Source organism: Sporosarcina sp. OR05, from assembly GCF_041414805.1.
Taxonomy (GTDB): domain Bacteria; phylum Bacillota; class Bacilli; order Bacillales_A; family Planococcaceae; genus Sporosarcina; species Sporosarcina saromensis.
Genome location: NZ_JANKJL010000001.1, coordinates 115,344 through 173,014 on the forward strand (window position 1 = coordinate 115,344; position 57,671 = coordinate 173,014).

57 protein-coding genes (1 of these 57 only partly in view) are annotated in these 57,671 nt (G+C 42.4%); 39 read left to right on the plus strand and 18 right to left on the minus strand.

Features of this window, described 5'->3' with window-relative positions:
- The 3 genes from NRI27_RS00480 to NRI27_RS00490 form a co-directional block, all read right to left on the minus strand.
- Window positions 1-739, minus strand: the 5' portion of a protein-coding gene (locus tag NRI27_RS00480; protein ID WP_371389112.1) for an energy-coupling factor transporter transmembrane component T family protein. Its footprint begins 32 nt before the window's first position; the window shows 739 of its 771 coding nt (coding positions 1-739); it begins with the start codon at window positions 737-739; the stop codon falls past the left edge of the window.
- Between the two features lie 21 nt (window positions 740-760).
- Window positions 761-1,363, minus strand: coding sequence for an ECF transporter S component family protein (locus tag NRI27_RS00485; RefSeq protein WP_371389113.1), 603 nt, complete (start codon window positions 1,361-1,363; stop codon window positions 761-763).
- A gap of 177 nt (window positions 1,364-1,540) precedes the next feature.
- Window positions 1,541-1,900: an SCP2 sterol-binding domain-containing protein gene (locus tag NRI27_RS00490; protein WP_371389114.1), complete on the minus strand. Its 360-nt coding sequence runs from the start codon at window positions 1,898-1,900 to the stop codon at window positions 1,541-1,543.
- A gap of 239 nt (window positions 1,901-2,139) precedes the next feature.
- On the opposite strand from NRI27_RS00490, the gene NRI27_RS00495 reads away from it, so the two are divergent.
- On the plus strand, window positions 2,140-4,041 hold the full coding sequence (locus NRI27_RS00495; protein WP_371389115.1) for a sensor domain-containing phosphodiesterase: 1,902 nt from the start codon (window positions 2,140-2,142) through the stop codon (window positions 4,039-4,041).
- A 75-nt stretch (window positions 4,042-4,116) separates the two neighbouring features.
- On the opposite strand, the gene NRI27_RS00500 is transcribed toward NRI27_RS00495, so the two are convergent.
- Genes NRI27_RS00500 through NRI27_RS00510 form a run of 3 tightly spaced genes read right to left on the minus strand, consistent with a single transcriptional unit; the run spans window position 4,117 to window position 6,443 of the window.
- Entirely contained in the window at window positions 4,117-5,766 is a 1,650-nt protein-coding gene (locus tag NRI27_RS00500) for a b(o/a)3-type cytochrome-c oxidase subunit 1 (RefSeq protein ID WP_371389650.1), read from the minus strand.
- Window positions 5,766-6,272 (minus strand): cytochrome c oxidase subunit II, encoded by a 507-nt coding sequence (locus NRI27_RS00505; RefSeq protein ID WP_317942438.1) that lies wholly within the window; start codon window positions 6,270-6,272, stop codon window positions 5,766-5,768. Before NRI27_RS00505 ends, NRI27_RS00500 begins: the two co-directional genes overlap by 1 nt.
- A 24-nt stretch (window positions 6,273-6,296) precedes the next feature.
- Window positions 6,297-6,443 carry a cytochrome c oxidase subunit 2A gene (locus NRI27_RS00510; RefSeq protein WP_317942439.1) on the minus strand — a complete coding sequence of 49 codons (147 nt, stop codon included), beginning with the start codon at window positions 6,441-6,443 and terminating at the stop codon, window positions 6,297-6,299.
- A 309-nt stretch (window positions 6,444-6,752) separates the two neighbouring features.
- On the opposite strand from NRI27_RS00510, the gene NRI27_RS00515 reads away from it, so the two are divergent.
- Entirely contained in the window at window positions 6,753-7,454 is a 702-nt protein-coding gene (locus NRI27_RS00515) for a glucosamine-6-phosphate deaminase (RefSeq protein ID WP_317942440.1), read from the plus strand.
- 329 nt (window positions 7,455-7,783) lie between these two features.
- Window positions 7,784-8,269 (plus strand): C40 family peptidase, encoded by a 486-nt coding sequence (locus NRI27_RS00520; protein ID WP_317942441.1) that lies wholly within the window; start codon window positions 7,784-7,786, stop codon window positions 8,267-8,269.
- A 580-nt stretch (window positions 8,270-8,849) separates the two neighbouring features.
- Here the strand turns inward: NRI27_RS00520 and NRI27_RS00525 are convergent.
- Window positions 8,850-9,743, minus strand: a complete 894-nt coding sequence (locus NRI27_RS00525; protein ID WP_371389116.1) for an accessory Sec system S-layer assembly protein — start codon at window positions 9,741-9,743, stop codon at window positions 8,850-8,852.
- Window positions 9,743-12,106: an accessory Sec system translocase SecA2 gene (gene secA2 / locus NRI27_RS00530; RefSeq protein ID WP_371389117.1), complete on the minus strand. Its 2,364-nt coding sequence runs from the start codon at window positions 12,104-12,106 to the stop codon at window positions 9,743-9,745. Before secA2 ends, NRI27_RS00525 begins: the two co-directional genes overlap by 1 nt.
- Window positions 12,107-12,334: 228 nt before the next feature.
- Here secA2 and NRI27_RS00535 point away from each other — a divergent pair, with 228 nt between their 5' ends.
- Complete coding sequence (locus tag NRI27_RS00535; RefSeq protein WP_317942444.1) at window positions 12,335-13,384, plus strand: glycosyltransferase family 4 protein; 1,050 nt, start codon at window positions 12,335-12,337, stop codon at window positions 13,382-13,384.
- 156 nt (window positions 13,385-13,540) lie between these two features.
- Here the strand turns inward: NRI27_RS00535 and NRI27_RS00540 are convergent, their stop codons facing one another.
- Together NRI27_RS00540 and NRI27_RS00545 are read right to left on the minus strand one after the other, a co-directional pair.
- Window positions 13,541-14,608 (minus strand): LCP family protein, encoded by a 1,068-nt coding sequence (locus NRI27_RS00540; RefSeq protein WP_317942445.1) that lies wholly within the window; start codon window positions 14,606-14,608, stop codon window positions 13,541-13,543.
- A gap of 160 nt (window positions 14,609-14,768) precedes the next feature.
- On the minus strand, window positions 14,769-15,401 hold the full coding sequence (locus tag NRI27_RS00545) for a YigZ family protein (RefSeq protein WP_371389118.1): 633 nt from the start codon (window positions 15,399-15,401) through the stop codon (window positions 14,769-14,771).
- 145 nt (window positions 15,402-15,546) lie between these two features.
- Here NRI27_RS00545 and NRI27_RS00550 point away from each other — a divergent pair, with 145 nt between their 5' ends.
- The 4 genes from NRI27_RS00550 to NRI27_RS00565 all read left to right on the plus strand — a co-directional run bounded on the left by NRI27_RS00550 (window position 15,547) and on the right by NRI27_RS00565 (window position 18,716).
- Window positions 15,547-16,704 carry a sensor histidine kinase gene (locus NRI27_RS00550; protein WP_371389119.1) on the plus strand — a complete coding sequence of 386 codons (1,158 nt, stop codon included), beginning with the start codon at window positions 15,547-15,549 and terminating at the stop codon, window positions 16,702-16,704.
- Between the two features lie 20 nt (window positions 16,705-16,724).
- Window positions 16,725-17,399: a response regulator gene (locus NRI27_RS00555; RefSeq protein ID WP_371389120.1), complete on the plus strand. Its 675-nt coding sequence runs from the start codon at window positions 16,725-16,727 to the stop codon at window positions 17,397-17,399.
- A gap of 149 nt (window positions 17,400-17,548) precedes the next feature.
- Window positions 17,549-18,139, plus strand: a complete 591-nt coding sequence (locus NRI27_RS00560) for a Cif family virulence factor (RefSeq protein WP_371389121.1) — start codon at window positions 17,549-17,551, stop codon at window positions 18,137-18,139.
- Between the two features lie 193 nt (window positions 18,140-18,332).
- Window positions 18,333-18,716: a YhjD family protein gene (locus NRI27_RS00565; RefSeq protein ID WP_371389122.1), complete on the plus strand. Its 384-nt coding sequence runs from the start codon at window positions 18,333-18,335 to the stop codon at window positions 18,714-18,716.
- On the opposite strand, the gene NRI27_RS00570 is transcribed toward NRI27_RS00565, so the two are convergent.
- The 3 genes from NRI27_RS00570 to NRI27_RS00580 all read right to left on the minus strand — a co-directional run bounded on the left by NRI27_RS00570 (window position 18,673) and on the right by NRI27_RS00580 (window position 21,371).
- A complete protein-coding gene (locus tag NRI27_RS00570) occupies window positions 18,673-19,311 on the minus strand; it encodes a competence protein ComK (protein WP_371389123.1) in 639 nt (212 codons plus the stop codon). The two genes, NRI27_RS00565 and NRI27_RS00570, sit on opposite strands and share 44 nt — an antisense overlap.
- Window positions 19,312-19,598: 287 nt before the next feature.
- On the minus strand, window positions 19,599-20,774 hold the full coding sequence (locus NRI27_RS00575; RefSeq protein ID WP_371389124.1) for a M20 metallopeptidase family protein: 1,176 nt from the start codon (window positions 20,772-20,774) through the stop codon (window positions 19,599-19,601).
- Window positions 20,775-20,861: 87 nt separating this feature from the next.
- Entirely contained in the window at window positions 20,862-21,371 is a 510-nt protein-coding gene (locus NRI27_RS00580; RefSeq protein WP_371389125.1) for an antibiotic biosynthesis monooxygenase family protein, read from the minus strand.
- A gap of 214 nt (window positions 21,372-21,585) precedes the next feature.
- Here NRI27_RS00580 and hemE point away from each other — a divergent pair, with 214 nt between their 5' ends.
- The 6 genes from hemE (at window position 21,586) to NRI27_RS00610 (ending at window position 26,733) form a co-directional block, all read left to right on the plus strand.
- Window positions 21,586-22,623: a uroporphyrinogen decarboxylase gene (gene hemE, locus NRI27_RS00585; RefSeq protein WP_371389126.1), complete on the plus strand. Its 1,038-nt coding sequence runs from the start codon at window positions 21,586-21,588 to the stop codon at window positions 22,621-22,623.
- Window positions 22,624-22,649: 26 nt separating this feature from the next.
- Window positions 22,650-23,582, plus strand: coding sequence for a ferrochelatase (gene hemH / locus NRI27_RS00590; protein WP_371389127.1), 933 nt, complete (start codon window positions 22,650-22,652; stop codon window positions 23,580-23,582).
- Window positions 23,583-23,602: 20 nt separating this feature from the next.
- Complete coding sequence (gene hemY, locus NRI27_RS00595) at window positions 23,603-25,024, plus strand: protoporphyrinogen oxidase (protein WP_371389651.1); 1,422 nt, start codon at window positions 23,603-23,605, stop codon at window positions 25,022-25,024.
- Between the two features lie 12 nt (window positions 25,025-25,036).
- Window positions 25,037-25,264, plus strand: a complete 228-nt coding sequence (locus NRI27_RS00600) for a hypothetical protein (protein ID WP_371389128.1) — start codon at window positions 25,037-25,039, stop codon at window positions 25,262-25,264.
- Window positions 25,265-25,298: 34 nt separating this feature from the next.
- Window positions 25,299-25,625 (plus strand): hypothetical protein, encoded by a 327-nt coding sequence (locus NRI27_RS00605; RefSeq protein ID WP_371389129.1) that lies wholly within the window; start codon window positions 25,299-25,301, stop codon window positions 25,623-25,625.
- A 247-nt stretch (window positions 25,626-25,872) separates the two neighbouring features.
- Window positions 25,873-26,733 (plus strand): glycerophosphodiester phosphodiesterase, encoded by an 861-nt coding sequence (locus NRI27_RS00610; RefSeq protein ID WP_371389652.1) that lies wholly within the window; start codon window positions 25,873-25,875, stop codon window positions 26,731-26,733.
- Window positions 26,734-26,815: 82 nt separating this feature from the next.
- Here the strand turns inward: NRI27_RS00610 and yhfH (NRI27_RS00615) are convergent, their stop codons facing one another.
- The gene (gene yhfH / locus NRI27_RS00615; protein WP_371389130.1) at window positions 26,816-26,941 is read right to left on the minus strand and encodes a protein YhfH; all 126 of its coding nucleotides are present in this window, start codon (window positions 26,939-26,941) and stop codon (window positions 26,816-26,818) included.
- A gap of 189 nt (window positions 26,942-27,130) precedes the next feature.
- Entirely contained in the window at window positions 27,131-27,256 is a 126-nt protein-coding gene (gene yhfH / locus NRI27_RS00620; protein WP_317942614.1) for a protein YhfH, read from the minus strand.
- Window positions 27,257-27,390: 134 nt separating this feature from the next.
- Here yhfH (NRI27_RS00620) and lplA point away from each other — a divergent pair, with 134 nt between their 5' ends.
- The 6 genes from lplA to NRI27_RS00650 all read left to right on the plus strand — a co-directional run bounded on the left by lplA (window position 27,391) and on the right by NRI27_RS00650 (window position 35,010).
- Window positions 27,391-28,383 (plus strand): lipoate--protein ligase, encoded by a 993-nt coding sequence (gene lplA / locus NRI27_RS00625; RefSeq protein WP_371389131.1) that lies wholly within the window; start codon window positions 27,391-27,393, stop codon window positions 28,381-28,383.
- 356 nt (window positions 28,384-28,739) lie between these two features.
- Window positions 28,740-29,444, plus strand: a complete 705-nt coding sequence (locus tag NRI27_RS00630) for a response regulator transcription factor (protein ID WP_371389132.1) — start codon at window positions 28,740-28,742, stop codon at window positions 29,442-29,444.
- Complete coding sequence (locus NRI27_RS00635) at window positions 29,441-30,493, plus strand: sensor histidine kinase (RefSeq protein ID WP_371389133.1); 1,053 nt, start codon at window positions 29,441-29,443, stop codon at window positions 30,491-30,493. Before NRI27_RS00630 ends, NRI27_RS00635 begins: the two co-directional genes overlap by 4 nt.
- Window positions 30,444-31,217, plus strand: coding sequence for an ABC transporter ATP-binding protein (locus NRI27_RS00640; RefSeq protein WP_371389134.1), 774 nt, complete (start codon window positions 30,444-30,446; stop codon window positions 31,215-31,217). Before NRI27_RS00635 ends, NRI27_RS00640 begins: the two co-directional genes overlap by 50 nt.
- Before the next feature lie 26 nt (window positions 31,218-31,243).
- Window positions 31,244-33,169: an FtsX-like permease family protein gene (locus NRI27_RS00645; protein WP_371389135.1), complete on the plus strand. Its 1,926-nt coding sequence runs from the start codon at window positions 31,244-31,246 to the stop codon at window positions 33,167-33,169.
- A gap of 287 nt (window positions 33,170-33,456) precedes the next feature.
- Window positions 33,457-35,010: a fatty acid--CoA ligase family protein gene (locus NRI27_RS00650; RefSeq protein WP_371389136.1), complete on the plus strand. Its 1,554-nt coding sequence runs from the start codon at window positions 33,457-33,459 to the stop codon at window positions 35,008-35,010.
- Between the two features lie 873 nt (window positions 35,011-35,883).
- Here the strand turns inward: NRI27_RS00650 and NRI27_RS00655 are convergent.
- Complete coding sequence (locus NRI27_RS00655) at window positions 35,884-36,765, minus strand: LysR family transcriptional regulator (protein ID WP_371389137.1); 882 nt, start codon at window positions 36,763-36,765, stop codon at window positions 35,884-35,886.
- Window positions 36,766-36,867: 102 nt separating this feature from the next.
- On the opposite strand from NRI27_RS00655, the gene NRI27_RS00660 reads away from it, so the two are divergent.
- The 4 genes from NRI27_RS00660 to NRI27_RS00675 all read left to right on the plus strand — a co-directional run bounded on the left by NRI27_RS00660 (window position 36,868) and on the right by NRI27_RS00675 (window position 42,081).
- A complete protein-coding gene (locus NRI27_RS00660; protein ID WP_371389138.1) occupies window positions 36,868-37,965 on the plus strand; it encodes a citrate synthase/methylcitrate synthase in 1,098 nt (365 codons plus the stop codon).
- A 58-nt stretch (window positions 37,966-38,023) separates the two neighbouring features.
- A complete protein-coding gene (locus NRI27_RS00665; protein WP_371389139.1) occupies window positions 38,024-39,997 on the plus strand; it encodes a prolyl oligopeptidase family serine peptidase in 1,974 nt (657 codons plus the stop codon).
- A gap of 108 nt (window positions 39,998-40,105) precedes the next feature.
- Entirely contained in the window at window positions 40,106-40,591 is a 486-nt protein-coding gene (locus NRI27_RS00670; protein ID WP_371389653.1) for a GNAT family N-acetyltransferase, read from the plus strand.
- Window positions 40,592-41,796: 1,205 nt separating this feature from the next.
- Entirely contained in the window at window positions 41,797-42,081 is a 285-nt protein-coding gene (locus NRI27_RS00675) for a late competence development ComFB family protein (protein WP_371389140.1), read from the plus strand.
- A gap of 175 nt (window positions 42,082-42,256) precedes the next feature.
- On the opposite strand, the gene NRI27_RS00680 is transcribed toward NRI27_RS00675, so the two are convergent.
- A complete protein-coding gene (locus NRI27_RS00680) occupies window positions 42,257-43,069 on the minus strand; it encodes a flagellin N-terminal helical domain-containing protein (protein WP_371389141.1) in 813 nt (270 codons plus the stop codon).
- A 115-nt stretch (window positions 43,070-43,184) separates the two neighbouring features.
- On the opposite strand from NRI27_RS00680, the gene NRI27_RS00685 reads away from it, so the two are divergent.
- Entirely contained in the window at window positions 43,185-43,595 is a 411-nt protein-coding gene (locus NRI27_RS00685; protein WP_371389142.1) for a flagellar protein FliS, read from the plus strand.
- Window positions 43,596-43,744: 149 nt separating this feature from the next.
- Here the strand turns inward: NRI27_RS00685 and NRI27_RS00690 are convergent, their stop codons facing one another.
- Entirely contained in the window at window positions 43,745-44,521 is a 777-nt protein-coding gene (locus tag NRI27_RS00690; RefSeq protein ID WP_371389143.1) for an enoyl-CoA hydratase-related protein, read from the minus strand.
- Window positions 44,522-44,668: 147 nt separating this feature from the next.
- Here NRI27_RS00690 and NRI27_RS00695 point away from each other — a divergent pair, with 147 nt between their 5' ends.
- The 14 genes from NRI27_RS00695 (at window position 44,669) to NRI27_RS00760 (ending at window position 56,659) form a co-directional block, all read left to right on the plus strand.
- Entirely contained in the window at window positions 44,669-45,919 is a 1,251-nt protein-coding gene (locus NRI27_RS00695; RefSeq protein ID WP_371389144.1) for an EAL and HDOD domain-containing protein, read from the plus strand.
- Between the two features lie 69 nt (window positions 45,920-45,988).
- Window positions 45,989-46,834 carry a DegV family protein gene (locus NRI27_RS00700; protein ID WP_371389145.1) on the plus strand — a complete coding sequence of 282 codons (846 nt, stop codon included), beginning with the start codon at window positions 45,989-45,991 and terminating at the stop codon, window positions 46,832-46,834.
- Between the two features lie 50 nt (window positions 46,835-46,884).
- Window positions 46,885-48,264: an ATP-dependent helicase ComFA gene (locus NRI27_RS00705; RefSeq protein ID WP_371389146.1), complete on the plus strand. Its 1,380-nt coding sequence runs from the start codon at window positions 46,885-46,887 to the stop codon at window positions 48,262-48,264.
- Window positions 48,264-48,866 (plus strand): ComF family protein, encoded by a 603-nt coding sequence (locus NRI27_RS00710; protein ID WP_371389147.1) that lies wholly within the window; start codon window positions 48,264-48,266, stop codon window positions 48,864-48,866. The genes NRI27_RS00705 and NRI27_RS00710 overlap by 1 nt, the downstream gene beginning before the upstream one ends.
- Before the next feature lie 25 nt (window positions 48,867-48,891).
- Window positions 48,892-49,305, plus strand: a complete 414-nt coding sequence (locus tag NRI27_RS00715; protein ID WP_371389148.1) for a TIGR03826 family flagellar region protein — start codon at window positions 48,892-48,894, stop codon at window positions 49,303-49,305.
- A gap of 434 nt (window positions 49,306-49,739) precedes the next feature.
- Complete coding sequence (flgM, locus tag NRI27_RS00720) at window positions 49,740-50,003, plus strand: flagellar biosynthesis anti-sigma factor FlgM (RefSeq protein WP_371389149.1); 264 nt, start codon at window positions 49,740-49,742, stop codon at window positions 50,001-50,003.
- A 23-nt stretch (window positions 50,004-50,026) separates the two neighbouring features.
- Window positions 50,027-50,524, plus strand: coding sequence for a flagellar protein FlgN (locus tag NRI27_RS00725; RefSeq protein WP_371389150.1), 498 nt, complete (start codon window positions 50,027-50,029; stop codon window positions 50,522-50,524).
- A gap of 11 nt (window positions 50,525-50,535) precedes the next feature.
- Window positions 50,536-52,113: a flagellar hook-associated protein FlgK gene (gene flgK, locus NRI27_RS00730; protein WP_371389151.1), complete on the plus strand. Its 1,578-nt coding sequence runs from the start codon at window positions 50,536-50,538 to the stop codon at window positions 52,111-52,113.
- Between the two features lie 15 nt (window positions 52,114-52,128).
- On the plus strand, window positions 52,129-53,046 hold the full coding sequence (gene flgL, locus NRI27_RS00735; protein ID WP_371389152.1) for a flagellar hook-associated protein FlgL: 918 nt from the start codon (window positions 52,129-52,131) through the stop codon (window positions 53,044-53,046).
- Window positions 53,047-53,101: 55 nt separating this feature from the next.
- Window positions 53,102-53,656, plus strand: coding sequence for a DUF6470 family protein (locus NRI27_RS00740; protein WP_371389153.1), 555 nt, complete (start codon window positions 53,102-53,104; stop codon window positions 53,654-53,656).
- Between the two features lie 59 nt (window positions 53,657-53,715).
- Window positions 53,716-54,153: a flagellar assembly protein FliW gene (gene fliW, locus NRI27_RS00745; protein WP_371389154.1), complete on the plus strand. Its 438-nt coding sequence runs from the start codon at window positions 53,716-53,718 to the stop codon at window positions 54,151-54,153.
- Between the two features lies 1 nt (window position 54,154).
- Window positions 54,155-54,376 carry a carbon storage regulator CsrA gene (gene csrA / locus NRI27_RS00750; RefSeq protein ID WP_371389155.1) on the plus strand — a complete coding sequence of 74 codons (222 nt, stop codon included), beginning with the start codon at window positions 54,155-54,157 and terminating at the stop codon, window positions 54,374-54,376.
- A gap of 439 nt (window positions 54,377-54,815) precedes the next feature.
- On the plus strand, window positions 54,816-56,201 hold the full coding sequence (locus tag NRI27_RS00755) for a flagellin N-terminal helical domain-containing protein (protein ID WP_371389156.1): 1,386 nt from the start codon (window positions 54,816-54,818) through the stop codon (window positions 56,199-56,201).
- Between the two features lie 356 nt (window positions 56,202-56,557).
- Window positions 56,558-56,659 (plus strand): flagellin, encoded by a 102-nt coding sequence (locus NRI27_RS00760; RefSeq protein WP_371389654.1) that lies wholly within the window; start codon window positions 56,558-56,560, stop codon window positions 56,657-56,659.
- Window positions 56,660-57,671 lie beyond the last annotated feature (1,012 nt).

The window sequence follows — 57,671 nt, forward strand, 5'->3', positions numbered from 1 at the left end:
TAAATGCTGTACATAGAAGAGTCCTTACCAACACACTGTGTGCGTAAACAATTGGCTCTTGAATGGACGTCCGTTTCCCTCTTACATTAAAACCACGTACTTCTAATGCAAGAGAGCGCTCACGTGTTTCGCTCAATCCATTTAGCACTACGGGTCCGAGCAGGGGAATGAAAGACTTTATGCGAACCCATAAACTACCTTCTGTTTCCAATCCTCTTGAACGTTGTGCTTCGGTAATTTTCTGTGCACGTCCTAGCATTTGTGGAATGATTTGCAACACGGAGAGCAGTACATATCCGAACCGTGGGGATAGCCCTTTTTGAACAAGAGCATCGACCAATTCACTTGGTTTTGTCGTTAAGATAAGCACCCCAAAGCTTAACAGCATATTCATTAGCCGGAGCGTTAGTAAAAGAGCAACTGAAAAACCTTCCTTGTAAATAGGGAAAGTACCAATCTCAACTAAAATAGTGGCACGGTCAGGATGAAAGAAGCCGTGAATAATGAGAATAGACCCGATTAAAAACAAGCTCAATCCGATAACGGGTAAGATAAACTTGAACACGTTGCCGATCCACAATACAAAACACGCAAGCAACACGGCACCGACGGCGAATAAATGACTTTGCATCATATAGGTTGAGACAACAGATAAGACAACGAACAATAGTTTTGTAAGTGGATCGATTCGGTGTATTGGTGACGGCCTCTCAACATACAACGTCATGTTCTTGTTCAATGCTATCAAACCTTTCCTAATTTATAGCCGCTCGATTTCACTACCCGCAGTATACAGTTGTTTAACGTTTTTCGGGAGTCCTTTAAACAGTAAATAACTGAGCAAAACAGTGACAACTTTGTCTGGTACATCGACAACTACACTATCTGCGAATGAAGCGAACCAAACAGGCAACTCGTTTGAGATGAGTATTGCAAACAGCGCATCTCCCCAAACGTTGTCTGTCAGACCATCCCAAAAAAGAATATTCAACGGTGTCGAAACAGTCGCAGCTACGAGTCCGACAACGAGTCCAAGGACGATTGACTTCTTCACACTAGATATCCACCCTTTATACGCCATAATTCCGGCGACAAGACCGATGACCGCTTGTGTAATTGCATAGACGAAAGAAACGGGATTTGTTGTAAAGCCGTAGATGATGTTATTAATAATGCCAACTAGCGCACCAATAATTGGCCCGGCTAGCATACTTGAAAGCACTGTGCCAATGGAATCCACCCAAAGCGGTAACTTTAACAAACTTGCAAACAGTTTTCCAAGATAATTAATACCAATCGCAACAGGAATCAAAACGAGTGCTACAGTTGAAAACTGGAACGACCACATACTTCTTTTATTCATTTGATCTTCTCCTCAACACATTATTATTATGTCTTTTAACTAGTGTAAAGACACATGTATATACTAATATATTTACAGAGAATAAGGAAGAGCCTATTTACTAAATCCTGAGCAAGTAGCTTTTCCTCGATACGTAAAAAAACCGACTCAAGTATTCCATTGAGTCAGCAATCTACGTTATAATTGATATTCTTTTAATAAATTTTCAAGTTGTAAAGCAAGGCCAATATTGCCTTTTACTTTTAACTTACCCATCATGAACGCTGCTGCTGAATTGAAATCGCCAATAAGCAGTTTTTTGAAGTCTTTGACACTCATCTTTAGTGAACAATCAACTTCTTCACCGGATTTACCGTCTGTTTCATCATAGACTTCTGCGCTTTCGTCCATAAATTTCATGACATAACTGCCACCATCTTCACCGGTCAATTCAATACGATACGTCGTCTTCAATCCTTTATAGGGTTCTCGATTTTCAAGCAATCGCTTCCTGATCTCATGCCAAATTGCATCCATGCTCATCGCTTCAACATTCATCCATCAACATCCTCCTAGTAAGTGACTGATTATTCATTCAGTATAGCATATCTCCATGCAAGGAGAGTAAATAAAGTTCCATAATATCGAAGAACCTACGTAAATTGTAAATGTGTCTGAAAGAAGCGTGACATAAAAGAAGAATTTTGAAAAATAGCGGATAATGCTTTAAGAAATGTATAAAATTGTCGATAACAGGAGTAGGTATTTATTGTATAGAAAGGTGGTGTACTAGTTATATGCAACATTCCCTAGAGGAAATTGAGAAGATATTGGAACAGATGATGGAAAAGCAAGAATATATTTTTACACATGCACAACAATTGAACGTATCAAGAGAGTCTATTGCAGATATGCTGCTTGAAATTTGTATCCGTATCGCACAAATTATTGATTGTGAAAAAGTAAGTATTTGGTTGTTTAATGAAGATCATTCAATGTTAAACGCGCAAACGATTTATGAACATCCAAACACACAAGTTTCGCTAACAAATCTTTACCGACACTCGGCACCTTCTTATTTCAAAGCAATTGAGCAAGAGCGAATTATTGCTGTGTCTAACGTCATGACTGATCCGAGAACATGTGAGTTGAAAGAAGACAGCCAATACCGAAATGGACCCATTCAATCTATAGTAGACGCCTCTATTTTACTCAGTAAAGGGATTGGAGGCGTGCTTTGTTGTGAATCAATCCATCAGAGAGAGTGGACGGTTTTTGAAAAAGTACTTGTAACATCCATTGCGGACATGCTGTCTTTCCTCTTTGACCGTTTAGAACGAATTGAAGTGGAAGAGCATGTTCATCACTTAGCCTATAAAGATTTGGTCACAGGACTGGACAATCAATATGCTTTCAATGAGAAAGTGACAGAAAAGCTCCGAACATTGGCAACACATGAGCGTGGATTGTTCATGTATTTTGTGCTCGATCAATTCACAGAAGTCCAAGGTGTGCTCGGCCATGATGGAGCTGACCAAATGCTGAAAATAACAGCTGAGCGTTTAAAAGAGCTCTTTCCTGAACCTGCCCAGACAGCACGAATCGCTTTTGATCATTTCATCCTCTTTTCGCCATTCGAAGGAGAATTGAGTGACAAAAGAAAAATGTTGGATCATATTACCAACAAGTTAAAGCATCCCATGTACATTTGTGGACAGGAAGTGTATATGACTTTTAGTTATGGTGCCGCAATTTATCCTGATCATGCGAAAGATGTAAAACATGGAATTCAAGCAGCTTATATGGCATTGCAAGCGGGGAGAAAGACGTCCAATCGAAAAAGTGGCAGTGTTTACAACCCTAACATGCATACATATTTAAAAGAAACAATGTTATCTGAAATGAATTTACGCAGAGGTTTGGATTTAAATGAATTTCAGCTCCACTATCAGCCGCAAGTCAATTGTCGAACGGGGGAAGTCATAGGTTTTGAAGCACTGCTCAGATGGCAACACCCTGAAAGAGGACTTATTTTTCCATCTGATTTTATCGAACTGGCTGAGTCGACCGGTTTAATAACGCCAATAGGTGAATGGGTCATTCGAGAAGCGGTTAAACAAATTAGCGAATGGAACAAAATGGGTATTGAGAATGTTACCGTGTCCATCAACTTGTCTCCTAGACACTTTCTACACCACAATTTACCATTCTTCTTGGAACAATGTATTCAAGAAGCACGTATTAAACCGCAAAGGCTCGTTTTGGAAATTACAGAAAATGTTGCCATGGAAGAACAAAGTGCTGTGACTAGCCGCATTAAACTTTTAAAGGAAATGGGCTATTCCGTGTCAATCGATGATTTTGGAAAAGGCTATTCAGCATTTATTTATTTGAAGCATTTTCCGATTAATGAAATAAAAATTGACCGTGAATTCATAAGTGAGTTAGGATCGAACATGCAAAGCATCGGGATTGTGCAGACGATCATTCATCTCGCTGAAATGTTAGGGTTACGGACAATTGGTGAAGGTGTGGAAACAAAAGAGCAGTGGGACATTCTAAAGCAACTAGGTTGTTCGCAGCTTCAAGGGTATTATTTCAGTAAACCGATTGAGGTAAATCAAATCAATGATCTGTTTCACAAGTACGGTAGGGGAGGTAAGCTCCTTCTTCCTTCTGCGAGTAAAGTATTATTATAAGTTGAGTCGTTTGATCTGACTTGAAAAAAGAAAAACCGCACGAAAGTTTCATGCGGTTTTTCTTTTCGATTCTTTTTATCGACCGATTGGCCAATCAAACGGAATGGACCCTGGCGGAGAGTGTTTTAGAATATCAAACACTGGAATTGTGTATGCGAAAAGGATAAGGGCAATCGTAATGCCAATCCATAAGTACCAGTTCTCCAAAATCTTTGGTGTCGGTTCTGCATCTTCTTCCTCTTCTGCAATGGGAAATTCCTGAACGCCTTTCGGTGCGAAATAAGCGAGTTGGATGAAAATGTAAATCATCAATAAGATACCGATAAAGAGAATTGTGCCGCCGACTGCTTGCGCAATTTGATAACTGATCCACGTATCCACTTGCTCGCCACCTGCGTAATTCGAGAAGTTGGAACGGCGTGGACCACCTAATAATCCTTGAATATGCATGGCGGTTGACATGATCGTCATACCAACTGTCCAAATGATCGTTTGGATGATGCCTAGGCGATTCAGTCTTGGCGTCAAACGTCTACCCGTCAAATGAGGCACTAGCCAATAGGCAATTCCGAAATACGTAAGGAGAACAGTAGTTGCCACAGTTAAATGGAAGTGGCCAGTTACCCAAATCGTATTATGGACAAGTGTGTTTACTTGGTGGGAAGCATTAACGATACCTCCAGCTCCCCCAGGAATGAACGCGACCATGCCGATAAACGGTGCTAGAAAACGAACGTCTTTCCAAGGTAAATACTTAAACCAGCCAAACAATCCTTTATGTCCTTTTCTTCGTCCAGTCGTTTCAAAAGTAGCGAAAATCGAGAAAGCAGTCATAAGTGTTGGAACGACAACCATGAACGTCAACACAACTTGTATGAACTTCCACGTAGGATCGATGCCCGGTTCGGTCAATTGGTGATGGAAACCAACCGGAATGGAAAACATGAGCAATAAGATGAAAGATAATCTTGCAAGGGAATCACTGAATAATTTTCCGCCGATAATTTTCGGGATAATTGCATACCATGCCATATAAGCCGGAAGTAACCAGAAATAAACGAGTGGATGCCCGAAATACCAAAACAATGTCCGGCTTAGCAAGACGTTAATTGTGGCAGCATACCCTAATGACCAAGGGATAAATTGAATGAGTACGGATGCGGCTACTCCAAGAGAAGCAATGAACCACATGGCCATGTTAATCGTTACCATGAATGCAAGCAAAGGTGATTTCTGACCTGGATTCGCTTTCTTCCAAACATACAACTGACGGAAATTGACGAACACAGCAATCCAACTTCCGACGATTACGAGTGCTAGCCCTATATAGAAGGCAACGTGGGCACGTAACGGTGCGTAAAATGTATAAAGCACATTCGCTTGACCAACGAGAATTGTAATGGCAGCCATAACCGTACCAACGAGCATTGTCCAAAAGGCAATCCATGCCCATTGACGTTGTTTATCCGAGAGACCGACTGTTTTTCCTAATAACGCAAACTGAAAACCTACAATGAAAAAAGTTGTTAAGACAAGCCCGAGAATGACTCCATGCACAGTGAGTATCGTGTAATAATTTATGCCAAATGGTAATTGAAATTCACCAGATCGAGCGAGCGTTTGCAATAAACCCATCAACCCACCAATTAATAGCGAGACAAAAGTCACATACATAAAAGACATATATAAACGGGATTCTTTCTTAGAAAAATTCCAGTCTTTCATCATTCCTCATACACCTCCACAGTTGCAAACATTTGATGGTGACCGATGCCGCAGTATTCGTTACAAACGACAGTAAACTCTCCGGTATTTTTCATAACTGTCTCCAATCGACTTACATGTCCTGGTTCTACCATCATGTTGACATTCGTCCCTGCAACTTGGAAGCCGTGGATGACGTCCTTTGTTGTGATTTGAAATAAAACCGTAGATCCTTTTGGCACGCGGATTTTTTTAACGGGTTTCCCGTCATCATCTACTCCGAAATCATAATTGAAAGCTGAAGCAACAATGTTGACGGTGTATTTGCCGTCAGCAACTTCACGCAGTCCAAGATTTTCAGGCTTGAATGCTTCATGCGCTTCTACATTTTGTGGATCGATTGTTTCGATATGACTTTGTGGATGCGCACCTTTCCAAAAGGCTGCAAATCCGATAATGGCTAAAAAAAGTACGAGTGACCCTAAGCCGAATGCAAGCCATATCTTTTCAAATTTATGCAAATGCATCGTTTTTCCCCCTAACCTGTATCATTATCGTGATAAAAAGAGTGCATAAATGCCGAACCAAGAAACTAGTATGAAGATCCCTAAAAGCATGACAGCGATGAATGTACCTTTTAAATCCATCCCATGCTCGTTGGAACTTGGTACAAGTTGTTTGGAATTGTCTTTCGTCATTCCTTCCACCTCCTACATTCGAAAGTCGTTTGCTCATACTTTTATCTTAAGCATGTGGTAGAAATAGAGAATTAGGGAATTCCCTATGATTCAATAGATCGGGAATTCGTTCACACTTTGTACAAATGGTCTTCATAATATCGCCATAGATATGTAGTAGTGATTGAATAGGTTTGTTGGAGTGGAAAGAGGGAATAACAGAGTCGACTACCCTTTTTGTGTAAATTATTCGTTTAGTTGACCATACTGTTTATGGAAATTACAATGTAAGAGGTACAATAAATCTAAAATGAAAGTCGGTTGAGAATGATGGAAAAATGTAAACTAATTAAAGTTGAAAGCCCTGAGAAAGGTGCTGAACAATTTTATCAGTTGATAAAAGAAGAGCTTGAAAACGATCGACTTCATGTGCTTGGATTGGCTACAGGAAGTACGATGATTCCGGTCTATGCAAAACTAACAGCGTCTGAGCTGGATTTTTCAAATGTAACAACATTCAATTTGGATGAATACGTCGGTCTACCAGCAACGAGTCCAAACAGTTATGCATATTTCATGGATGACCATTTATTTAATAAGAAGAAGTTCAAAGAAACGAATATACCAAATGGAATGGCTGCAGATCTAGACGCGGAATGTAATCGTTATGAGCAAGCGCTGCAACAAGCAGGTCTTGACATTCAATTGCTCGGAGTCGGAGAAAATGGCCATATCGCATTTAACGAACCTGGCACACCTGCTGACTCGGTTACGCACGTAGCAGAATTGACGGATTCCACACTAGGTGTCAACAGTCAATACTTCGACAACGATGAAAAAATCCCAACGACTGCTTTGACAATGGGGATTGCTTCTATTATGAGTGCGAAAAAATTAGTCTTGCTCGCTTTCGGCGAGAAAAAACGACCAGCAATTACGAAGTTCTTGGAAGGGAAAATTGATTCCGATTGGACAATTACGTACTTGCACGAACATGATGATGTGACGATTATTACAGATTTAGACATGTAACAAGGAAGAGAAGGGGCGGGCAAACATAAGAGTGGCCTTTTCTCTAAATAATTTCATAGCATAAGAAAAACTGCGTGAGGGCGACTTGTCCTTCACGCAGTTTTATTTATGCGTGCATTCGCTTGTATTAGGTATTCATTGAAATGAGCAAGTAAAGTGTACAAATAGGAGCTGTTATGGGCGGAAAATGACAAATATGTTTCAACGTGAAATACAACGCGATTTTTGTAATGTTATTGTTACATAACTGTAATATAGGACGAGCATAGTACGTGTTAAAGTTAATGCAGATGATTTATTCAGATAAATATAAAATTTTGGGGGATTATATGAGAATATTAGCACAGGTGCAAAAGTCATTTGTTATTTTTGCAGTTTCTATCGTATTGCTCGTCTCGCCGTTCGCTAGCCAAGCTGAAGCGTCATCAATTACTATATCTGACACTGCAAAGAGTTTAAAAGGAATAAAATATAAATATGGCGGTACGACAAAAGCTGGTTTCGATTGTTCAGGGTACATCCAGTACGTATTTAAGCAACACGACATTTCATTACCTCGCACCTCTTCAGGGATGCATGCAACAGGTACGAAAGTGAACAAAGCTGACTTACTTCCAGGTGACCTTGTTTTCTTCAATACTTCCGGTAAAGGGGTATCTCACGTAGGCATCTACGTTGGTAACGGGAAATTTGCCCATGCCTCGTCTTCAAAAGGTGTACGTGTAGATGCATTAAACGATCCTTATTACTGGGGAGATAAGTACGTTGGTGCTAAACGCATTAACGGTGCCACTTCTGTTGCATCAACAAAATAAGTAATATAAGTCTCTTCCAAGAGCGGATTTTCTTTTATAGAAATTCCGTTCTTTTTGTATGCATTCAATTCAGTTGCATAAGTACTATGTGTCAAAACCTGTCGCGAATAAAAACGAACCTTACATCGCCTCTCGCATCTTTCCATGCTTTAAGGTCCTGTAAGCATTACAGTATAAAAAGCAAAACCTATATTGTAGCAAACACCTTCGCAATGCATAAACTTATCGACTAGCTCTTTGCTTAAAAGCTACATTTGTTTTGCAAACAAACCCTCTAAATTGTCAAAACCCATTTTGGCGCGACAAGCTATCAATTTTGAATAGAATGTATCCGCGGTACTTAAAAGTACATAAGTTGTATCACACAACCGCGGCAAACTTCCCCAAAACGCCGCATAACTGTTCAGAACGCGGCAAACTTCCCCAAAACGCCGCATAACTCTCCAAAACGCGGCAAACTTCTCTAAAACGCCGCATAACTCCTCCCAAACGTCGCATAACAAAAAAATCCGCAGGAAACCCACTTTCAGGTCCCTGCGGAAATTCCATTATGCTTTTAAACTTTAGTTAAGGTACCTCTTTATTGTGGCACACGAATGGACCAACGGGAGAAGTCAGGGTCCTCTTTTTGTACCATTTCTTTCGGATAAATAAACGTCCACGGTTTTGATGTATTGGCCTTCACATCGAATGAATCGAGTTTGAATGATCCACGTGCAATTAGATCACCTGTAGCGTCAATCAATTCCAATGGCAGATTTTCAATATTGATTTGCTTTGAATGACCGTTACGGATGAATACAGAAGTGGCGATACTGCCGTCTTCCTGTTTTTTCACTTGAAATCCGGCGATGTTCACTTCGCGTGGTTTTAATTTCGGCATACTTTCAACTGCTTTTTCAAGCGCTGCTTTCTGATCTGCTGAAAGCCCATCTTCCCAAGCCGGCTCTAATTCTAGTTTGTGTGGCACCATCGATTGAACGTTGAACGCTAGTTTCCAACCTTCGTCTGGTGGGGTTTCCGCAAAAAGATTTTCTTTCGTAAAGACGAATACCCAAGGACGTGCACTTGTGGCTGGGATATCTCCCAATTCCTCTAAGTTGAATTGTTGGGACGCAAGCATATTCCCTTCACGGTCTAGCAATAACAACTCGACTTCGCCAAGTGTAATGGACTGACTGAGAGAAGAGCGGAAAAAAGCTTTAACGAGCCAATTACCGTTCGATTCATCTACGTCTATGTCGATACCGGATAAGGAAATTTGATCAGGCTTCAAAGGTTCCAATTCATTCGCTAGAAATCTGAAGACGTATTCCTGTTCTTGAGAAATTGTCCATTGAGGGTGAAGGGACAACGTCGTCTCAATATCATCTGTACTCGCAGATGGGGCATTGCCTTCTAAAATTTCTTCGGAACCAATTGTACTATCGGAGCCTTTTTTTTCGGTTTTTGTAAATAATGAAAAGAGTTTCATTAATCTTGTCCCTCCTGTTGTTGTGAAATCAACTTCATGAAACCAATAATTTCAGAAGCAATGTTTCGGCGTAATTGTTGATAATGTTTGCCAAATAACTGCAGCCCTTCTCGTTGGTAAATACGCATCGGATCTTCTTGTCCATAAGAACGTAAGCCGATTCCTTCCTTTAGACGCGCCATCACTTCCAAGTGTTTCACCCACATGGAGTCGATATGGCTAAGCATCACTTGAGGAATGATTTCTTTAACTTCCTCATTGTCGACAAATCTGTCCAGATAGTCAAAAAGGGTTTGCAGCGCTTCATCGTAAACTTTAACAATTTCAGATGGCTTTTCCAAATTTCGTGGAAGTGTTATTGGCTCTAATAGAAGTCCATTCATCGTGCGTTCAATTCGATCAAAATCGTATTGGTCAGGCGTTTCGTGTTCAGGACAGCTATCATAGACGACAAACTCAACCGCTTCCGTCACCATTGTCTTTAATTGTTCAAAGAGATTTTCACGTTCTAGGACTTTATCTCGCAATGAATAGACGACACCACGCTGATCGTTAATAACATCGTCCAATTTCAAGTTGTATTCACGCATGGAGAAATGCGCGCCTTCTACGATTCGTTGAGTGCGTTCTGTTAGCTCATTTACTTCAGTATTTTGAACAAGACCATCTTCGTCCGCTTTTACTTTCTTATTGAACTTTTCAAGGTCATCTTTTGCAAAACGTTTGAACATATCATCTTCGAGTGAAATGAAGAATTGGCTTTCACCTTTATCACCTTGACGACCGGAACGTCCACGCAATTGATTATCAATGCGGCGGCTTTCATGTTTTTCGGTTCCTAAGACAAAGAGGCCACCATTTTCTTCTACCCCTTCACCAAGCATAATGTCAGTTCCACGTCCAGCCATGTTTGTAGCGACCGTAATATGACCATATTGCCCCGCTTGGGAAATGAGGTCGACTTCTTGTTCGACACTTTTTGCATTTAACAAGTGGTAACGAAGGTTTTCTTTATCCAAATACTCGGCGACTTTCTCAGATTGTAAAATGGAAGTGGTCCCGACAAGGACAGGTTGTCCTGTCTTATGACGTTTCGCAACTTCTTTTGCAACAGCAATGTACTTTTGATCGGTTGTGACAAAGACTTTATCAGGTGAATCGACACGTGCTCGTGGTCGGTTTGTCGGAATTTGAATGACTTCCATGTTGTACACTTCACGAAATTCTTTTTCCTGTGTTTTTGCAGTTCCGGTCATACCACTTAGATGTGGATACATTCTAAAATAGTTTTGAATGGTAATTTGAGCTTGGGCTTTATTTTCCTCTGTAATTGGAAGCCCTTCTTTTGCTTCGATTGCCTGGTGCAAGCCGTCGGATAGTGTACGGCCTTCCATAATCCTTCCCGTGAACATATCCACGAGCTCCACTTTGTCGTCTTTTACGATATAATCCACATCTCTTTCAAAAATGACAAAAGCGCGGACAGCTTGAATCATATAATGATAAAGTGTCTGGTGTTCGAGTTCATACAGATTGTCGATTCCAAACGCCTTTTCAACTTGTTCAATCCCTTCATCAGTAAGGGATGTGGCTTTTGTCTCGTCGTCAAAGTCGAAGTGGACACCTTTTTTAAATCGTTTGGCAAGTCTTGCTGCAATGAAATGCAAATCTGCATCCGCTTGCATTTTCCCGGCAACAATCAATGGCGTCTTCGCTTCGTCAATTAACACACTATCCACTTCATCAATGATTGCGAAGTGATACGGACGCTGTACTTTTTGAGAAGGGTATTGGACCATGTTATCCCGAAGATAATCAAAACCAAATTCCGTTCCAACTCCGTACGTAATGTCTGCCATGTACGCATCTTGTTTTTCAGGGCCTTGCATCATCGGTACATTCAGGCCGACTGTCAAACCAAGGAAACGATGAATTTGACCGATTTGTTCATAATCGCGTTTTGCAAGATAGTCATTTACAGTGATGACATGGACACCTTTCCCTTCAAGGGCACGCAAATAAGAGGGGAGGGATGCTACAAGTGTTTTTCCTTCCCCTGTCGGCATTTCTGCAATATTTCCTTCTGACAGTACCATCCCGCCAATGAGTTGGACGTCAAAATGACGCATCCCCAATACTCTCTTGGATGCTTCGCGAACGACGGCAAATGCTTCAGGGAGTATCGTTTGAATTGTATCTCCATCATGAATTTGCGTCTTGAAAACTTCTGTCATATGTGCAAGTTCTTCATCTGACAACGTTTCGTATTTTGCTTCTAAACTATTTATGTGTTCGACAACTTTCCGGTATTTTCGTAGTTGTCTTTCGCTCGTTTGGGTTGAACGTTTAAAAAATGATAACATGTATTGACGCTCCTTTAATTGATCCTTCACCTAAGGATATGGTTCTATTTTATCAAAGTACTTATAAAAAGACTACCGTGAGCGGTAAAAGAACAATAGTAGATTTAGGATAGTTTGCAGAAAAAGAGGGTATAGTAGTTTCAAGTTGCTAACTTGGGTGCTTTCCAACAGCAAACGTGCTATAATACTTGTGGCTAATTAAATTATTGATTTACGGGGAGGAAGGACATGTTATTCCTTGCAATGGCCGTAGCTTTCGTAGCTGCCATCATACTCACTCCGCTCGTCATTAAATTCGCATTTCGGATTGGGGCAGTCGATCATCCTAATTATCGTAAAGTGCATGCTTCTGTCATGCCGCGAATCGGTGGAGTTGCTATATTTGGCGCATTCTTTATCGGCTATTTATTATTACGTCCCGAAGATGATCTTGTAAACGCTACGGGAATTCTCGTTGGCGCGTTCATCATTATCATTACAGGTTTTTTGGATGATATGCTGGAAATCACCGCTAAAGCGAAGATGTTCGGACAGCTCATTGCTGCGATCATCGTCATTACATGGGGCGGCCTTCAAATTGACTATATTAACTTACCATTTTATGGCCAGTTCGACTTTGGTTATTTAAGTATACCAATCACAATTATTTGGATTATCGGCATCACGAATGCCATTAACCTGATTGATGGTTTAGATGGCTTGGCGGCCGGTGTTTCTACAATTGCACTGATTTCCATAACGGTGATGGCTGTCATTATGGGCAATGTGTTTGTTGTCGCAACAGCTGCAATATTGGCAGCAAGCTCTCTCGGTTTTCTGTTTTACAATTTTCATCCTGCGAAAATTTTCATGGGAGATACCGGAGCGCTATTTCTCGGCTATATGATCGCAGTTCTTGCACTTTTAGGGTTCAAAAATATCGCAGTCGTATCACTCGTCATCCCGATTATTATGTTAGGTGTACCGATTTCTGATACATTCTTTGCGATTGTAAGACGCGTACGAATGAAACAACCGATTACTGCACCTGACAAATCCCATTTGCATCATTGTTTATTGCGAGCAGGTTTTTCACACCGCCAAACTGTGTTAATCATTTACGGTTTAGCAATTTTATTCGGTGTGGCAGCAGTGCTCTTCTCGCAAGCGACTGTTTGGGGAGCAATTGTGTTAATTGCAGTCATGTTACTTGCAATTGAACTTTTTGTGGAGGTAATTGGTCTAGCAGGAACGAATTATCGACCATTATTGAATCTTGTACGAATGATAGGGAAATGAAAAAAGGTGCTGTGCACAAATTGTGCATGTCACCTTTTTTCATGTTGGAGGAGGGGGGGACTTTACTCGTCTCTCTATGTGTTTTCCAATAGAAAACAGGTAGAGGGAAATCGACATTAATCGTTTCTCTCTACCTGTTTCCATTTGTAAGGCTCTTCAATCTGAGAAGTCGTCACTACCATCAGCCGTTTCGTCCGCTGAATGTAATCCATTTGAATTCGAATCGGTTAATGATGAAGAATCAGGGATGAGTCCTAAATGGGACTGCAATAACTGACTGACATTTTCTAGGTCGCTATCTTTCAGTTTGTAATAATACACCCCGGTAGACCAATCATCATATCCTTGCAAGTTAATTGTATCAATTTGTGGCATGCCATCTTTTGCATACTCCCAAAACGAGGTCATCTCTTTGAAAGTCATGTCGGTTTTCATATTATCTCCAACTGCATCAATGACATCACCATATTTGGAGATCGATTTAACAGACACCATTTCTTTAATAATTGATTGGAGAATCATTTGTTGACGTTTGCCTCGTTCGATATCACTGTCCAATTTACGCGTTCTTGCCAGTGCAAGGGCATGACGTCCATCTAACACGTGCAAGCCTTTTTTCAATTGGATAGCGTTTTTATCATTTTCATCTTTTTCCAATCGATCATATGGAACTTCTACTTCGATGCCGCCAAGCGCATCCACGACTTCAATGAACGCATTAAAATTCATTTTGACATAATAATCAACCGGAATGTCGAGCATTTCTTCCACCGCTTCAATTGAAGCATGTGTGCCGCCATAAGCGTGAGCATGGGTAATCTTATCTTTATAACCGACCTTCGGGATGTACACATACGAATCACGCGGAATGCTTAATAACTTAACGGATTTCTCTTCGGGATTAAACGTAGCGACAAGAAGGGCGTCCGAACGGCTATTTCCTTCGCCTTGCATCCTTGCTTCGCTGTCATCTACACCGATGAGCAGGACTGAGACATTGTCTTTGGCAGGTTCCACTTTCGCCTCGCCACGAAGATCCGACTTTTGTGTACTCGGAACTGGCTCGTAAGCGCGGTCCACCGCTTTTTCAGCCTTCTGATGCAAAGAAAGTGCATAAGCTGAAACGAGTAACAAAGTCGCGAAGGAAACGGAGAGCCCAATTTTAATGGCCAGTCTTTTCTTTGATGTCTTCTTTTTCATGTTTCTATATTCTTTTCTTTTCATTCAGGTTTAAGCCCCCTGTATCAGCTCGGTAAGGTGTGAAGCTGATATAATCGATCCATCTACTAGCTTTATGTCAAAAAACTCTTGTTGTCACTATTTTTTGCAATCAATCGTCAACTTTCAACATTATACTATTAAATGGCGCATCCGTATACTATTATCAACAATCGAACTCTAAAAACGCTGTCGATATTTTGGAGATTTCAGCTTTAGCACTTGTTAATTCTGTAATCCACTCGGAAAACGTATCCGTTTCAGAAACTGGAACATATAGCAGTAAATGAACGTCTTCTTCATAGAGGATCTGTTCAAGCGGGTATGTGGACTGACGTACTTCATTTTCAAGTTTACCAAGCAACGTATAATCAATGGACACTTTCATCAGTTCATGGAGCTTCCGTTCAACGACGCCTGTTGCAGCAATTCCCTCAGTCGTCGCGCGTCCATACGCACGGATTAACCCGCCACCACCTAGTTTGATGCCACCGAAATAACGGGTGACAACGACAGCGGTATCTTTTAAACCTTGCTTCTTTAGTACTTCTAGCATAGGAAAGCCAGCGGTTCCGGAAGGCTCACCATCATCATTTGCTTTTTGGATCTGATCATGATCTCCAATCAAATACGCTGAACAGTTGTGTGTGGCCGTATGATGCATCTTTTTAATATCCTGGATGAAATCGAGCGCTTCTTCTTCGGTTTCAACACGTTTAACATATGTTAGAAATCTCGATTTCTGAATGACGAGTTCACTTTCGCCGTAAAGTTTGACAGTTTTATAATCTGCTCGCATTTGCAGCACCCCTATCACTTGTAATACAATCGTAATACGCAATTAGTTTTATAATGATATAATAACAAAGTGTATAAGGAATTAATGAATACTGCAACATTGCAACTGTTGTACGTGTTTTGATTTCCGGACGGGAGAGGTTGAATTGGCTGAGAAGACAATAGACATCCAAAAACTTGAGAGTATTTTCGACAACATGGTCAATGTGATGGATCAATCTAAAAACGACATATTTACAATCAGCGAGCAAAGCCGACAAGCTCTCCAGGAGATGCAAAACGAAGTAGCGATCATTAAAGAAGAGATTTCCCGGGTAATAGATGAAGGGGATTATTTGGAAGACATGACGCGCCATTCCAGAAGAAGGCTTGCAGATGTCTCCAAGAATTTTATGAACTATTCCGAGGAAGAAGTACGTAAAGCCTACGAAACTGCAAATGATCTACTTGTAAGATTATCGATCAATCGAATGGAAGAGAAGCAATTACGCGTACGAAGAGATGAATTAGATCGTCGAATTGTCGCTCTTTTGGATACGATTGAAAAAGCAGATCAGCTTGTCAATCAAGTGACAACCGTCATTTCTTATTTGACATCTGATTTGAAAAAAGTTGGAGAAGCACTCGAAACAGCTCGCCAAAAACAAGAATTCGCCATACAAATCATTCACGCCCAGGAGGAAGAAAGAAAACGCCTCTCTCGTGATATCCATGATGGGCCCGCTCAAATGTTAGCAAATGTTTTGTTGCGCTCAGGACTTATCGAAAAGACGTTTGCAGAAAGAGGCCCGAATGAAGCATTGTCTGAGCTGAGTCAATTAAAAGTGATGGTTCGAAATGCGCTGCTTGAAGTACGTCGTATTATTTACGACCTACGTCCAATGGCGCTCGACGATTTAGGTTTAATCCCTACTCTCAGAAAGTATGTTACGACCGTTATGGAATATGAAGAAGGTGTAACAATCCATTTCATGAATAACGGGACGGAAATACGTTTTGACTCAACAATTGAGGTAGCGATTTTCAGACTTGTCCAAGAATCCATCTCAAATGCACTAAAACATGGAAACTCCAGGGATGTTTGGGTGAAAGTAGAATGGCTCCGTGATACAATGAATATTGTCGTGAAAGACAACGGAAAAGGATTCGATATAAATCAAACTAAAGAGAAATCATTTGGCATTATAGGAATGCGTGAACGAATCGAGTTGCTGAAAGGTGAAATGAAGATCATGTCAGCTATCGGCAATGGTACAACGGTGCTATTCCGTATTCCGTTACAAGAAAATAGTATTGTTGAATAGGGTATTGGGAGGGAATGAAAATGACAAAAATTTTGATTGTAGATGACCATCAATTATTCCGTGAAGGTGTAAAGCGAATCCTAGATTTTGAAGACTCATTTGACGTAGTAGGTGAAGGGGACGACGGCTCTGAAGTAGCTGAGCTTTATCGTCGTTTCAATCCTGATGTCGTCTTGATGGACATTAACATGCCAGGCATGAATGGTGTGGAAGCAACGGAGAATTTGAAAAATGAATTCCCGGACGCAAAAGTCATCATCTTATCGATCCATGACGATGAATCATATGTATCCCATGCACTTAAATCAGGTGCACTTGGTTACATGTTAAAAGAAATGGATGCCGATGCAATTGTACAAGCCATTAAAGTGGTAGCTGCTGGTGGATCGTATCTACATCCGAAAGTTACACATAATTTAGTAGCAGAATTCCGTCGTTTAAGCGAGCGGGAGCACAAAGGTTCTTTCCAACAAAATGATATTCGTCGCCCACTCCATTTGTTGACGAAGCGCGAATGTGAAGTCCTCCAATTGTTGACGGATGGTCAAAGTAACCGTACGATTGGTGAAACACTCTTTATTTCTGAAAAAACGGTTAAAAACCATGTGTCGAGTATTCTTCAAAAGATGGGTGTCAATGACCGTACACAAGCCGTTGTTACGGCGATTAAAAATGGCTGGGTGGAAGTAAAGTAATTGCTCCCCCCATTACGGGTAATTAGATGTACCTTCATCTTGATCCCGCTTGGAAGCATCTCACTAGCGCAAGTGGAAGACGGATGATACAGTTTGAAGGGACCTTCTATTTTAAGAAGGTCCCTTTCGAAGTTTGAGGAGGCAAAAGGATGAAAAAGACAGTCGTTTATTTGATGCTTGTATTTGTGCTTGTACTAAGTGCTTGTTCGAAGAATGAAGAGGATAATGCCAATCAAGGCTCTGTAAATGATGGGGAAACGTCCAATGAATTCGGCTCTATTGATCACGGTGTTGATGAAAACAAAGTAGGGTTCAACCTATCAGGCGGCGAAATCGAAGAAGCTGCCAATGTCCCTAAGGAAGAGAAAACCGCGTTAGTGGAAGCGTTTGACACGTATATTCATGCATTTAACGCGCAAGACGTAGATGAATATATGCGTACACTCTCAAAAAATCCGCAAAGCTTTTCCATTGATGAAGAGCGCACTTACATTGAAGGGGTCTTTAGTGAATACGAGATCAGTCGTGATGCAAAAGACGTGACAATTGTAAAATATGACGCGGATAAAGGGGAAGCCCAAGTGTTCTCCAATTTGGATACGACATTAAAACAGAAGTCTTCGGGCCTTGAAACGAACCGTACCGGCAGACAAGTGACCGTTTTCACGAAAGAAGACGGCAACTGGAAAGTGACGTCTGTTTATTACATGGAAGACCAGCCTAGCGGCGAAGCAAAATGATAAGTACGTAACGATAAATGAGTGATTTCTTGTCAACTAGACGGGGAATCGCTTTTTTGTTGAATCCTTCGTTGTAAAAATCGTGCAGTTTATTCCTATGTATAAAATTCCCTTCTCGCTCCATATTGATTTTAAGACTGTATGTGGTATTATAAGAACAAATGTTCTTGTTATTGTGAGAGGAGGAATGGGTATGCCTTTAATTCCTGCAAAGGCATTGCCGCACTTTGAAAATATGATTTACTTGCCGTTGCTTGTAATTGTGTTGGAACGTGACCGTGTAGGTATTGAAAAAGGTCCCTTTAAACTGAAGGGACCTTATCTTACAATGATTGATACGGTATTGTCACAAGTCCAAGAGGAGTTACAAGAGACAAAAATCTTTTTAAAACGTAATAACATGAAAGTGCTCCAAAAAAGTAGGGATAACATGTTTACGGAATATATTTTTTTAAATGGTGGTTATGAAGATCATCGTCGTTACTTAAATGTTAGACTTCGAAATCGGACGGAAGAGCTACTTCATCTTTATTTCATGAAGGGGTTGAACCATCCGCGGACGAATGATCGTCACTGATTTTTTTTGTAGATGCATAGAGTTCATCTAAATGTTCTTCTAACACGACAGAATCGACATGCTCTCTTTGAGTCAATGTGTGTTCAGGTTCTTGAGAGGATAAGAGGTTGGACGTGCGATTCAATTCTTTCTGTTTGTTGATGAAGTTAATTTCAACCAATCGCGCTAACGAGAACTGACGATACATTGTAGCGACTGTCACACCGATTTTTATATCGATACCGTTCTTCAATTTTACGATTGTTTGCAAACCGTCGGGTAGGAAAGTATCAATTGCATGATAGGCAATCCACGTGTTGTAATCTGATTTTGCGGACATTGTTGGGATGAAGATAAAGGGCATGCCATAAGAATTCGCTATTAGCAAAGGTAGTTTGTGCCGTCTATCTAGTAATTTTGCTGAAGATTGCATAGCGTTATCGAAACTTCCACCGTAAAATTTACATGAACGCGTAACGATATGTAAAGGTTTCTTAGCAATCGTAAACCTATCGTTCTGTTCAATTACCGACGTATAAATCCTTTTCCCATAAGTTTTAGGATTCAATACTAATGTGTCAAAAGATATGACATAATTTGTTTTCGATTCGTTCATTTTCCATTTCCTCCTTTTCTCGTAAACAGTACCCTAAATAGTATTATAGAGTACGTAAAATTAAATGCAACCCTTTTTCATGAATAATTCGAAATATTAACCAAATCAGAGAATTATTTTAATTAAAAAATAGGTTAAATAACATATTAATTAGGGATTATTATGCAATTATTAAGTCTTCTAGAACTAGTACGAATATACCCTTGAAAGGGATTTCTGTTGATAAAAAAAGAAGGAATTTTCTTGGGTAACAAGAAAATTCCTTCTTTTAATAAAATATTTATTTTTCACTCAGTTTTCTGATAATCCAGCGCTGCAGCACCTAATGTTTTGGCTGCAATTAGCATCGCTCGTTCTTCAAAATCAAACTTTGGATGATGGTGAGGGAAAGGAGCTGCATCCACAGGTTGAGCACCCGTAAAGAAAAATGTGCCTGGCACTTTTTCTAAGTAGTACGCAAAATCTTCTCCACCCATTTGAGGTTTACTTTCTACGATTGCGCTAATGTCAGGAACAGTTTCAGCGACTTGCTGAAGGAATTCAGTTTCCTTTTGATGGTTCACAACAGCAGGGTAGCCTCGGAAATAGTTGAAAGTAATTGTGCAATCATTTGTGAGGGCAGTTCCTTCAACGACACGTCGCATTTCTTGTTCCATCAAGTCGCGGATTTCTGGGCTAAATGTTCGTACGGTCCCACCGAGTTTTGCGGAGTCTGCAATGACATTAAAAGCATTATCTGCCATGAATGAGCCAATGGACAGAACTGCGGATTCAATCGGATCGACACGACGAGAGACAAGTTGCTGTAAGTTCATGACAAGCTGTGCACCAATGACGACTGCATCTTTCGTCTGGTGAGGTGCAGCACCGTGTCCGCCAGCGCCTTGGATTGTAATTTCAAATCGATCAGCAGCGGCCATGATAGGGCCTGTACGGTATTCAATTGATGAATAAGGGGTTAGTGACCATAAGTGCGTTCCAAAAATGACGTCTACGCCATCGAGGCAACCGTCTTCAATCATTGAGATGGCCCCACCAGGTGCAAATTCCTCAGCGTGTTGGTGGATGAAAACGTATTCTCCTGCCAAATCTTCTCGAAGGTCGAAAATGACTTTCGCCAATTGCAACAAAGCAGCAGTATGACCGTCATGACCACAAGCATGCATGACGCCTGGAACAGTCGATTTGTAAGGGACGTCTTTTTCATCCTGAATCGGCAACGCATCAAAGTCTGCGCGTAATGCGACTGTCTTGCCTGGGCGTGCGCCTTTGACCCGCGCTACAACGCCATTGCCGCCAACGCCTGATTGGACCTCGATACCAAGATTTGCATAGAAATCATGGATATATTGTGCGGTCTTTACTTCTTTAAAAGATAGTTCGGGATGCATATGAAGATGTCTTCTGATGACGACCATATCTTCGTACGCAAGGTCCAGTTTCTCAAATAGTTGCTCATTCATTCAATTACCCCTCTCAAAACGTTATTTATATGCATTGATTATTATAACAATACATGAGAAGGGTCGCAATGTAGTCTGAACTATTGATCAATCTGTTTCTTCAGGTTTTGCAATGTATGTTGAGACATACGATGCGCTAGAAAAAATATGCGTTGTATTATCAGCGAATTCATCCGGAGATGGATGGGAAAACTTGAAAGAAGGAGAGTTTTTCCAACGATCATAGTCAGAAGCCTCTTCCCATTCAGTCATAACAACGTACGTATCCGATTCAAGTGGACGTAGAAGTCTGTAAGCAATAAACCCTTGTTGGGTTTCAAGTTGCTCTCCTTGGGATGAAAAGCGGTGTTCAAAAACAGGTCGTCCTTCATCTGTCACAGGGATATTATTGCATACAAAATAGCCTTTATCGGTAATAGAACCCGTAGAACTTATGACTTCATACCGTCTCGGTGTTTGAAACACAGATTTTGATTCGGTTTCATGAATAAGTAGCGACTGTCCACTACCGTGCATGAGTACCATCTGTTTATCCGAATGACGTTCTTGCAGTTTTTCCATAAAGTCTCTCGTTCCAGTTGTCATGTACATATACATTCTCAAAACCTCCAATGAAAGTGATACTACTCATATTTTCCCCCAAATAGGTAATTAAAACAAACAATGTCTAAATGATGGCAGATTGCATGGGAAATGAACACAATTTCGTGACAAATCAAGGCAAATACTATACATTACACGTGGAAACGGATATATTTGAAAACGAATAGGTAAAACGATAATTATTATAAAGAAAGTAGGAATCGATCGTATGTCCACATTTAACGATACACTGCTTCGTGCTGCAAGAGGAGAAAAGATTGAGCATACGCCTGTTTGGTATATGAGACAAGCAGGTCGCTCTCAACCTGAGTACCGTGCTATCAAAGAAAAATATTCACTAGAAGAAATTACACACCAACCTGAACTTTGTGCATATGTGACAAAATTGCCAGTCGATAATTACAATGTCGATGCTGCAATTTTGTATAAAGACATTGTGACACCGCTACCAGGAATTGGAGTAGACGTGAAAATAAAAGCTGGCGTAGGCCCGGTTATTTCTAATCCGATTCGATCCGTTAAAGATGTACATAACTTAGGGGAGTTCTCTCCTGAAGATGACATCCCTTTCGTACTGGATACAATTAAAATCTTGAAAGAGCAATTAACTGTTCCATTAATTGGGTTTGCTGGAGCGCCGTTTACGCTTGCAAGCTATATGATTGAAGGTGGCCCGTCTAAAAGTTACAATTTGACAAAGTCCTTCATGGTATCTGAACCAGAAGCTTGGTTTGCGTTGATGGACAAATTAGCTGATACAATTATCGCTTCCATTCAAGCACAAGTTAAAGCTGGAGCAATGGCAATTCAAGTGTTTGATTCATGGGTAGGCGCATTAAACGTTTCCGATTACAGGATTTTCATCAAGCCTGTCATGACGCGTATTTTCACTGAACTTCGTAAGTTGAATGTACCGTTAATTACATTTGGCGTCGGGGCAAGTCATTTGGCGAATGAATGGCATGACCTCCCTGTAGATGTTGTCGGCCTTGACTGGCGCTTATCGGTAAAAGAAGCAGGCGAACGCGGATTAACAAAAACATTGCAAGGAAACTTGGATCCTTCTTTATTGTTAGCGGATTGGAACATTATTGAAGAACGTGCGAAAACCATTATCGAACAAGGTGTTGAACACGGAAGCCATATCTTTAACCTCGGACATGGTGTATTCCCGGATGTCCAACCGGCAACATTAAAAAGGTTGACAGATTTTATCCATGAATACAGTGCCCAACTACGTAAATAAATTCTATGAAAAACGAGGTGTACGCAATGACGAAAAAGAAAATGGGACTTTTAGTGATGGCGTATGGAACGCCATACAAAGAAGAGGATATTGAAGCATACTACACGCATATTCGTAGAGGTCGTCCACCAGCACCTGAGCAATTAGAGGATTTGCGCAACCGTTACCAAGCAATCGGTGGAATTTCTCCACTAGCAAAGATTACAGAAAACCAAGCAAATGCACTCGGAGAACGATTGAATGCAGTTCAAGATGACATTGAGTTTACTGTATATATTGGCTTAAAACATATCACACCGTTTGTTGAGGAAGCGGTAGAAGCGATGCATAACGATGGAATTAAAGAAGCGGTATCCATCGTACTCGCTCCACACTATTCCTCATTCTCTGTGAAATCTTATAACACACGTGCTAAGGAAGAAGCAGACAAATACGGCATTGCGATCACATCGGTGGAAAGCTGGTACAAGCAACCGAAGTTCATCCAATATTGGTCTGAAAAAATTCGTGACACGTTTACTAGCATGAACGAAGCTGAACGTGAAAAAGCATGTCTCGTCGTTTCTGCACACTCACTACCTGAGAAAATCAAGCAATTTGGAGATCCTTATCCGGAGCAATTGGCGGAAACGGCTAAACTGATTGCAGAAGCAGCGGAAGTTGACACGTACGCGGTTGGTTGGCAAAGTGAAGGACAAACAGGTGAGCCTTGGTTAGGACCGGATGTACAGGATTTAACGCGTGATCTTCATGAGGAAAAAGGATATGAAGCATTCGTCTATACACCAGTTGGATTCATCTCAGATCATTTAGAAGTGCTTTACGACAACGATTTTGAATGTAAAGTCGTTTGCGATGAAATAGGTGCTGCCTATTATCGTCCGGAAATGCCGAATACGGATCCACTTTTCATAGATGCAATGGCTGATGCAGTGCGCGATCAATTGAAAAAAGCCTAATGGAAGAAGTGATGATTGACATGAATGTACAAAAGAAGAAAGTCGTCATCGTAGGTGGAGGAATTACAGGATTATCGGCAGCCTTTTATTTACAAAAAACAGCTCGGGAACAGGATTTGCCGATTGAGGTTGTACTGATTGAAGCATCGAATCGTTTAGGTGGAAAAATCCAGACCGTTCGACGTGATGGATTTGTCATTGAACGCGGACCCGATAGCTTTCTCATTCGGAAAAAAAGCATGGATACATTTGCAAAGGATTTAGGTATTGCGGATGAACTCGTTCGTAATGCGACCGGGCAGGCGTATATCCTTGTGGATGATGAACTTCAACCCATTCCGGGCGGTTCAATTATGGGGATACCGACAGAGGTTACGCCTTTTTTAAAGTCCAATCTCTTTTCGCTAACCGGGAAATTGCGGGCAGCAGGTGATTTTGTGTTGCCTCGTTCCGGAGTGGAAGGCGATCAGTCACTCGGCCATTTTTTCAGACGCCGTTTTGGTGCAGAAATCGTCGACAACCTCATTGAACCACTATTGTCTGGCGTTTACGCAGGGGATATCGATCAAATGAGTTTAGAATCGACGTATCCACAATTTTACGAAGTCGAGAAGAAACACCGAAGTTTAATCCTGGGAATGAAAAAGACGACGCCTAAGAAAGTGCCGCAAAAAGATAGTCACAGCGGATCAAAACAAGGCGCATTCCATTCTTTCCGTAATGGATTATCGACGATTGTCGAGGCGGCAGAAGAGCAATTGGAACCAGGAACAATCAGAAAAGGCATCCGGATTTCAACGATTGAAAAACGAGGCAACCAATCAGTGTTGCAGTTGAACAACGGTGAAACGATTGTTGCGGATGCAGTCATTATGACAACGGGTCATATGGCAGCGAGCCAGTTGTTTGAGCCACATGGAATTTTGCAAGGACTGAAGGAAATCCATACGACGTCTGTAGCGACAGTCGCGCTTGCCTTTCCAAAAGATGCCGTCATTCAAGACAAGGAAGGTACAGGCTTCCTCGTTTCAAGAAGTAGCGATTATTCGATAACAGCTTGTACGTGGGTCCACCGAAAATGGCCAACAACAACACCTGACGGCAAAATCCTGCTACGTGCATTTGTCGGCCGCATTGGCGACGAAGCGATCGTTGACTTACCTGACGATGAAATCGAACGGATTGTTCTCGAGGATCTGGGAAAAATCATTACAATCAATGGAAAGCCCGATTTCACGATTGTCACGCGTTATAAAGAAGACCGCCCTCAATACCGTGTCGGCCATCGCCAGCGTGTCGCTGCGGCAAAAGCCGAATTGCAACAAGCCTTTCCAATGGTTAAATTAGCAGGCGCCTCTTATGAAGGCGTCGGCTTGCCAGATTGTATTGACCAAGGAAAAGCAGCTGTAGAAGATGTACTGAATGGATTGTTTGAGCGTTGAGGATGAATAGTAGTGGAAAAACCCGCCTTGTGCGGGTTTTTTATTTTGAGATGGATGTGGCTGGCGGGCGGATATGCGGCGTTTTTGGGAAATATGCGGCGTTTTGGCGAGTTATGCGGCGTTTTGAGGAAATATGCGGCGATATGCGCGCGAATGCGGCGTTTTGAAGAGATATGCCGCGTTTTGAAGATTTATGCTGTGTTTGAATTACCGAGCCGTCGCGTCGATAAATCCGTTTAATGACGCGCAAGCGCAGAATAAAGGAACTGCCGCGTTGATAAATCTGTTTAATGACGCGCAAGCGCAGAATAAAGGAGCTGTCGCGTCGATAAATCAGTTTAATGACGCGCAAGCGCAGAATAACGGAGCTACCGCGTCGATAAATCAGTTTAATGACGGGCAGGTGTTGAATAAAGGATCTATCGCGTCGATAAATCCGTTTAATGACGCGCAAGCGCAGAATAAAAGGTCTGTCGCGTCGATAAATCCATTTAATGACGCGCTAGCGATAAGTTTCCAAGATCTCGCGTCATTAATTAAAATCGTTTCTATCATTTGTGCTGTATCGTTGAAAGACCCAATCTCTGAAAGAACTACGTAACTCTTTTCAGCTAGTTGCGCTGTAAACATCAATAAATACCGCGGACCGGCAAGGGGTACGAAATTAATTGACTCGCGCTGCATGCTTTTGACAAATTAAGGGTTCGTAAAAGGGAGCAAACAATCAAGGGATGTTCGCAGTAGGAGAGAGGGCTCAAGTAAGTGTATTGGGCGAGGTTTACGGCATAGAAGAATCGGAAATAGGTAGCGTATGAAAAGAGCGGTCTTGAACGGAAGTGATGACATTGATGAAAAAGATGGCGAGCGTACTAATCGGAACGATACTCATGAGTGGCTGTTCGATGAGTAGCACGTGGGACAATCAGATCCCTAAAGACGAATTTCTTGTCGTTGCACATCGAGGCGCATCCACGTATGAACCGGAAAATACGTTACCTGCTTTTAAGCTTGCGGAGAACTTGGATGCTGACTACATCGAACTAGATATCCAGTTGACGAAAGATGGAGAGCTCGTAGTCATGCATGACAAAGATGTAAAACGGACAACAGAATCAGAGGGAAAGATTCAACAGGCTACAGTAGCTGAACTGAAACAGTTGACTGCAGACGAGAAGAAAGGAGGGGAAAAGGCGGATCACACGTTACCTGAGGAAGCATATAAAGTCCCGACGTTGAAGGAAGTTATCGATGCCGTTGGTGAGCGTGTACATTTTATTATTGAATTAAAAAATACGAAAGAATACATCGGTATAGAAGCGAAGCTAGTGGAATTCTTGGAAGAGCATGCGTTAATTGGTCCAGATCAGAACGGCTTGCCGAAAGTGATTGTGCACTCGTTCAATAAGCGAGCATTAAAACAAATACATAAACTGCATCCCGATATACCTCTCCTACAACTCATCTCCTTTGATGAAGGTGAGGAAGCGAAAGTGGATGAAAAAGAGGTGCAAGACATCCAAAGGTATGCAAAAGGAATTGGGGTAACATACGAAGCGCTCACGCCCGCATTTGTCAATACGATGCATGGAGAGAACTTGGCTGTTTTCGCCTATACCGTTAATGATGAAACAGCGGCTTTACGTTTACAAGCGATGGGCGTGAATGGTATTCATACAGATCAACCTGATTTGTTGAAAGAGGATGAGTAATGACGAGTAAAAGACCTGAAAAACGCGTGAAACCAATGTTTAGAGAATTTGGCTTCACGCGTTATTTATTTTCCAAGACGACTTAAATGATGTTGCAAGAATCGCACTTGTTGCTATAGCACTCATGCTGTTCTTCGATGACTTCTCCACAAGTGACACAGTTTTTAGGCGGTAAATTCTTAAAGAACTCGATAACGCTTTCCAACATGGATGGTTCCCTCCTATCAATTGTACTAATACTAAATTGGAACAGGTTGTTTGTCATAGTACAGGTGCGTCAAAAAAAGAATGTGTGCGATCATTGACATGGCATTTACGTAACGTTTCGGATGTGTATTACTGTTTTATTACTATTTGATTAAACTTAAGTTGTAATAGTACAGCGGCGATAAAAAATTTACACCATCGTACAAGACTCGCATGTATTGCTGTAACATTCGTGCTGTTCTTCTATGTCATTTCCACAAGTGGCACAGGCTTTAGGGGGCAGGTTTTTAAAGAATTCTACAATACTCTCAACCATCTCATCCATCACCTCTTGTTCTATAACTGAATTTGGTAGTGTCATTGTATTATAACAGACAAACATATGTCAACACTTATTTGTTCTTTTCAGATAAAATAGAGGTGAATTCATTTATTTAGGGAGCGATTAGCGTGTATTTTATTGATAATAAAGGGATCACAGATCCAAGAATAAATCTTGCGATTGAAGAGTATGTACTGAAAAATATGGACGTGGACAAAGATTCGTTTTTACTGTTCTATATTAACGAACCGTCCATCATCATCGGGAAAAATCAAAACACAATTGAAGAAATTAATACAGAATATGTTGATGCGAACGGTATTCATGTTGTGAGAAGGCTATCTGGTGGCGGCGCAGTCTATCACGACTTAGGCAACTTGAATTACAGCTTCATCACGAAAGATGACGGCGAGTCGTTCCGCAATTTTAAGAAGTTTACACAGCCTGTAATCAAAGCGTTGAATGAAATGGGTGTAAAAGCAGAATTACTTGGACGGAATGACATTCTTGTAGAGGGCCGTAAAGTATCTGGAAATGCACAGTTTGCTACATTTGGACGCATGTTCACACATGGCACATTAATGTTTGATACAGAAATTGAACGTGTCGTTTCTGCCTTGAAAGTGCGCAAAGATAAAATTGAATCCAAAGGCATTAAATCCATCCGAAGCCGAGTTGCCAACATTTCCGAATTCATCAATGAACAGATGACGATTGAGCAGTTCCGTAAGAAGATTTTAACGTCAATCTTTAACGGAGAAGAAAATGTAAAAGAACTTGAATTGACGGAAGAGGATTGGACTAAGATACATGCGTTATCGGCTGAACGCTATGCAAATTGGGATTGGAACTATGGAAAATCACCGAAGTCTAATGTCCAACACTCCCACCGTTTTCCGGTCGGTGGCATAGATGTCCGCTTGCAAGTTGAAAAAGGGACCATCCAATCTGTTCAAATTTACGGCGACTTTTTCGGCGTAGGTGAAGTAACTGCAATTGAAGAGCGATTACAAAACGTTCAGTATAACCGAGGAGCCATTAACGCTGCGTTAGAAGGGCTCGATATTCCGACGTTATTAGGCGGAATTACAAGCGAGGAGTTCGTCAATTTAATCTATTAAGTTAGAGACCGGTGAAAACCGGTTTTTTCTTTTGCTGTAGTATACGGGGGAAGGGTGGTTTTTGTGTAGGTTTCCTGCATACATTGTAGCTCTTTTAAAACTGGTAAGTCCAAATCAGTTCTTTACTAAAAAACGGTATCGTTTCATTCAAGGATTGACCTTGCGTAAAAATAAGCGATAGACTGAGCTCGCAACGCTTGCGTGGACAATAGGTGTTGAGGTTATCAAATTAGGGATTTGCGCGGAGGGCTAGCTGTACGGAAAAGACGTTATCATAACGCGATTGCCCAAAACGGTTTGCTCTGCGGTTTTTCCAGTTTTACGGTATACTGGTTGTATGTGAGGAGGGAAGTTGGATGGTGAACCATCGCATTTTTATTGTTGAGGATGACCGGAAGATTGCGCAGTTGTTGGCGGATACGTTGAGGAAGTATCAGTATGACGTGGCGATTGTGGAGGATTTTGATGCGGTTGTGGAAGAGTGCAGGGCGTTTGATCCGCATATGATTTTGCTTGATATAAATTTGCCGTCGTATGACGGGTATTATTGGTGTCGTCAGTTGAGGCAACAGACAATGTGTCCAATTCTTTTCATTTCAGCGCGGTCCGGGGATATGGATCAGGTGTTTGCGCTGGAGAATGGAGGGGATGATTTCATTACGAAACCTTTCCATTATGAAATCGTCCTTGCGAAGATACGGAGTCATTTGCGCAGGGCGTTCGGGGAGTATGCGCCGAGCCAAGGGGAGCGAACGGTGAAGCTCGGTTCGTTGACGTTATACATTGAACGGATGGAGTTGCATTTACGCGATGAAGTCATCCCCCTTCAAAAGAAGGAATGTGTCATTTTGGAGTTGTTAATGGATGCTTCACCAAAAGTCGTTTCTCGAGAGACGTTGTTGGAGGAGTTATGGGACGACCAGTCATTCGTAGATGAGAACACATTGAATGTGAATATGACGCGTGTGCGGAAAAAGCTCGTCGACTATGGTGTCCATTCCGTCGTGGAGACGGTACGAGGATCAGGGTATCGATTCGTGCCAGCGCCGGAGGAATTATGAGACAAGTCCTGTTATTTTTAAAGGAATATTTGTCGTGGATCATATTTGAAATGTTGCTTGTGACATTTATTCTATTGTTGTATTGGTTGGATGGGTTTCGTGGAATAAATACAGCGATCTATTCAATTATTATGAGCGTCATGTTGCTGACGGGGTTTTTAGGTGCGAAGTTCATAACGCGGCGGGCGTATTACAATGCGATTGTGAAGAAGCCAAAGCGGATGGAGGATGCGCTTATTCGGAAAGTGCAAACACCTGAACAAATCGAGTCAGCCCGTTTCATGCGCGATTTATATGGTTTGTATCAAAATGAAGTGCAAACGCTGTATGCCTCACAGCATCGCCAACTGCATTTTATGAATCAATGGGTGCACCAGATGAAAACGCCGATTTCGGTCATTGGGCTGTTGCTGCAGGAAGATGGAGAGCTGGATAAGCGAAGTGTGCAGGAAGAGATCGAGAAGTTGCAACGTGGATTGGATGCAGTACTCGTCAATGCTCGACTGGAGACATTCGAAGAAGATATGCAAATTGAACAGGTCGGGTTAAAGGGTTTAATTCAACAAATTGTAACGGAACATAAACGATTGTTCATCACGAATGGGGTGTATCCCGTCATTTCGATTGATGAACGGATTGTTGTGGCGACAGATGCGAAATGGCTGAAAATTGTTATTGGGCAATTCATTACGAACGCTGTGAAATATACGTTTGAAAAAGGGAAGCACCTCTATTTGACGTTGAAAAAAACAGAAGAGGGTTTTGCGTTGACGATCCGAGATGAAGGGATTGGTATTCCTGCTTCAGATTTGAAACGGGTGACAAAAGCATTTTTTACAGGTGAAAACGGCCGTTTGACGGGCGAATCAACGGGAATGGGCTTGTACATTGCTCAAGAAGTGTGTGAAAAGCTCGGCCATCCATTGACGATTGAATCTGAAGTTGGACAAGGGACATCCGTGAAAATTCTTTTCATGAACGGAGAAGGCGGTGAAGTGAATGACGAAGAAACCGATCGTGGAAATGACGCAAGTGACGAAGATTTATGAAAGTAAAGTGATGCACCGGGCGTTGAACCGTCTTGACTTTGAGGCGGAGGAAGGCGAGTTCATTGCCATTATGGGACCGTCTGGAAGTGGAAAGACGACGTTGCTAAATATTATTTCAACGATTGACATTCCTACATATGGACGTGTGCTCATTGACGGCGTCGAGCCCGAAACGTTGAAAGCGAATGAACTTGCCCTCTTTCGGCGACATAATTTAGGCTTTGTGTTCCAAGATTTCAATCTCCTTCAAATGTTGACGGTGGAAGAGAATATCGTCATGCCGTTAACGTTAGATGGCTTGCCGGTCATGGAAATGAAAAAACGTATTCATCAATTGGCGGAACAACTTAGTTTGTCGGATATTTTAAACCGACGACCTGATGAATTATCCGGTGGACAAGCGCAGCGGACTGCGATTTGTCGCGCACTCATCCACAAACCGAAGCTCATTTTAGCGGATGAACCGACTGGCAACTTGGATTCGAATTCAGCGAAAGAAGTGCTAGAGTTACTCAGTCAAATAAATGAACATGAGCGGACGACAATCATTATGGTGACGCATGATCCGATAGCCGCGAGTTATTGTGACCGCGTGCTGTTTATTAAAGATGGTGAGTTTTTCAATGAGATTTATAAAGATGAGAGACGCCAAACGTTTTTCCAACGAATTTTGAACGTCTTAAGTTTGCTTGGCGGCAATGTCAACGATTTACGGTTGTTATAATCAATGGAACGGAAAGGAGGAGGCGCATGACTTTTCGTCAATTTGCGTTTCGGAATGTAGTGCGAAATCGGCGTGTGTACGCGGCGTTTTTCATGGCGAGTGTATTTTCAGTGATGGTCTTTTTTCTGAATTCCATGCTGCTTTTCCATCCTTCCATTGAGAGTAGTGCGTTAAAAGATATTGCTTTCCTCGGAATGGGGACGGCCGAAATTATATTATACATATTTACGGTTTTCTTTTTGTTTTATTCGATGCGCGCCTTCCTTCAGGCACGAACGAAGGAGTTTGGCATTCTACTACAGTTAGGCATGCAAAAACGCCAGTTGCATCGATTGATTTTTACGGAAACGATTTTGATCGGTGCCGCCTCAATTGGTGTCGGGACATTTTTAGGGTACATGTTTTCCAAATTCTTTTTTATGGTCGTTAAACGAATTGTCATGTTTTCGTACTTGCCTTTGTATTTTTCATGGAAACCGTTTGCGTTGACGGTCGGTGCATTTCTCAGTTTGTTTATGATCATTTCATTAGTAGCACCGGTTTTTATTCGAACGGGGCAATTGCTTGAGTTGATTCGTGGAGAAGTGAATGAAAAAGAGAAATTGGGCTTTTCAAAAGTGCGTGGCATTCTCGGCGTGCTGTTGCTTGGTATGTCCTATACATTGGCTGCGCTGACGTCGAACAGCATCGTCATTGGGCTTGTCTTTTTATTGCCACCTTTAGCAACTGTCGGGACGTATTACTTTTTTACTGATTCGTTGCCGCTCATTCTTCATCTCCTGAAGCTCCGAAAGGAATTTTACTGGCGGCATTTTCGCCTGCTCGCCATATCGGAAGGGATCGTTCGCATTAAAGAAAATGCACGAATGTTTTTCATTGTGACGATTGTGTCGACGGTCGCTTTCATGTCGGTCGGCATCTTGGCGTCGCTTACTTCATTCGCGTCACAATACCGGGAAGTGAATCCGCTTGGTCTCGTGTACAAGAGTTTTCCGGGAAACGAGTTGGAGCATCAGCATCTACGTCAAATTCATGAAGACTTAAAAAGCAATGGTTTAGACTATACACACGTTCGTTTTCCAGTGTTGGAACAGCAGTCGTCTGCTACTGCGTTTACTGTCAATATCGTCAGAATCGCAGATATCAATAAACTCGCGAAGTCTTCTGGCAATCAAGCACTCGAACTTTCAAAAGGAGAAGCGTTGTTTCTACCTCCAACTGCGTCTACGTTTGCACAATTGAACAAGCAGACGGTGGAGACGGTATTGCAAGAAAGTGGTGTAGCAGAACGGATTGACGGGGCGTATCCTTATCAGTTGTTCCCAGCCCACGCGCTCGGGACAAATGCAATCGTAGTTAGCAATGAAGATTTTGAAGCGATTGCCCGTTTTGTCGACCAGCCGGCATTTGTCTATCATGCGTATGATATACAGGATTGGCAGGAGACGAAAAATATTGGACTGTCAATCAACCACGCTCTAGGCGAATCAATGATTACGGGTTCTACCTATGCACCACGTTTCTATTTTGACAACCCGGGCTTGAATTACTCTGTCATGCGGACGACGTTTACATTGCTACTCCTAATCGGTTTGTTGTTGGCAGGTGTATTCCTTTTGGCAGCAGGAAGTTTCATTTATTTCCGTCTGTATACTTCATTGGATAGTGATCGCAAACAATTCGATGTACTTCGGCGTATGGGTATTACGGATAAAGAGTTTAAAAAAATTGTCAATCGGCAGCTCATTCCCCAATTCTTTATCCCTTGGTCTGTCGCGTTAATTCATAGTTCGTTTGCTTTTTTATCGCTACAAGTCATATGGGACGCACTTGCAGAAATCTCGATTGTGCGGGAACTTATAATGGTGTTGGTCGGTTTTACGCTCTTGCAGATTGTCTATTTCTACTTAATTCGTTGGCGCTATTTGGCACATATTCGAACACCGGGCTAAAGTCTGGTGTTTTCATTTTTGAAGGTAGAGAGGACGATATATTTTACGCGACAAGCTGGTATCTCCTCGCCAAACATTTCCTTTACTTTCATTGCCACCTCTCTTCACACCTTCATTCCAACGAGTAGGACATTTTTGCAAAATATCAAACCATCAATCGATTAGAAATCGAACTTCTTGCCTATCGCTAGATTATTCAAAAGTATTGTGAACTTTTAACTTTTCTTATATAATAATAGAGATGGTTTATGAATGGTCATTCATTTTTTTGGGAGGGAGAGGTTCAAATGAATTTGGTGTCTAAGGTTTATGAAACTTCAAAGTTGCAGCCAGAGAAATCGGCGTATCACTTCATGGGGAAAGATACATCGTATGCAGAGTTCGATCAGTCGGTATCGATGTTTGCAACGGCTTTACAAGGATTGGGGGTTGAAAGAGGGGACCATGTTGCGTTTTTATTGGGGAACACGCCACACTTTCTAATTTCCTTGTATGCGACGATGCGCATTGGGGCGACTGCAATTCCGATTAATCCGATTTATTCACCGGATGAGATTTCGTATATCTTACATAATAGTGATGCGAAAGTTGTCATTGCGGTCGATCCGCTTTTACCGTTAGTCGAAAAAGCTGCTAAAGGATTTCCGGCGATTGAGCAGTTCATCATTTGCGAAGTGAGCGAGGATGTCGGTCAACGATTTGTCGCTTTACCTGATACGGTAAAGCCGAAAGTAAAGCTGTTTTCATCGGTAATTGCGACAGGTCGTCCAAATGTTCAACCGGTTGCTGTTGAGGAAAATGAAACCGCAATCATTTTGTATACGTCTGGGACGACAGGACAGCCGAAAGGGGCGATGCTCACACATGGAAACTTGTTTTCAAACGCGCGCGATGTAGCAGACTATCTAGGTTTCTCAGAAGATGACCGTGTCGTCGCAACGTTGCCGGTTTTTCATGTATTTGCGTTAACAGTTGTCGTCAATGCACCCTTGCTAAAAGGAGCGACTATTTTGCTCGTGCCACGTTTTAGCCCGGGTGATGTGTTCGAGACAATTAAAACAAAACAGGCAACCGTTTTTGCGGGTGTACCGACGATGTACAATTTCCTTTATCAATACCCTGCAGCTGTGAAAGAAGATTTTGCGACCGTCCGATTAGCCATATCAGGCGGGGCATCATTGCCAGTTGCGTTATTACACAACTTTGAGAACAAATTTTATGTGCGTGTGTCTGAAGGATATGGGCTATCCGAAGCATCTCCTGTCACTTGCTTTAATCCGCTTGACCGCGATCGCGTGCCAGGTTCGATTGGCACGAATATCGTCAATGTCGAAAACAAAGTTGTCAATGAATTTGGGGAAGAAGTGCCGGTTGGAGAAGTTGGCGAGTTAATTGTCAAAGGACCGAATGTCATGAAAGGTTATTACAAAATGCCTGAAGAAACAGCCGCGACCATTCGAGACGGTTGGCTCTATACCGGCGATTTGGCACGTCAAGATGAGGACGGGTATTTCTACATTGTCGATCGGAAGAAAGATTTAATAATTGTCGGAGGATTTAACGTTTATCCGCGTGAAGTGGAGGAAGTGTTGTTTGCTCATCCCGCAATTTCCGAAGCCGCAGTCATCGGTGTGCCTGATCCAGACTTTGGCGAAGAAGTGCAAGCATTCGTCGTCTTAAAAGAAGATGCGCAAGTGACAGAAGAGCAGCTTAAACAGTTCTGTACACAAAAACTTGCCAAATACAAAGTACCTGCAGTCATTGAGTTTTTGGATGAATTGCCGAAAAATACGACCGGTAAAATCTTGCGTCGTTCTTTGAAAAACCAAGTGAAAATATAACTAGACAAGCCTTTCCTTAAATTGTGAGGAAGGGCTTTTATTTATTGATAATACGGAATATGCCAAATTCACTACTCAAGAGAGAAGGAAGAGTAGCCGATAAAATACGTACAATACATATTAAAGGAGCAACTACCATGCGTTGGACTGTAGGCAGAAAACTATTTACCATCTTTACGAATACGTCGATGACGGGCTCAAACCATATCGAAATTTAACTTGAAATAAAAACGAAGCGGTCCTGGAATAGGGATCGCATTGTTTTTGTAAAATGAAGAAATATCGAGAAGACGGAAAATCATATCATGTAATTTATTCGATCTAAAAAAGACGTGATTTCAGACCAGATAAGTTGTGGAGTATTTGCCAGTAGCTGATTAGCAGTAGACCGAAACTGTTAATCAATTTTTTAGAAACACATGATGTTGACATACAACTAAAATTAAAAGAAACCTTTCATATAAATGTTCCTAATAGCTTAAAAAGAAGGTGAATAAATCCTATCCGTATCAGTATCTATGATGAAATCAACCGTTATATCCTCTGTATAAGGAATTTGGTCAAAATGGTACAGTCCTTGCGGAAGGTCCCTTATCTCATAAGTAAATTCTTGGGCTTGGAGATACATTTTTCTTAACTGTGGTTTAGAACATTTCCTACCTGTTAATAATGCTTGGTGAAAAAAACATCTATTTCAATAATCATCATTATCACGGCTGGTTGCTAATCAGCCCATATAGCTTAAATTTTATGATAATTGTATAAAATCGTTAGCCATAACTTTAACCAGCAAGAATGTAAAGGCATTGCTCAACAATAGGGCAAGATAATCTCATTCTCACAAAGATCCCCCTTGCTCCCTAAACCAAACTCTCAACCAAAATAATAACTAGACACTTCTTGAATGAACGCCTCTTCTAAATCGCCAATATTTTTCACAATGAGGAAAGTTGACACTGTAGGCAATTCAAATAGGTCAAAATGGGGTCTCATTAGACGGCCTTCTAGTAACTCACGTCTCACTATTGAGTGAGGTAGAAACGAAATGCCAATACCTTCTTGAATGAATCGCTTAGCGATATGAGCTTGCGTCACTTTCATCGTCCGAACACCAGGAACATGTTTGCTAAGGGTGACAAGCAATGGATCCCAATAGACCGGGTGATGATGTGTAAGTAAATCATTCTGTTGTAGAGTAGCACGAACATCAACTGGTGGGCCGCTCTCTTCATCGTACCGGTCGTTAGGGGCTATAAAGACAACAGGATCATCGTAAATTCGGATGGACTCTAAACCTTTCAAAGTTGCATCGAGCGCGGAAATTCCTAAATGCACATCACCGCTTTCGACGAGTCGCTCAATGTGTGCAGAGTCCTCCACACGAATTGTCAACTCGACATCAGAATAGCGCTCTCTGAAGGTACGTAAGCAGTACGGCAAAATCGTTTCAGCCATTAAGGGAGAGATAGCGATCGTCCACTTCCTGCGATAGCCTTGCGTGAATGCACTCATTCGCTGCAAGGTACCTTCCATGGATTGGAGTAAGTGCAAAGCCTCTTCGTAAAACAATTTACCTGCATCCGTTAACGTCACGCGGTTATTAATCCGATCAAAAAGTCGACAATTCAAATGCTCTTCCAATAGTCGAATGTGTACAGTGACGCTGGGTTGTGACAATAAACGCCTCTCCGCAGCTTTTCTGAAATTCAGCGTTTCTGCTGCTGCAATGAATGTCTGTAACCATTGGTAATCCAATCCATCCACTCCTTAATTAATAATATTAATCAAAGTGATTAATAGAATTCAATTTATCTAATTATAGCAATTGCGTATAGTAGAGAAAAGGAGGAATGGAAGATGTTTCAAAAAGGATTAAAAGATGTCGTAGCCGTGCATACGAAAATCGCGGATGTCAATGGAGAAAAAGGTGAATTGCAATACAGAGGTGTTAAAGTGGGACAGTTAGTAACCCAACATTCATTTGAACAAATCCTTTACTTGCTTTTAAACGGACAACGTCCAAATCAAGAGCAATTACAGGAAGTCCAGTCTGCGTTAATTCAAAATAGAACGTTACCACAACATGTACAAGCAATCATTGATGCACTCCCTTCAGAAGTCTCATTAATGGATGCGATGAGAACGGGCATTTCAGCATTTTGTGACCGCGATTTTGTACGTAAAACAAGTAATGAACAAGCAATACAACTAATTGCAGCACTTCCAGTCATCGTTGCACGCCATTATCGGAACCAACAAGGGCTAGAATTTATCGAACCGGATGGTAATTTGAATCATACAGCCAATTACTTATGGATGCTGACAGGTGTATCACCTACAGAAGTGCATGTAGAGGCGCTTGAAACCTATTTAAAGCTAACAATGGAGCATGGCTTAAATGCATCGACTTTTGCTGGCCGTGTCACGATTTCGACCGAATCCGATCTGACAGCCGCCATTACATCAGCGATTGGTACAATGAAAGGCCCTTTACACGGGGGTGCACCTGCTGGCGTCATTGATTTGCTAAATGAAATTGGTAGCCCTGAACATATTCAACCTGTCATCGAAGAAAAAATGCGTAGAGGCGAACGGATCATGGGATTTGGTCATCGTGTCTACAAAACAGAAGACCCTCGATCCGTTATCCTGCGGGACAAATGCCTAAGCATGTCTGGAAGAGATGCGTGGCTCGACCTTGCAACGACAGCGGAGAAAGAAATCATCAGGTTGCTCGATAAGCATAAGCCTGGACGAAAATTGTATACGAATGTGGAATATTATGCTGCTGCCATCATGCGTTCCATCGACATGCCACCAGAACTATTCACCCCGACATTCAGTGTAGCAAGAATTGTAGGGTGGGCCGCACATGCAATTGAACAACAACAAGACAACACAATTTTCCGCCCACAATCCGTCTATGTCGGCGCGTTTTCAGAAAAGAGTTGCTGACAAAGCAGGAAACTATCCTCCGAGTGTCGAAATATATACGGAAAAGGGGGAATGCACCATGACAAAAAAGGTAGAAATGACCGACTTATTCCAACTGCAATCCGTTACAGATCCACAACTCTCGCCGGATGGCAACGAAGCGGTCTTCATTAAAACACATATTGACGAGAAGAAAAACACATACATCGCCAACCTTTACCACATCGACCTTGCGACGAAAGAAACGACACAATGGACATACGGCATAGATCGTATTTCATTGCCAAAATGGTCTGCGGACGGAAAGCAAATCGCTTTTTTGGCGAATCGCGAAGAGAAGAACCAACTGTATATCCTATCCGCCCGCGGAGGGGAAGCGAAACAGATGACTTCCTTTGCATACGGCATTTCTAACTATCGATGGGCGCCGTGTGGGAAGAAAATCTGGTTTGATGCACCTGTGAAAGAAGGCAAAACATTTACCGATGAAGAGGAAAAGGATGACGATAACAGGCCGCATTCAGTTCGTATAACGAACATGAACTACAAAATGGATCGAATTGGACTCGTTCCGCAAGATATGTTCCAGCAAGTCGGGGTAATTGATGTTGAAAGTGGAGAAGTGACACAATTCACGGAAGGCTCGTTTAAATATTCATTGCAAGCAGTTTCCAATGATGGCAAACAGCTTGTCATTGGCGTGAATCGACAAGAGAACTTGGATTATGCATTTCACACGCCACTGTTGTTAGTGGACGTTGAAACAAAGGAAGAGACGGTTATCATTGACGAGGACGGACACTATGGCGGAGCTTGTTTTTCATTTGACGACAACTATATTGCCTTTGTAGGCGCGGATCGAACATTTGAAATCGCTTCCCACGCAAATCTGTATGTGTATGATACGAAACGAGGGAATCGGATCAATGTGACGGAGTGTATGGATGCACCAGTCGGCGACCATACCGTTGCTGACCATCAACAAGCCGCAAATGCACCAAGTGTCGTATGGACGAAAGACAACCATCTGTACTTTCCACTCTCTACGATGGGCGATGTCCGTTTGTATTTCGGGACGATGGAAGGGGAGTTGTATCCAGCGACGCCTGAAAATGAACACATTTACGGTTACGACCTGACAAAAGACGGAGCGACAGCCATCGTTGCAGTGAGCAATGCAACGAATCCTGGCGAGTTGTATGTGCAAACCATCGCCACCGGGGAGAGGGTCGCCCTCACTTCATTTAACGAACAATATGTGCAAGAAGTTGAACTGGTAGAGCCGGAAGCCATTGTTTTTAAAGGTGCGTTGGACTGGGACGTGCACGGATGGATTATGAAACCAGCCGGCTTTAGAGAGGGAAAACAGTATCCGTTAGTCGTCAATATTCACGGTGGCCCACATGCGATGTATGGCAATACGTTTTTCCACGAAATGCAACTGTTTGCTGCACAAGGGTGGGGGGTGCTTTACGTGAATCCGCGTGGCAGTCATAGTTATAGCCAACTGTTCGTCGATGCGGTTCGGGGGGATTATGGTGGCAATGATTTTAAAGACATTATGGCAGCTGTAGATTATGCACTTTCTGAGTATGGTTGGATTGATGAAAACCGTCTCGGTGTCACTGGCGGTAGCTATGGTGGCTTTATGACAAACTGGATTGTCAGTCATACAAATCGATTTAAAGCGGCCGCAACACAACGCTCCATCTCCAACTGGATCAGCTTCTTCGGTGTGTCAGACATCGGCTACTATTTCACAGATTGGGAACATGGAGCAGATATGGCAGACGTGGAAACGTTATGGAAACACTCACCGTTAAAATATGCAAAAGATGTTGAGACGCCGCTACTGATCCTTCATTCCGAAAAGGATTTCCGATGCCCGATTGAGCAAGCGGAACAGCTGTACATTACATTAAAGAGCTTGGGGAAAGAGACGGAGTTTGTTCGTTTCCCGGAAGCAGACCACAATTTACCGAGAACCGGCATCCCAAATCTTCGGATTGAACGGTTAACTGAACTAACAGGATGGTTCAAAAAATATTTGTGAAATTTTATACTACGACTGACTGAAGCGTTGGCGTAAGGAGGCACACGATTGACGTATACAACTGACGGTGTCACAATTCGACCCGTAAAAGAAGAAGACTTGCATCGAATGTGGGAATTGACGTTCAAAGAGGAAAATCCCGAATGGAAGAAATGGGATGCGCCGTATTACCCGCACAATACGATGGCTTACGAAAAATATGTAGAACGTAAAGACAAGATTGTCGATCAGGACGACCATTGGGCAATCGAAGCAAACGGTGAACTCATTGGCATGCTAAGTTATTATTGGGAACACAAGCCATCACTCTGGCTCGAAATGGGCATCCTTATTTACGAACCGAAGTATTGGAGTGGCGGCTACGGCACAAAGGCACTCACGATGTGGATCAATCATTTATTCAATGAAATGCCGCTCGTCCGTGTCGGTTTGACAACATGGTCCGGCAACAAGCGCATGATCCGCGTCGCCGAAAAGCTCGGCATGACGATGGAAGCCCGCATTCGCAAAGTCCGTTACTGGGAAGGCGTCTACTACGACTCCATCCGCATGGGCATTTTGCGGGAAGAATGGGAACGGCAAGAAAGAAGCTAGAAGCAATGAGGTGGCTGGGAGAAAACTCTAAATAGACCGTTTCTCTGCGCTTCAAAAGGCACGCTTTCCGCGGGGCGCGCTTGAGCCAATCGAACAACGAAGAGTTCGATTTGCCGTATTTCTGCGTATTTTGCGGAAATTAAGGCATCCTTGCTCCCAACGCTGCGCTTTTGCTCGCAAAAGCCGTTCTACGTGACGGCTTTCCCTGCGGGGTCTCAACATTCGCGCTAAATCCCGCAGGACATTGACTAAGCTTCTTCGAATAAGCATCGCACGAAGGAAATGCGTTAGCATTTTCGAGGAGTCGGCCTTTTTCCGCTCCGTTCCACTCATGAATTCGAAAAGAAACATTGGAAGCATATTATAAAACTGCATGATGGCGAATTAGCCTTAATGCAGTTTTTTTATGTTATGTTCCAGCCTGTTTTTATGGATGCATTCTTCTAAGCAAATCGTTAAATTTGTCAAAACCCATTCAGCGCGAGCGAGAATGCCGGATTATATAAAAACCTTCCGCGGTTCGATGAGTCTAATTAAGAACGCCGCATACTTTCTCCGAACGCGGCATTAAATCTTCTAACAACGCATAACTTCTCTAAACGCGGCATACTACTCCGAAACGCCGCATTAATCCGCCGATAGCCGCATAACTCAATGAATAGCAGCAAACCGTCTGCAAGAAAAATCGTTAGTTTGTCAAAAGCCATTCGGCGCGAGCGGGAAATTAAGTTGAAAAGAAATCCACCGCGTTTCACATAGCTCTATTAGAAACGAAATCCGCATACTTTCTCCGAACGCGGCATAAATCTTTCAAACGCCGCAAACTTCACGAAAACACGGCAAAAATCCACAGAACTCGGCAAACTTCTCTAGAACGCCGCATAACGCCTCCAAACACAGCAAACCGCTTGAAAGCAAATCGTTAATTTTGTCAAAACCCATTCAGCGCGAGCGAGAATGCCGGATTATATAAAAGCCTTCCGCGGTTCGATGAGACTAAAATTAAGAAAGCCGCATACTTTCTCCGAACGCGGCATTAAATCTCCTAACAACGCATAACTTCTCTAAACGCGGCATAATCCTCCAAAACGCCGCATAACTCCTACATTTCACTATTTTTCCAATCAGTGATACAATAGAATTATAGTCATCCAAAAATCGCTTGTGAAACGAAAGGACTAGTAGTGTCGTAGGAGGTGCTAATTTTGCCAATCTATAATGTCATGGAGGATGTCGTGCATGACGTATTACATCAATACAAAAAAGAACTCCAACTCACATGTGACTGTCAACGGTGCCATGACGACATTATGGCCATCGCATTGAACCAATTGAAGCCACACTATATTGTCAACGAGCAACATAAGCCATACATACGCGCGGGGCATGTCACGGATCGACAAGGCGTCACCAATATTCTCTCGACTGTCGTAAAAGCGGCGCGAATCGTAACCGACTCCCCACGCTGTGAAAACGGAAAAAAAGAGTAGGTCAGGACAATCCCTGAGCCTACTCTCAGCCTGTTGACAAACGCTCGCATCCGTTGTTGCTCGTCTCGCTCGTCCGCTCATGAACTTTAGTTCTATTCGCGTCTTCGCTCGTCTTCGCGCCTAGGCTGACAAGCGTTTTCAATCAGGCTGAAGAATAATCTATGCATTACTCTTTTCAATTTGAAAACAACGACATGACCCGTTGCACACTTTGATTCACATGTCCGACGAGTAAATGGTCACCTTGCTGGCGAATATCCATTTGAATAAAGTTCATCATTTCTTTCGCCATATCCGTATCTTCAAGCAACGTAAGCGAGCGAGAAAGATTGTTCTCAAATACTAACGCATTCGTCAAATGATGCTCAACCGATTCCATATCAGCCCCGACGCGAGTCAAATGCCCAGAAACCGTTTGAATCGCATCATCAATTTTCGTAATCAATGCATTCGCGTCATCGCGCATGCGCAACGATGCGTTTTCAAGACCAAGTTTCTTCGTACTCACATCGACTAAGTTAATTTTCATCTGCTGTCCAGGATTCGCTCCGACTTGCAAAATGAGCGAAGCGTCCTGCCCTAAAATTTTCTTCGTATTAAACTCCAGCTTTTCCGCCGTATCGTCAATCGCTCCAAGCAAATGGTCAAGTTCGACTTGGCTTGCAGCACGGTCATTCACCGTTAGCGTATCATTCGAACTCATGACTGCCAATTCGCGTGCCCGTTGTAAAAGCCCGTTTACATTGTTCAGCCCTTCATTCGATGCTTCAAGGACGGATAGACCGTCTTGCATATTGCTTTGCGCTCGTGAAATCCCACGGATCTGTGCTCGCATAGTTTCAGAAATTGCTAATCCCGAAGCATTGTCGCTACCTTTCGCAATCTTAACACCGGATCCTAATTTCACTAAGCTCTTTTCAATCTGACTCGCATTCCGTTGTGAACGGTTCGTCGAAAAAGCGATGTGCTCCTGACTCATTACGCGCATCTCTTCACCCCCAATTCCAATAATCAACACTTCTCATTCTTATTATCGGCATATAGCCATTGAAATGAACTGAGAATTGCCGATACTAAAGAAAAAGCGACACGGAGGGATCAAATTGACGACCTCAATGGAAATGGAGAAAGCGATCCAAATTTACAAAGAAGCAAGCACGTCCACATTGTCCATGATGGAATATGTACTCCTCTTACTGAGCGAAATGCAAAAATACATTCAGCAGTGCCAAGTGGCGATTGTAAGCATGGATAATGAAGAGCGCGACAGAACGCTTTCTAAAGCACAAGACTTCCTTTTTGAAATCATGACAACTACAAATCAAGAAACTGTTGAAAGCGAACGGCTTATGACCCTCTACATCCATATGAACCAATGCCTCGTCAAAACACGAATGACGCAATCAGGTGAACTCCTCCCCCACATAGAGCAGCTCACATCCCAGCTCATCGAATCTTGGCAAATCGCCAAACAAGTCACACGCCGCCGCACCTACACAACAGACCAACTGTAAACAATAATGGCGCACTGAACGATTCGGATTGTTAGGAATTTTTCGGGGGACAGGCACCAAAACAATTCCTTCTATTCAGAATAAAACAGGTGCCAGGCACCCGAACAATTCTATGGATTGGGAATTGTGTGGGGGACTGGCACCTTGTTTTACTTACCTTTGAAGACGGGTTTGCGTTTTTCGGCGAAGGCTTGGAGGGCTTCCAGGCGATCTTCGGTTGGGATGGTGATTTCGTATGCTTTCCGTTCGATGGCAAGGCCGGTTTGTAAGTCGGTATTCATGCCGTGTTTTACGGCAAATTTCGCTTGTTGGACAGCGATTGGGCCGTTTGCGAGTAATTGCTCGGTAAATGCATCGACGAGTTGCGGCAATTCTTCTTTCGGCGCGATGTTCGTTACGAGTCCATAACGCAATGCTGCTGTTGCATCCAATCGGCGTGCAGTCAAAATGAGTTCGAGTGCTTTTGCTTCACCGATCAATCTTGGCAAACGTTGTGTTCCGCCAGCACCTGGAATAATGGCGAGGCCTGTTTCGGTCAGTCCCATCACGGCACTATCGACCGCAAATCGAAAGTCGCAAGCGAGTGCAAGTTCCATTCCACCGCCGAATGCATAGCCATTCATCATGGCAATTGTCGGTTGTGATAAGTTTTCAATCATCGTAAACACTTCACCGATTTTATAAATGTTTCGTTTGACGCGTGCTTCCGTCAACGTTTTACGTTCTTTTAAGTCAGCCCCCACACTGAAAGCACGATCGCCAGCGCCTGTAAAAATGACAACCCGAATATCAGGGTTAATCCGAATCGACTCGATAATTTGTCCGAGTTCTGCCATTAAGTCATAATTAAATGCATTCATCGCTTTTGGACGATTCAAAGTCACCCAAGCGACATGTCCTTTTTGCTCTAAACGTACAGTTTCCATACCCAAACCCCTTTTCTACTTAATGTACTCTTTTCAACATATCATTTTTTACAAAAAGCCGCTATGAATATAGCAAGTATTATTATGCAAAAAGTAATAGTTGAAAGTAACTATTTTTGGTATACTCGAAAAAAGAGAGGTGAGAAAATGGAAGTGAATGTGTTTGTAGGTAGACAACCTATTTTGGATCGAGAAGGACAAATTTTCGGTTATGAATTGTTGTATCGGAACAGTGAAGAAAATCGGTTCCCAGCAGTCAATCCTGAAAGTGCAACATTACAAGTTCTCATGAACTCATTTTTATCAATCGGCATCGATAATGTAGCGGAATCCTATAAATCCTTTATTAATTTCTCGGGTGAACTTCTCATAGAAGACATCTTTTCCAGACTATCACCCGCCCGCGTCATTATTGAAATACTAGAAGACGTTGAAATTACGTCCATCTTGATTCATAGAATGAAAGAAATTAAACAACATGGCTACCAATTTGCGTTAGATGATTTTATTATGCAAGATCAATATGCACAACATACCGATTTGTTCGCGTTAATTGATTATGTAAAAGTCGATTTTCTTGCAGTGAACGAGGTGGAACGAAAAAACATAGAGATTTTCATCAAAAAATATCCCCACATCCGGATGGTGGCGGAAAAAATCGAAACGGAAGCACAGTTCTTGGAAGCGAAAGCAAGCGGTTATGATCTGTTCCAAGGGTATTTCTTTGCCAAGCCTGAAATCATTAAAGGGGTAGACATTCCTTCAACATTGAGTTCGCATTCGTACATTTTACATAAATTGAGCGAAGAGGACGCTGACATTGATGAAGTCGTTGAACTTATTGTCCATGACATGTCCATTACGTATAAGCTACTCCGATTCATTAACACGATGCACTTTGGCGTTCCGAAAAAAGTAGGTTCCGTCAAACAAGCAGTCATACTCATCGGATTTGAGCATTTAAAAAAATGGATGCGTATTCTACTCGTCCACCATATCGGCGAACATTCATCATCAGGTCAAGTGAAAGCACTCGTATCTTTCTCACTCACAAGGGCGCGGATGTGCGAGCTCATCGCCAAACGGATCGGAAAAGAAAATAGCGACGAATATTTCTTCGTTGGCATGTTTTCCTTAATGGACGTCATTATGAATAAAAGCTGGGATGACATTTTACCGCTTATCCCGTTCTCGGAAAGCATCGCCAATACGTTAAAAGGCGAAGAGACGGAAATGACGACTGTGTTACAACTAGCGATTGCCACGGAAAAATTGGATTGGTCACAAATACGCAATTATCGTGCACAACTTGGAATTTCTGAGAAAGAGTTAAGTGAGTTTTCTCGCATGTCGATTCGTTGGGCACAACAATTGGACGAGTCGTACGTAGAAGCGTAATAACCGACTGCTTCACCTTTTCTTTTCACTTCCATTTCGAGTAGAATGGATGCAGGAGTTGATATTAAAGTGAAAACTGTAATCGTTACAGACAGTACAGCTTATTTGCCTTCCAATCTCATTCGTGAACTTGGTATTCACATCATTCCGTTGACGGTTACGATTGAAGGACAAGCATATGAAGAAGAAATCGAACTTTCATCGACCGATTTTTATGATAAAGTGCGTGGAGACGGACCGCTACCAAAGACGTCACAACCGCCAATTGGAAAATTCACCGAGCTATATGCACATCTTCGGGAAGAATACGACGCAATCGTATCTATTCATTTATCAAGCGGAATTAGTGGTACATATGCAGGTGCGGTGCAAGCGGGAGAAATGGTCGAAGGCATTGACATACGGCCATTCGATTCGGAAATATCGTGTTACATGCAAGGGTTTTACGTGATCCGTGCAGCGGAGATGGTAAAAGAAGGTGCGACGGCCGACGCGATTATCGAAGCGTTAAACGCTATGAAAAAGACAATGCGTGCGTACTTTATGGTAGATGACCTCGCCCATTTACAACGTGGCGGCCGACTATCCAGTGCGCAAGCGCTCATCGGGGGCCTGCTTCAAGTTAAACCGATTTTGCATTTCCAAGAAAAAGTGATTGTTCCGTTTGAAAAAATTCGCACACGTAAAAAAGCGATGAAACGGATTGCCGATTTAGTAGTGGAAGATGCACAAAAGATGCCATTGGATGTGGCAATCATCCATGCGAATCGTCCAGACGAAGCGGAAGCGTGGCGGGATGAATTGCAGGAACGTCTACCAGATGTTTCATTCACAATCAGTCATTTCGGACCGGTCATCGGTACGCATTTAGGCGAAGGCTCAATGGGACTTGGTTGGGTGGAACGGAAACAATAAGTAGTACGGATGTTAGCTGCCTTACAATACTTGTGAAAGGGGGTGTCGACATGACGAAACAAATGAATCCGGCAATCAGGAAATTCTTGAGTGGTCGCATTTGGTTGCGCATGCACACCCCTTTTGCGTCCAATGAAATCGATGAACAAATCGCCGCCGGCACAATTACAGTGTTAAAAGGAATCCGAACGGAAAACGGCTCGCTCTTCCAACCGAAGCGGCACGTATGCAATCGTTGCGAAAACGATGATGCGTCACGATTTACAACGTTTCAATGCGCGAAATGTGATGCGCCTTGTACATATTGCCGAAACTGCTTAAAAATGGGGCGTGTATCGTCATGTACTGAACTCATTACGTGGACTGGACCCCCGATCACGTATCCAACTGATCACACGCTTGCATGGCAAGGGACGCTCACACCGAAGCAGCAACAAGCTTCAGATGAGTTGCTAGAAAGCCAGACCAAAAGTCTTTCCCATTTACTGTACGCGGTTTGCGGATCGGGCAAGACAGAAATTCTATTTCAACCGATTCATGCGATGTTGCGACAAGGAAAACGCGTTTGCATCGCAGCCCCTCGTGTCGACGTCATACTCGAATTGGAGCCGAGGTTACGCGCAGCTTTTCCACAAACGTCCATCGAAGCACTGTACGGTGGAGCACAACCGTCAATGGAAGCAGCACAGCTCGTCCTTGCGACAACCCACCAACTATACCGATTTACACAAGCGTTTGACGCCATCTTTGTGGATGAAGCAGATGCTTTCCCCTACAAAGCGGATGCAACGCTTCAACGAGCGGTCATGAAAGCGGCAAAGCCTGAAACACCTGTTCATTCTGTCACCGCAACCCCCTCAGACAAACTCCTTCGCGAACGAAAAAAGACAGGTGCCGTGTCAATCATCTACCGTCGTTACCATGGACACCCACTCCCTATGCCGGCTTTCCATTCATTGTGGAACTACGAGAAGCAAATCCCAAAAGGAACATTACCTTGTAAACTCCTACAATGGATAGAAGAAAGAATCGCTAAAAACGAACCCTTTCTACTTTTCTTTCATCACATTGGCTTAATGGAAGTAGCGGAGCCTTTATTCCAAACGATTCATCCGCAAATTCGCTCAGTCCATGCGCAACATCCAGACCGGAAAGAGCACGTTCAAGCATTGCGTGACCAACAAATTCCCGGATTGCTCACAACGACGATACTAGAACGCGGCATTACAATTCCAAATGTACAAGTTGCCGTTGTCGGAGCGGAACAAGCGATTTTCGACAAAGGGGCATTGATCCAAATTGGCGGACGGGTTGGTCGTTCCGCACACTACCCAACTGGCCACTTCACGCTATTCCATAACGGCATTTCGTATGCAATGGACGAAGCGAAAAACGAAATTCGCCGGTTGAATGAAGGAGGAGACATGTAATGCATTGCCTTCTTTGTGATGAAAAAATGAGCGCTACGCCAAGTTGGCAAGCACTTATTGCCATCGAAAAGTCGAGTTTAATTTGTGAAGACTGTTCAAAAACGTTCAAACGTGTCGACATAAAAGATAGGAGCGAAACGATTACAGACATCCATTCGATCTATGCTTACAACGAAGGGATGCGTGCGTACATCCATCAGTACAAGTTTTTGCAAGACGTTGCACTCGCAGCGGTATTTGCTGACGCGTTGCGTGCGGTATTGCAACGGAAAGATGCAATTATCGTGCCGATCCCGATGCATCCGCAAAAGAAAATTGAACGGACATTTGCCCATATCGATGAACTGTTGCATGCAGCGCGCATTCCGTTTGAAGATGTGCTCGTTAAGACGAATACCGATGTGATGGGCGAAAAGACGAGAGACGAACGATTGGCGATGCGCCCTTTATTTACAATGAAACAAGGAACTGATATCCAACAGAAGACGTACATACTCGTCGATGACATTTACACGACAGGTACAACGCTTCAACACGCCGCTACAGTATTGAAAGAGGCTGGTGCTGTACAAGTTGAAGCTGTCACATTAGTACGTGCATAAAATCTAATCATCAGGAGGAAACAGAATGGCAGAAATAAAAGATTGTCCATCATGCGGAAATTTCTTTAACTTCACAGGCATCCGTGATGTATGCGCTAATTGCGCAAAAGACGAAGAAAAACAATACGAAGAAGTATACCGATTTCTTAGAAGGCGTGAAAACCGTGCCGCAACGATCGAACGCATTGTAGAAGTGACAGGCGTTACGGAAACGTTATTACACAAATGGGTACGTAAAGGCCGTTTACAACCGGCACTCTTCCCAAACCTTGGCTATCCTTGCGATAACTGCGGCAAGCTAACGGCAAAAGGGAAACTTTGCGAAACGTGTACAGCTGAATTGAAAAGTGAACTACGTACATTTGACGCAGCGCAAGAATTTAGGGAAGCCGTTACGAAGAATGATACTGGAACGTATTTGGCGGAAAAGAAATTGTGAATCAGGAAAAGGCTGGGATGAACAGTAATAAATGCATGAAGGCAAATTTGTCATCATGCATTTATTACTACTTTCACATTTTTCTCATAATCAAGAGTGGATCGGAGCGGAAAAAGGCCGACTCCTGCGGGATTGTAGCGCGAATGTTGAGACCCCGCAGGGAGCAAAGCGAAGCGACGCGGACGAGGAGGCTCAAGCGCGCCCCGCGGAAAGCGTGCCTTTTGGAGCGCAGAGGAACGGTCTATTAATAGTTTTATCTGAGCCTTTTTCTCTCTGGACGTACGTTTGTCTGCGGTAATCAAGGGAACAATAGCCCTAGGACATCCAAGGCAAAACGCATATATCCCGTTTTCGTTCAAAAGACCCTAAACGTTGTCACAAATCTGCCGAAATAGAGGATAAGCACATACTTTTACTTGAAAGGAGCGAGCGAAGTGAAAATCAATAAAATCAATACGCCAGCGATAAATCCGTATCGTCAAGCACAAATGAAAGCGGAACAGGCGAAGGAGCAACCAAAAGTGAAGACAGATAAACTTGAAATCTCGTCTGAAGCGAAACAACTATCTGAAGTGTCGCCTGTTACCACTAAACGGAATGAGAAAGTACAACAACTCAAAGCACAAATCGAATCAGGAACGTATCAAGTCGATGCGGAAAAACTCGCTTCCAACTTGATGAAGTACTTTAACAAATAATGATAGGAAAGCAGGGCAAAGCAATGAGCATCGACACACTATTGTCCATCTTCGACAACTTGGAAAAACTGCATAAAAGCTTGCTCCGCATCGCAAATGACAAAGCAGCATGCATAAAAGACGGCGATCTCGATGGCATGAACCAATTGCTGAAAGACGAACAGGCACATCTTGCTGCAATCGTACAACTCGAGCAAGATCGACAACAAGCTGTCATCGCCTATTTGGAAGGACATGGATGTCCTCTTCCGAACAACCCAACAATGACAACAATTATTGAAGCAACACCCGAACCGGATAAGAAGCAGCTTGAGGAGGCGAAGGACCGTCTCCTGCATGTGATTCATGAATTGAAATGGCAAAACGACTTGAACCAAAAACTAACGTACCAATCCCTTCAATTCGTGAATCTGTCGCTGGACATGGTCCGCCCACGTCCGGAATCGGCTACGTACTCAAAAACAGAAATTAGCGGTCAAAAAGAGACGAAGGATCTACCAACCTTTGACTCGCAAGCTTAAGGAGGAACATGATGCGCTCCACATTCATGGGATTAGAAACTAGCAAACGCGGTATGTTCACACAACAATCCGCCTTATATACAACAGGACACAACATCAGTAACGCCAACACCCTCGGTTACTCCCGTCAACGTGTTAACATGCAGGCGACAGCCGGCTTCCCAGGTGTCGGACTGAACACACCGACAATGCCCGGATTCCTCGGAACTGGCGTTGAAGCAGGCTCAATTCAGCGAATTCGAGATTCCTTCGTTGACCAGCAATTCAGAGGCGAATCAAACAAACTTGGCTACTGGGAATCAAGAACAAAAGCAATCTCGCAGATGGAAGATGTATTGGCAGAACCATCTGCCTATGGACTTCAACAGTCATTGAGTAATTTCTGGCAGTCATTGCAAACACTTGCCACAAACCCTGAAAACGGTGGTGCAAGGGCAGTCGCAGTAGAAAACGGAGTGGCAGTTGCTGATTCTTTCAACTATATTCATAAGTCCTTATCCGAAATCCAAACCAATCTTGGCAAGGAAATTGGCGTTTCCACAAAAAATATCAACTCAATTTTCAAACAAATTGGGGAATTAAATAAGCAAATTGGCGAAGTGGAACCGAATGGCTATATGCCAAACGATTTGTATGATGCGCGTGATACGTTATTGGATGAGTTAGCAGGCTATCTTCCGATTGAAGTAAGTTATGAGCAATCTGGCGGAAATGCACTCGCGATAGCAGAAGGTACCGTTACGGTGAAGATTAAAACGAATGACCCTGCAAATCCATTTATCACAGTTGTCCAAAAAAATTCATATTCAGAGTTGTCGGCAGTTGGTAATGCCGGAACAGATGCCGATGGAAACCCGCAAGGCCCGATGACGAATTTTACATTTACAGGCGGACCTGCTGATGGCCAAGAAATGTCTGTAAATGATATGCACACAGCCGGTTCACTAAAGTCGCTGACGGATTCGTATGGTTATGATACTGGTCAGCTAGATAGTGATGGGAAAAAGATTATTAAAGGCTTATATCCTGAAATGCTTGCGAAGTTGGATAAGATGGCTAGAGTATTTGCTGAAGAATTTAATGCGGTGAACGTAGCGGGAACAGACTTGAATGGTGAACAAGGATTAGCATTCTTCGTCTCGAAAGATGGACAAGCAATTAATGCAAGTAATATAGGTGTAAATAGTGATATTGAAAAAGATCCGAATAAAATCGCTGCTTCTAGTTCAGAAAAATTAGATCCTGCAAAACCTGAAGTCGGTAATGGTGAGAATGCTAAATTACTAGGAGATGTCTTGTTCAATAAGTTACCTGGATTAGAAGGCTCCAGTGTACAATCCTATTATTCAGGTGTCATTGGTGAACTTGGAGTCCAAGGTGAACAATCAATAAGAATGGCCCAAAACGCCATCACGTTACTCGGTGCCGTATCCAATCAACGTGATTCCATCAGCTCCGTCTCGCTAGACGAAGAAATGACAAACATGATTAAATTCCAACAAGCCTATAACGCATCTGCCCGTATGGTGACAGTCATCGATGAAACACTCGATAAAATCATTAACGGAATGGGCGTAGTCGGTAGGTAATTAGGAGGTAAATAAATGCGTATTACACAATCAATGCTCTCCAACAACATGCTCAGAAATGTGATGTCGAGCTACAGCAAAATGGGCAAACTCCAAGAACAACTAAGCTCAGGTAAAAAAGTGAATCGTCCATCAGATGACCCTGTAACTGTCATGAAAAGCCTAGGGTACGGGATGACAGTCGACAAAGTCGCTCAATACCAAAAGAACTTAGGTGAAGTAAACAACTGGCTCGATAGCTCAGACGATGCACTAGACGGAGTCGGAAAAGTCATACACCGTGCTAGAGAACTTGTCACAAATGCTGCAAACACAGGGACAATGACACCTGAAGACCGTGAAAAGATCAAAATTGAGCTTGAGCAAATGAGAAATCAATTACAAGATCTCGCCAATACAAAAGTTGGAGATAAATATATTTTTACTGGGACGATGACGGATAAGCCTTTGTATGACAATGGATATCCACAATTGAGTACAGATAAAGATGCTGATGGGAATCTAATTGATCCAACTATGCTTCCGACTGGTTTTAAAAAAGATGTGACAATCGAAGTTTTTGACGGCGTAAGTTTAAAAGTAAATACAACAGCTGCAGAAACTTTCAAAGGAATAGATGACTTGTTTGAAGACTTAGAGGCAATTGGCGATGATGGTGCAGGGTTCAGTGAAGCATTGACAAAGATTGATACATTCATGAATGATGTCCTCACACAACGTGCCGACATCGGAGCTCGCTCCAACCGTGCAGAACTTATGAACAATCGCCTTGAAATGCAAGAAGGCGCAGCGAAAAAACAACGATCCGAAAACGAAGACATCGACTATGAAAAAGTCATCACGGACATGATCACCCAAGAATCCATACACCGTGCAGCTCTTTCTGTTGGTGCGCGAATTATTCAGCCTTCGTTAGTAGACTTTTTAAGATAATCAATTATGTTGGCGTTTGGATAATCTCCAAACGCCTTTCCAAAAGGTGAAGCCAATGAACATTCCACAACTCCAAATCCAGACAACGCGCGGCAAACTTGGCCTGCAAATTGATAAACCTGTGCAAGAAATCGAACAACCAAAAGCAACACAGCAAATCGAGCAACCAGCGGCCATCTTGGAAATGTCAACAACACGTCCGCAACTCTCCATCGATACAACCGAAAATCGTGCGGACCTTGATTTGAAAAGTGCGATTCGTCGTGGCGATGAAAACGCCCAATACGGTGTCCAACAGCTAATGGAAGGCATCGCACGACGCGCACAAGAAGGCCAACAACTCGTACGAATCGAAGATGGTGGAAATGTATTAGCTGACCTAAGCAAACAAATTACTGAAATAGACCCTGCGCCGATTGGTATCCGTTTTGTCGGAAATCGATTAAAAGTCAAAACGAACATCACAGCTGGCTCCCTAACAATCAATGCAACACCACAAAAACCAACGCATGACGTACAAGTGAATAAACCAATTCATACATACACACCAGGTAAAGTAAGTGGACATGCCAAGCAATACCCATCCATTCAAATTGATTGGCAAGTGTAACAATAGTCACCTATAGAAAGATTTCTGACTTTTATATTTTCTGAAAAGGAGCGACCGAAATGCAAATCAAAACAAAATTTCATGGCACAATACAAATCCAAACAGACCAACTATGGAACTTTCCAAAAGGATTACCAGGCTTTGAAAACGAAACTACATTCACTTTACTACCAATTGAAGGCAACAACGCATTCCAAGTATTGCAATCCATCAACACACCATCCGTAGCCTTCATCGTTACAAACCCATACACCCTCGTAGATGACTACTCATTCGACATTGACGAGCCAACAATCGAACTGCTCAATATCGAAAAACCGGAAGACCTTTTCGTACTCGGTATCCTAACTGTCAAACAGCCTTTTGAAACATCAACCATCAATCTGCAAGCACCACTCATTTTCCAAATGCACAACCGAACAGCGAAACAAATGATCCTGAATGATAACCGTTTCACAACCCGACACATCATCGGTCACAGCAAGGAGGAAGTCTAACATGCTAGTCCTCTCCCGAAAAACAAGTGAAACGATTAAAATCGGTGACAATATCGAACTACGAATATTAGAAGTAAAAGGGGACACCGTCCGAATCGGAATTGAAGCACCTAAAAACATCGATATCCTCCGTGGTGAACTCGTCCAAACCATCACCGAAACAAACAATGAAGCCTTAATAATAGACCCATCTCTCTTTTCCAGACTTACCAACAAAGATTAATACATTATACTAGCAATACCCACTCCAAAATACCAGATGTCACAAGGCATCTGAAACGCTCTCAGGTGCCTGGTATAAAACACCAATCGTTCTAAAGAAAAGCAGTCTATAAGCGCCGTGTCCTGGGCATCGACTGTCTAATCTACATCCTGTTGACCTAATTGTAGTACCTGGCTCCTGGTCTAGCAAGCAATACTACTACGCATTTTCATTTGATACTAAGAATTAACACAGCGCTAACTAATCTCTATTTTCCAATCTCACAAATCCCACCAATTTTCCTCAAAAACTTTCAAAAAACGCTAAACACCTATTCTACCCATCCGATATTAATAATGTAAGCGTCAGAAAAGAGTTCGGCCGGCTCTTTTCCTTTCGCAAACAAAAAAGCGGTTCACAAGGACGTGAACCAAACACACATTCAAGGAGGAAATTAATCATGAGAATTAACCACAATATCGCGGCTCTTAACACTCACCGCCAACTAGGTGCTAACAACACACAAGCATCTAAAAACCTAGAAAAATTATCTTCAGGTCTTAAAATCAACCGTGCAGGAGACGACGCAGCTGGTCTAGCTATCTCTGAAAAAATGCGTGGTCAAATCCGTGGTTTGGATATGGCTTCAAAAAACGCACAAGATTCAATTTCATTAATTCAAACAGCTGAAGGTGCATTGAATGAAACTCACGACATTCTGCAACGTATGCGTGAACTAGCGGTTCAATCATCAAACGATACTAACACAGCTACTGACCGTTCTGAACTTCAAAAAGAAGTTGACCAACTTGCGCAAGAACTTTCACGTATCAGCAATGATACTGAATTCAATACGCAAAACCTTGCTGGTGGTAACTTCAAGGGAACATTCCATATTGGATCAAACGAAGGACAAAGTATTAATCTTTCAATTAATGCAATGGATGCGGCTTCGTTAGGAGTGGCTCGTGATGTAACAGAAACTACTGGAAATGCTTCTGGAGATCTTTCTAACGTTAAGGTTGGAAATTCAGTTGGTGGCGCGATTGTTGATGGTGCTTCTGTAACTGTAACTCAAGAAGGCGTAGCCGCTACACAATCAACTGGTAACCTCGGTACCGACGCTGATATTTCCGCAACTGCTGGAGGTAAATACGATGGAGCTGCTGGAAACGGTATTAAAGTGCAAATCGTAGCATCTGCTGGAGCAACAGCTGGATCAAGTCTAAGCGGTGATACACTAACAATTACTCTAGATAGCGCCGGTACGTTAAATAAAGCAGCAGTAGATGCTGCTCTTACAGCAGGTGGTTTCGAAAACGATTTTACATTTACAGGAACTGGAACAGTTGCTAATGGAAATAATACGACTTTAGCTACTGGGGCAGATGCTAAGGTTACACTTACATTAAATGATGGTACAAATAATCAAACTGTTGATGTGAAATTAGATGCGAAGGAAGTATCAATTGAAAGCGGTGCTTTTGCAGGATTGACATTTAATGTAACAGGATTAGATTCAACAGCTGTTGCTGGTACAGCTGTTGGTTCCATCGAAATTAATTCTGAGGTTCATAAAGCATCTGCTGCAACTTTTGATGCCAATGGGAAAATGACTAAAGCTGCAGCAAAGGGCGGAATCGATATTTCTAATCAAACTTCTGCGGACTCAGCAATTACTACTATCCAAACAGCAATCGATACAGTTTCTGCTGAACGTTCTAAACTCGGTGCTATGCAAAACCGCCTAGAGCACACAATCAACAACCTCGGAACTTCTTCCGAAAACTTAACTGCTGCGGAATCACGTATCCGCGACGTGGATTATGTCTTAGCTGCTGCGTAAGCAGTGAAAGACACAGTCGTCCTGACTGGTAACGGTCAGTGAGTACGATCGGGTGAATTGCTGGAAACCCCTGAAGCTTTCTTCCCCACAACGTAACTGGAAACGGTAAGCGTGATGGGTCAAAAAGAAGAGAGATTGGGCAATCAGCAGCCAAGCTCCTGTCTCGAAAGAGTGGAGAAGGTTCAACGACTAGGGTATACCATCTACAAGCTTAGGCTCATGATGATGAAACCCATAGGAAACGCAAGACTGAGTACCTTGCCGATCCGAAGTGCCCGACCCCTACCGAGCAATCGAAGGGTGAAGATATAGTCTAGTCATTAGTGAAAGCTAATGTTCGCACGATGGCGAAAGAAATGATGGAGTTCACAAAGAACAACATCTTGACTCAAGCAGCACAAGCAATGTTGGCTCAAGCACAGCAAAGTCCGCAGGGAGTTCTTCAACTTCTTCGGTAATGTTGTACGGGCGTCTTAACTGGTAACGGTTGAGAGCATCACTGGGTGAATTGCTGGAACCTCCTAAGAGCTCTTCTGCCACAGCGCAACTGGAAACGGTAAACGCGACGGCTTGAAAAACGAAGAGATTGGACAATCAGCAGCGAAGCCCCTGTCGGGAAACCGTGGGGAACGTTCAACGACTAGGATATACCGTCTAAGGCAATCGCTATGACGATGAAATCCGTAGGGTGTTACGTGTCGTAACATTCGAAGTGCCCAGCCCCTAAGTGAAGGGTGAAGATATAGTCTGACCTCGTTTAGAAATAACGGGACAAGTCGCAAGCAAACCAACAACCTCAAGGCGTACTTCAATTGTTACGTTAATAAATTCAAAGAAACGTGGTCCGGAAATACTCGGATCACGTTTTTTTATTTTGCCGTGTGAAAATAGACTTCTGATGTACTATTTATAGTGAAGGGAGAAAAGAGTACGACATTTGGTGACCTGAAAATTTATTCATATGTCATAATTGCCGATTTTAGCTTCAGTAAACACCTTAAGTAGTAGAAGGGAAAATGATCTTACGTACAGTGTGAGTTTAAAATGGAATATTATTACTTTACTTTACAAGCAGATTCACAGATATGGTCTTCTTGGCGTGTCTAGTATAGTTAAAAATAGAAACAGCTGGATGAAATTAATATTTTATCTCGGGCTGTTTTTTTATACTCAGTTAATTTGATAGTATTGATGGTTGTAGAATGCAAGTAATTCTACTCATTAGAGCCAAAGTATTGTATATATGTCCATATAAAAATTAACCTTTATTAGTTTGCAATCACAAAGAAAGGAGATGATATAAAATGCCATGTAATTCAAATTTTAAGAATTTATCAATACTTGTAATATTAATTACGGTATTAGATCCGATGTTTCCAAGTTTACTTCCCTCAATTGGATTATATATTGTAAATCTGATTTCTTCACTGTATTTGGAAATAAATAAAATGATAGTAACTTTCTTAGTCT

Coding starts and splice junctions, on each gene's coding strand:
- NRI27_RS00485 (WP_371389113.1), bottom strand. CDS start 1,363: ATGAATAAAAGAAGTATGTGGTCGTTCCAGTTTTCAACTGTAGCACTC.
- NRI27_RS00490 (WP_371389114.1), bottom strand. CDS start 1,900: ATGAATGTTGAAGCGATGAGCATGGATGCAATTTGGCATGAGATCAGG.
- NRI27_RS00495 (WP_371389115.1), top strand. CDS start 2,140: ATGCAACATTCCCTAGAGGAAATTGAGAAGATATTGGAACAGATGATG.
- NRI27_RS00500 (WP_371389650.1), bottom strand. CDS start 5,766: ATGAAAGACTGGAATTTTTCTAAGAAAGAATCCCGTTTATATATGTCT.
- NRI27_RS00505 (WP_317942438.1), bottom strand. CDS start 6,272: ATGCATTTGCATAAATTTGAAAAGATATGGCTTGCATTCGGCTTAGGG.
- NRI27_RS00510 (WP_317942439.1), bottom strand. CDS start 6,443: ATGACGAAAGACAATTCCAAACAACTTGTACCAAGTTCCAACGAGCAT.
- NRI27_RS00515 (WP_317942440.1), top strand. CDS start 6,753: ATGGAAAAATGTAAACTAATTAAAGTTGAAAGCCCTGAGAAAGGTGCT.
- NRI27_RS00520 (WP_317942441.1), top strand. CDS start 7,784: ATGAGAATATTAGCACAGGTGCAAAAGTCATTTGTTATTTTTGCAGTT.
- NRI27_RS00525 (WP_371389116.1), bottom strand. CDS start 9,743: ATGAAACTCTTTTCATTATTTACAAAAACCGAAAAAAAAGGCTCCGAT.
- secA2 (WP_371389117.1), bottom strand. CDS start 12,106: ATGTTATCATTTTTTAAACGTTCAACCCAAACGAGCGAAAGACAACTA.
- NRI27_RS00535 (WP_317942444.1), top strand. CDS start 12,335: ATGTTATTCCTTGCAATGGCCGTAGCTTTCGTAGCTGCCATCATACTC.
- NRI27_RS00540 (WP_317942445.1), bottom strand. CDS start 14,608: ATGAAAAGAAAAGAATATAGAAACATGAAAAAGAAGACATCAAAGAAA.
- NRI27_RS00545 (WP_371389118.1), bottom strand. CDS start 15,401: ATGCGAGCAGATTATAAAACTGTCAAACTTTACGGCGAAAGTGAACTC.
- NRI27_RS00555 (WP_371389120.1), top strand. CDS start 16,725: ATGACAAAAATTTTGATTGTAGATGACCATCAATTATTCCGTGAAGGT.
- NRI27_RS00560 (WP_371389121.1), top strand. CDS start 17,549: ATGAAAAAGACAGTCGTTTATTTGATGCTTGTATTTGTGCTTGTACTA.
- NRI27_RS00565 (WP_371389122.1), top strand. CDS start 18,333: ATGCCTTTAATTCCTGCAAAGGCATTGCCGCACTTTGAAAATATGATT.
- NRI27_RS00570 (WP_371389123.1), bottom strand. CDS start 19,311: ATGAACGAATCGAAAACAAATTATGTCATATCTTTTGACACATTAGTA.
- NRI27_RS00575 (WP_371389124.1), bottom strand. CDS start 20,774: ATGAATGAGCAACTATTTGAGAAACTGGACCTTGCGTACGAAGATATG.
- NRI27_RS00580 (WP_371389125.1), bottom strand. CDS start 21,371: ATGTATATGTACATGACAACTGGAACGAGAGACTTTATGGAAAAACTG.
- hemE (WP_371389126.1), top strand. CDS start 21,586: ATGTCCACATTTAACGATACACTGCTTCGTGCTGCAAGAGGAGAAAAG.
- hemH (WP_371389127.1), top strand. CDS start 22,650: ATGACGAAAAAGAAAATGGGACTTTTAGTGATGGCGTATGGAACGCCA.
- hemY (WP_371389651.1), top strand. CDS start 23,603: ATGAATGTACAAAAGAAGAAAGTCGTCATCGTAGGTGGAGGAATTACA.
- NRI27_RS00610 (WP_371389652.1), top strand. CDS start 25,873: ATGAAAAAGATGGCGAGCGTACTAATCGGAACGATACTCATGAGTGGC.
- yhfH (WP_371389130.1), bottom strand. CDS start 26,941: ATGTTGGAAAGCGTTATCGAGTTCTTTAAGAATTTACCGCCTAAAAAC.
- yhfH (WP_317942614.1), bottom strand. CDS start 27,256: ATGGTTGAGAGTATTGTAGAATTCTTTAAAAACCTGCCCCCTAAAGCC.
- NRI27_RS00630 (WP_371389132.1), top strand. CDS start 28,740: ATGGTGAACCATCGCATTTTTATTGTTGAGGATGACCGGAAGATTGCG.
- NRI27_RS00635 (WP_371389133.1), top strand. CDS start 29,441: ATGAGACAAGTCCTGTTATTTTTAAAGGAATATTTGTCGTGGATCATA.
- NRI27_RS00640 (WP_371389134.1), top strand. CDS start 30,444: ATGACGAAGAAACCGATCGTGGAAATGACGCAAGTGACGAAGATTTAT.
- NRI27_RS00645 (WP_371389135.1), top strand. CDS start 31,244: ATGACTTTTCGTCAATTTGCGTTTCGGAATGTAGTGCGAAATCGGCGT.
- NRI27_RS00650 (WP_371389136.1), top strand. CDS start 33,457: ATGAATTTGGTGTCTAAGGTTTATGAAACTTCAAAGTTGCAGCCAGAG.
- NRI27_RS00660 (WP_371389138.1), top strand. CDS start 36,868: ATGTTTCAAAAAGGATTAAAAGATGTCGTAGCCGTGCATACGAAAATC.
- NRI27_RS00665 (WP_371389139.1), top strand. CDS start 38,024: ATGACAAAAAAGGTAGAAATGACCGACTTATTCCAACTGCAATCCGTT.
- NRI27_RS00670 (WP_371389653.1), top strand. CDS start 40,106: ATGTGGGAATTGACGTTCAAAGAGGAAAATCCCGAATGGAAGAAATGG.
- NRI27_RS00680 (WP_371389141.1), bottom strand. CDS start 43,069: ATGCGCGTAATGAGTCAGGAGCACATCGCTTTTTCGACGAACCGTTCA.
- NRI27_RS00690 (WP_371389143.1), bottom strand. CDS start 44,521: ATGGAAACTGTACGTTTAGAGCAAAAAGGACATGTCGCTTGGGTGACT.
- NRI27_RS00695 (WP_371389144.1), top strand. CDS start 44,669: ATGGAAGTGAATGTGTTTGTAGGTAGACAACCTATTTTGGATCGAGAA.
- NRI27_RS00705 (WP_371389146.1), top strand. CDS start 46,885: ATGACGAAACAAATGAATCCGGCAATCAGGAAATTCTTGAGTGGTCGC.
- NRI27_RS00710 (WP_371389147.1), top strand. CDS start 48,264: ATGCATTGCCTTCTTTGTGATGAAAAAATGAGCGCTACGCCAAGTTGG.
- NRI27_RS00715 (WP_371389148.1), top strand. CDS start 48,892: ATGGCAGAAATAAAAGATTGTCCATCATGCGGAAATTTCTTTAACTTC.
- NRI27_RS00725 (WP_371389150.1), top strand. CDS start 50,027: ATGAGCATCGACACACTATTGTCCATCTTCGACAACTTGGAAAAACTG.
- flgK (WP_371389151.1), top strand. CDS start 50,536: ATGCGCTCCACATTCATGGGATTAGAAACTAGCAAACGCGGTATGTTC.
- flgL (WP_371389152.1), top strand. CDS start 52,129: ATGCGTATTACACAATCAATGCTCTCCAACAACATGCTCAGAAATGTG.
- NRI27_RS00740 (WP_371389153.1), top strand. CDS start 53,102: ATGAACATTCCACAACTCCAAATCCAGACAACGCGCGGCAAACTTGGC.
- fliW (WP_371389154.1), top strand. CDS start 53,716: ATGCAAATCAAAACAAAATTTCATGGCACAATACAAATCCAAACAGAC.
- csrA (WP_371389155.1), top strand. CDS start 54,155: ATGCTAGTCCTCTCCCGAAAAACAAGTGAAACGATTAAAATCGGTGAC.
- NRI27_RS00755 (WP_371389156.1), top strand. CDS start 54,816: ATGAGAATTAACCACAATATCGCGGCTCTTAACACTCACCGCCAACTA.
- NRI27_RS00760 (WP_371389654.1), top strand. CDS start 56,558: ATGATGGAGTTCACAAAGAACAACATCTTGACTCAAGCAGCACAAGCA.